The organism is Streptomyces sp. NBC_00775 (assembly GCF_036347135.1).
Lineage (GTDB): Bacteria > Actinomycetota > Actinomycetes > Streptomycetales > Streptomycetaceae > Streptomyces > Streptomyces lutosisoli.
The window spans coordinates 8,890,389-8,947,621 of record NZ_CP108938.1 but is presented as its reverse complement, the minus strand read 5'-3'; the positions used below and the strand labels follow the sequence as shown (position 1 = coordinate 8,947,621).

Here is a 57,233-nt window from a genome sequence, read left to right as displayed (position 1 = left end):
TCGCCACCACCGGCGAAGAAGGCGTGCTCGCCCTGGTCGGGACCGGGGTCCCAGTCGGTCTGCGGCTCAGGTTCGGCACGGCGGCGAGCCGGCGGCTCCGGCGGCGGATAGGCGTCAGGGGTGCCGTAGTAGTCGGGCTGCTCACCGCTGTACTGGCCCGCGTACGGGTCGGCCGGATCGGCTGCGTACGGGACATGTGTGTGCGTCCCGGTGTTCCAGCCGCCGTCGTTGTACTGCTGCTGCCCCTGACCGCCGTACTGCTGCTGCCCCTGGTCGACGTACTGCTGCTGCCCTTGGCCGTTGTACGGGTGCTGCGTCTGGTCCGCGTACTGCTGCGGGTGCCCCTGACCGGGGAAGTGCTGCTGGTTCTGGTCGTGGAACTGCTGCTGGCCCTGGCCGTGATACTGCTGCTGGCCCTGGTCGACGTACTGCTGCTGGTTCTGGCCGTACGCGCCCTGCTGGCCCGCGGCCCACTCGCCGTACTGCGCCTGCGCCTGCTGCTGTTGCTGCGGCTGCTGCGGATAGTGCTGCGGCTGGCCACCGTCATAGGCGGACTGGCCGTCGGCGGCCTGTCCGCCCCATCCGCCGTCCCCGTACAACGGGTCCTCCGGATGCCACGGTTCGGAGCCTGGGCCCCGGCCATACTCAGTCATCAATCCCCTACGAGCCGCGAGGCGGCGGCTGCTGGCGCTTGTGGCACGGCTCCCGTCCGCCTCTTGCTGTGCGGCGGCTGTTCGAACACCACCGCATCGCGCGGAACGTTACCGTATCGCGATCAGTTGACATTCATTTCTCCGGCCTGGAGTGTCCAGCAGTCGCCTGCTTGGCTTCCTGCTTCGCAGCCGGCAGCCCCGTCCGGGAAGCATCCCGTTGAGGTCTTACACCAGCTCCACAGGCTGTGACCGCCTGCCCGACGGCCAGAAGGTTCTTCGCCCCGTTAACGTCCCTGTCGTGATGGGTTCCACAGGCGGGGCATGTCCACTCACGGACGTTCAGCGGCAGCTTCCCAAGGTGGTGCCCGCACGCCGAGCAGGTCTTGCTCGACGGGTACCACTGGTCTACGACCACGAGCTTGCGCCCGTACCAGTGACACTTGTAGTCGAGCATGCGGCGCAGCTCAGCCCACGCTGCGTCCGAGAGCGCGACAGTCTCGTGCGCTGCGTCAATCAGCGGCCGGACGGTCGGATCCTCGGCCAGAAGAGAAACAAACCATCGCCCTGCCGGATCCCGTGAAACCGTCACAGTCGATGGCTCGGCGCCATCAGGCAAGGGCCTCGACCAGACGATGTCGAGGGGTTGGTCCATCATGGCCAGCGTCAAGCGACCATCCCGCCAACGGAACGCCGAGCGCGTGTACTCCGCAGATGCACGCGACTTCTTCTTCGCCTTGAAGCGGGGGTACTTCGCCCGCCCCTCCCAGAAGTTGACGAACGCCGCCTGGAGTTGGCGGAGCGCCTGCTGGAGGGGAACCGACGAGACCTCAGAGAGGTAACTGCACTCCGCTGACTTCTTCCACTCCGTCAGCAAGGCCGAAGTCTGAACGTAGTTGCCGCGCTCCTGCCTTTGGTACCAGGCCTCTGTACGCGCTTGAAGAGCCAGGTTGTAGACCTTGCGCACGCACCCGAAAGTGCGCGACAGCTCTGCTGCCTGCGCATCAGTTGGGTAGAAGCGGAACTTGAACGCCCGCCGCACGTGCTTGGTTTTCACATTTCACACCCTAAGGATGCTCCTTGTGAGATGTAGGGGAATCGTAAAAATCAGACAGTGCCTTCGACGCCCTCGCCGGGAGATTTACCTGACACCCGCTCGGATTCCAGCGCCTGCTGCAGAATGATGACGGCGGCGGCCTGGTCGATGACGGACCTGCCCTTTTTGGACTTCACGCCCGAGGCGCGCAGGCCCTGACTGGCCGTCACTGTGGTCATCCTCTCGTCCACGAGCCGCACCCCGATGGGGGCGATCCCCCGGGCGAGCTCCTGGGCGAAGGCGCGGACCTTGACCGCGGCCGGGCCCTCGCCCCCCTTGAGGGAGCGAGGGAGTCCGACGACGACCTCGATCGGCTCGTACTCCTCGACGAGTTGCTTCAGCCGGCGGTGGGCGGCCGGGATGTCACGTCCCGGGACCGTCTCGACCGGTGTCGCGAGGATCCCGTCGGGGTCGCACGAGGCGACTCCGATGCGGGCGTCCCCGACGTCGATGGCGAGCCGACGGCCTCTGCGCATATTTCTTGGCCGTTTCTTACTTGGCGGTCTCGGCGACGAGTCGCTCGACCGCGTCGATGGCCTCGCCGATGGCGGCCGGGTTCTGGCCGCCGCCCTGGGCGACGTCCGGCTTGCCGCCACCGCCGCCGCCGAGGGTCTTGGCGGCCGTACGGACCAGGTCGCCGGCCTTGAGACCGCGCTCGCGGGCGGCGTCGTTGGTGGCGATGACCGTCAACGGCTTGCCGTTGGCCGTGGTGAACAGGGCGACCACGGCGGCCCGGCCGCCCTGAATGCGGCCACGCACGTCGAGAACCAGCTTGCGCAGGTCGTCGGCGGAGGTGCCGTCCGGGACCTGGCCGGTGACCAGGGCGACGCCGTGCACGTCCTTGGCGGAGTCGACGAGACCGGCGGCGGCCTGGAGGACCTTCTCCGCGCGGAACTTCTCGATCTCCTTCTCGGCATCCTTCAGCTTGCCGAGCATGGCGGAGACCTTCTCCGGAAGCTCCTCGGGACGGCCCTTGATCAGCTCCTGGATCTGGGCGACGACCGTGTGCTCGCGGGCGAGGAAGTTGTACGCGTCGACGCCGACCAGGGCCTCGATACGCCGTACGCCGGAGCCGATCGACGACTCGCCGAGCAGCTTGACCAGGCCGAGCTGCGAGGTGTTGTGGACGTGCGTGCCGCCGCACAGCTCCTTGGAGAAGTCGCCGATGGTGACGACACGGACCCGCTCGCCGTACTTCTCGCCGAACTCGGCGATGGCGCCCTGCTTCTTGGCCTCGTCGAGGCTCAGGATCTCGGCGTGCACGTCCAGGTCGCGGGCGAGCACCTCGTTGATCTGCTGCTCGACGTCCGTCATCACGGTCGTGGGCACGGCCGACGGGGAGCCGAAGTCGAAGCGGAAGCGGCCGGGCTGGTTCTCGGAACCGGCCTGGGCGGCCGTCGGGCCGAGGGCGTCGCGCAGGGCCTGGTGGGTGAGGTGCGTGGCCGAGTGGGCGCGGGCGATGGCCGTACGACGGCGGACGTCGATGGAGGCCTGGGCCTTGGCGCCGACGGTGACCTCGCCGACCTGGACGACGCCCTTGTGGACGTACACACCCGGGACCGGCTTCTGGCAGTCGCGGACCTCGATGATCGCGCCGGTGTCGACCTTGATACGGCCGGTGTCGCCGATCTGGCCGCCGCCCTCGGCGTAGAACGGGGTGCGGTCGAGGACGATCTCGACCTCGTCGCCCTCGGTGGCGGCCGGGGAGGAGGCGCCGTCGACGAGGATGCCGACGATCGTCGACTCGCCCTCGGTGCGGTCGTAGCCGACGAAGTCGGTCTCGCCGGCGGCGTCGGCGATCTGGCGGTAGGCGCCGAGGTCGGCGTGGCCGGTCTTCTTGGCCCGGGCGTCGGCCTTGGCCTGGTCCCGCTGCTGCTTCATCAGGCGGCGGAAGCCGTCCTCGTCCACGGAAAGGCCCTGTTCGGCGGCCATTTCCAGGGTGAGGTCGATCGGGAAGCCCCAGGTGTCGTGGAGCAGGAAGGCCTTGTCGCCGGCGAGGACCTTGCCGCCGGAACCCTTGGTCTCGGTGATGGCCGTGTCGAGGATGTTCGTGCCGGCCTTCAGCGTCTTGAGGAAGGCGGCCTCCTCGGCGAGGGCCACGGTCTCGATGCGCTGCCGGTCGGTGACGAGCTCCGGGTACTGCTGGCCCATCATCGCGATGACGACGTCGATGAGCTCCTTGACGACCGGGCCGGTGGCGCCGAGCAGACGCATGTTGCGGATGGCGCGGCGCATGATGCGGCGCAGGACGTAGCCGCGGCCCTCGTTGCCGGGGGAGACACCGTCGCCGATGAGCATCACGGAGGTACGCATGTGGTCGGTGACCACGCGCAGCGAGACGTCGGACTCGTGGGCGGCGCCGTACTCGACGCCCGTCAGTTCGGTGGCCTTCTTGATGACAGCCATGGAGGTGTCGATCTCGTACATGTTCTGCACGCCCTGCAGAATCATGGCGAGGCGTTCCATGCCGAGGCCGGTGTCGATGTTCTTGCTGGGCAGCTCGCCGAGGATCTCGAAGTCGTCCTTCGAGATGCCCTCACCGCGCTCGTACTGCATGAAGACCAGGTTCCAGATCTCCACGTACCGCTCGTCGTTGACGGCCGGGCCGCCCTCGACGCCGAACTCGGGGCCGCGGTCGTAGTTGATCTCGGAACACGGACCGCAGGGGCCGGGGACGCCCATGGACCAGTAGTTGTCCTTCTTGCCGAGGCGCTGGATGCGCTCGGCGGGGACACCGATCTTGTCGCGCCAGATGGACTCGGCCTCGTCGTCGTCGAGGTAGACCGTGATCCACAGGCGCTCGGGGTCGAGGCCGTAACCACCCTTGTCCTGGGGCGAGGTGAGCAGCTCCCAGGCGTAGGTGATGGCACCTTCCTTGAAGTAGTCGCCGAAGGAGAAGTTGCCGCACATCTGGAAGAACGTGCCGTGCCGGGTGGTCTTGCCGACCTCTTCGATGTCGGGCGTGCGCACGCACTTCTGCACGCTGGTGGCGCGCGACCACGGCGGCTTGACCTCGCCGAGGAAGTACGGCTTGAAGGGGACCATGCCGGCGGGGACCAGGAGCAGAGTCGGGTCGTCCGCGATGAGCGACGCCGAAGGGACGACGGTGTGACCGCGCTCCTCGTAGAAGCTCAACCAGCGGCGGCGGATTTCAGCCGACTCCATCAGTGGTCCTCATTCCGGTTGTACGAGTACGTCGTGTTCTCGATGTACTTGATCTGCTTGTCGTTGCCGACGTTCTGCTTGCTGTCGCCGATCGCGGCGCGGCGCCGCTGTGCGGGGAGTTCGGGGTCCGGGCGGTCGTTCAGACCGAGCACCTCGCCGAGTTCGGCCTCCCGCTGGGCCATGCCGTCGCGGACGTCGAGCGCGAAGTCCTTGAGCCGGTGACCCGCGTCGATCGCCTTGTTGGCGGCCTGGGCCGCGAGGCTCTCGGGGGTCAGCTGCTTGAGCTTACGGTTGACCTTGGTGGTGGCCCACACACCCGCGGCTGCGCCGGCGGTGAACCAGAACGTACGGCGGAACATCGCTGCGTCAGTCCTTCTTCCGCTTTCCCCGTCGCGCGGACGGGACGGTGCGGCCCACGATCACGGTACGCCGGGACGCCTTGTCGGGCACATTCTCACGACGGCCTCCGATGGCCTGGCGCACGCCGTAGCCGAACGCCGCGACCTTCACCAGGGGGCCGCCGAAGGTGGAGGCGACGGTCGTCGACAGCGCCGACGCGTTCGACGTGACCTCCTGGACGTCCGACGCGATGGCGTCGACCCGGTCGATCTGCGTCTGCGCGGAGCGCACTGCCGCGGATGCGTCGGCGAGGAGCGGGACGGCCTGGTCGGTCACGTCCGCGACGAGCTTGGTGGTCGCCCTGAGCGTCTGGGCCAGCCTCACCAGCGCGACGGCGAGGAAGGAGACCAGGATCGCCCAGAAGACGGCCACCAGGATCCCGGCCACCTCTCCACCGGACACTGTGCACCCGCTCCCTGACTGCATGCCTGAACATCGAAAAGTCGTCACCCGAGCCTATCGCGCCGGGGGCGCCGCTCCGCACCGCATTAACGGCTCCCCGCGGCGGAGTTGCGCGAAGCGATTGTACGGAATGCTTACGGGTCAGTACGCTCCGTATTCCATGCAGCGTTCTCACCGTTCCCACCGCTCCGACGGCTTGGTGCCCGGCAATCTGCCCCTGGAACTCGACGCGTTCGTGGGGCGCGCCGCCGAACTCACGCGGCTGGCCGGGGCACTGGAGACAGCCCGCCTGGTGACCGTGACCGGTATGGGAGGCGTCGGCAAGTCGCGCTTCGCGGCGCACGCCGCGGCGCGGACGGAGGTGTGCGACGGGGCGTGGCGTGTGGAGCTGTCCGCGGTGCGCGATCCGGACGTCGTCGAGTACGCGGTCGTCGAGGCCCTCGGTCTGACGGATCAGACCTCGCGGCCGCCGCGCCGGGTGCTGCTCGACCATCTCGCCGAGCGCCAACTCCTCCTCGTCCTCGACGGGTTCGAGCATCTGGTGGAGGTGTGCGCCTCGCTGGTGGGCGAGCTGCTGCGGCACGTGCCCGGGTTGCGGGTGCTCGCTGTGGGGCGCCGGCCGCTGGATGTCGGGGGCGAGCGGCTGTTCCCGCTGGCGCCGCTGACCGAGCCGGAGGCGGCGGAGCTGTTCGCGGACCGTGCGGCGGCCCGGGTGCCCGGTTTCGTGCTGGACGACGGCAACCGGTCGGACGTGCGGGAGCTGTGCCGGCGCCTGGACGGGATCCCGCTCGCGGTCGAGCTGGCGGCGGGGCGGCTGAGTGCCCTCTCCCCCGCGCAGCTGCTGTCCCGGCTGGAGGACCGCTTCCGGCTGCTGACCGGCGGCGCCCGCGACGCGCTGCCTCGCCACCAGACCCTGCGTACGGCGATCGGCTGGAGCCATGAGCTGTGCACGCCCGAGGAGCGGCTGCTGTGGTCGCGTCTTTCGGTGTTCGCGGGGCAGTTCGACCTGGAGGCCGCGGAGTACGTGTGCAGCGGTGACGGGCTGCACTGCGACGACGTTCTCGACGTGCTGGGCGAGCTGCTCGCGCAGTCCGTGCTGTTCCGCGAGGAGACGGCGGCGGGCGTGCGCTACCGGATGCTGGACACGGTCCGGGCGTACGGCGCGGACTGGCTGGAGGCGATGGGCGACGCGGACCGGCTGCGGCGCCGGCACCGCGACTGGTACATGGGCCTGGCCACCTGGTGCGAGCTGGACTGGTTCTCGCCGCGGCAGGGCGAGGTCGCCGCGCGCGTCGACACGGAGCTGCCGAATCTGCGCTGCGCCCTGGAGCACTGTCTGACCGAGCCGGGCGAGGCGCATCTGGGCCAGTATCTGGCGGGCACCCTGTGGTTCTCCTGGGTCGGCTGTGGCCGGCTGTCGGAGGGCAGGCACTGGCTGGAGCGCAGCGTGGAACTGTGCGCGGAGGACGGGACGCAGGAGCAGTCGCGGCTGAAGGCGCTGTGGGTGCTCGGCTATGTGGCGGTGCTGCAGGGCGACACGGTGCCCGCGCTGTCCGCGCTCCAGGAGTGTCGCGACGAGGCGGAACGTACCGGCAACGCCATCGCGGTCGCGTACGCCGAGCATCGCACCGGCTGTCTCGCGCTGGTCACGGACGACATGGCGCGTGCGGAAACCCTGCTGCGGTCGTCGCTGGACCGCTATCACGAGATCGGCGAGCTCAACAGCAATGTGCTGATGGGCCAGGTCGAGCTGGCGATGACCCTGGCGTTCCAGGGCGATCTGCCGGGCGCGGTGAAACTCTGCGAGGACGTCCGGCGGGTCTGCGAGGACCACGGGGAGCGCTGGGCGCTGGCGTACGCGCTGTACGTCCTGGCGTACGAGGCCTTGACCGGGGGCGATACGGCCGGCGCCCGGGATCTCCTGGAGGAGTGCCTCGGCATCGCGCACACCTTCCACGATCTGCTCGGCACGGTCCTGTCGGTCGAGCTGCTCGCGCTGGTCACTGCGGTGGAGGGCGATCAGGCCGAGGCCGCGGCGCTGCAGGGGGCGGCGGCCCGGATGTGGCCGTCGGTGGGTCTGCCGCTGTTCGGCTCGGCGTACTACAACGCGCCGCACGAGCGGTGCGAGGCCCTGGCGCGGGAGCGGCTGGGCGAGGAGCGGTACGAGGAGTGCGTACGGGCGGGGGCGCTGCTCGGGCAGGAGGCGGCGGTGGCCCGGGCGCTGGGGTGGGCCGGGGCCCGGCCGCTGGGTGCGGTGCCGTCGCCGCGGAGGCTGCCCCCGGACATGCGAAAGCCCGCCGTCTCGCCCACCTCGAAGGGCGGGGAGACGACGGGCTGACGCTGACGCGCAGGTGGTGCTACGTCCGCTGAAGGATGATCAGCGGGCGTAGTACTCGACGACGAGCTGCTCGTCGCAGATCACCGGGATCTCCTTGCGGTTCGGCTCACGGTCCAGGCGGAACGCCAGGGCGCCGAGGTTCACCTGGAGGTAGCGCGGGGTCTCGCCGTCGGGGGCGAAGCCACCGGCGCGGGAGACCTCGAACAGCGTCTTGCTGCGGCTGCGCTCGCGGACCATCACGACGTCGTCGGGCTTGACGCGGAAGGACGGCTTGTCGACCTTCTGGCCGTTGACCTCGATGTGGCCGTGAACGACCATCTGGCGGGCCTGGTAGATCGTGCGGGCGATGCCCGAACGCAGGACCAGCGCGTCGAGACGACGCTCCAGCTCGATGATCAGGGCCTCACCGGTCTTGCCCTGGACCTTGGAGGCACGCTCGTAGGCGCGGACGAGCTGACGCTCGGACACGTCGTACTGCGCGCGCAGACGCTGCTTCTCCAGCAGACGGACCTTGTAGTCCGAGTTCTGCTTGCGGCCGCGGCCGTGCTCGCCCGGCGGGTAGGGGCGGGCCTCGAAGTACTTGACGGCCTTCGGGGTCAGCGCGATGCCGAGGGCACGCGACTTCTTGACCTTGGGGCGGGACTGATTCGCCACTTTTTCTCTTTCCTTGATTTCGGCTCACCAGAGTTAAGGGAGGTCGCATCCGCAGCCCGGGAAACCCTGCGGGTCCTTGATGGACCTGCTGGGCAGCCGCTCCTGGGTCTGGGCACATACGTGCAGCACGCGAGTGGCCCACCGACCGTTCCCGGAACCCGGGTGGTGGTGGGCTGCCCGCGACACCTTCGACGGTGCGCGACGCTCCTGGATCCCCCTGGCCTTGCGGCGCGGGGGTTCCGGCTGGATGTCCCGTTCTGGTGGTGCCGACCGGAGCCGGACACGGGACGCAGCGCTTCGCGCCATGTTACAGGGTGCTCAGGACCGCCCTCTACCGAGGTGCTTCCTGGTCCACTCCACCGCGTCCGCGTAGCGCGCCTCGGCGCCGTGCCGGGTGGGCGTGTAGTACTCCCGGTCCTTGAGCTCCTCCGGGGCGTACTGCTGGGCGGCGATGCCTTCGGGCAGGTCGTGCGGATACACATACCCCTGGGCGTGACCCAGCTTGGCCGCGCCCTTGTAGTGCCCGTCGCGCAGATGCATGGGCACCGGGCCCGCGTGCCCCTTGCGTACGTCCTCCATGGCGGCGCCGATCGCCGTCGTCGCGGCGTTGGACTTCGGCGCCAGGGCGAGGGCGATGGTGGCGTGGCTGAGGGTGAGCGCGGCCTCGGGGAAACCGATCATCGCGACGGCCTGGGCGGCGGCCACGGCTATCGGCAGCGCGTTCGGATCGGCGAGGCCGATGTCCTCGCTGGCGGAGATCATCAGCCGGCGGGCGATGAACCGGGGGTCCTCGCCGGCCTCGATCATGCGGGCCAGATAGTGCAGCGCCGCGTCCACGTCCGAGCCGCGGATGGACTTGATGAGCGCGCTCGCCACGTCGTAGTGCTGGTCGCCGTCGCGGTCGTACTTCACGGCCGCCCGGTCGACGGTCTCCTCCAGGGTCTGGAGGCTGATCTCCGCCTCGCCCTTGTCGAGCGCGGCGCCGGCCGCGGCTTCCAGGGCGGTCAGGGCGCGGCGGGCGTCACCGCCGGAGATCCGCAGCAGGTGTTCCTCGGAGTCCTCGGGGAGGGTGACGGCTTCCTTGAGGCCGCGCTCGTCGGTGAGCGCGCGCTTGATGAGGCCGCGCAGGTCGTCGTCCGTGAGCGGTTCGAGGGTCAGCAGGAGCGAGCGGGAGAGCAGGGGCGAGATCACCGAGAAGTACGGGTTCTCGGTGGTCGCCGCGATCAGCGTCACCCAGCGGTTCTCGACGGCCGGGAGCAGGGAGTCCTGCTGGGCCTTGCTGAAGCGGTGGATCTCGTCGAGGAAGAGGACGGTCTCCTTGCCGAAGCCGCCGGTGGCACGGCGGGCGCCGTCGATGACCGCGCGGACTTCCTTGACGCCCGCGGTGATCGCGGACAGCTCCACGAAGCGCTTGTTGGTGGCCTTGGAGACGACATACGCGAGCGTGGTCTTGCCGGTGCCGGGCGGGCCCCACAGGATCACCGAGGACGGTCCGGCCGGGCCGCCGCTCCCCTCGCCGACGAGTCTGCGCAGGGGCGAGCCCGGCTTCAGCAGATGCTGCTGGCCCACGACTTCGTCGAGGGTGCGCGGACGCATCCGTACCGCCAGGGGGCTGGAGGACGGGTCCTTCTCCTGGCGTTCTTCTGCTGCGGCGGTGAACAGGTCGGGCTCCACGGACAAAACCCTATGTCACCGCACTGACAACGCCGTCCGGCCCGGGAAATCCCCGGGATCGGCGGGGGTCAGCTGGTCCAGAAGTCCCACCAGCGGGTCAGGATCAGCATCCCGATGATCCCGATGTGCAGCGCCGGCAGGACCCAGGTGAACTCGCCGAAGAAGCTCTTCAGCCAGCGCGGGGCGGGCAGGAAGTTGTTGCGGATGTTGGACGAGGTCACGTACCAGAACATGATGATCGTCGCGACCCACGCCAGCGAGCACCACAGGCACAGCGAGTTGATCCGGTACAGCGACTGGAACTGCAGCCAGGTGCAGAATCCGACGCCGAAGAGCGTGCCCGCGTTGAAGGTCAGCCAGTACCAGCGCGGAAAGGTGGCCCGGGCGAGCAGGCTCACGCCGACGCAGATGACGATGCCGTAGGCGACGAGTCCCAGCATCGGGTTGGGGAACCCGAAGGCCGAGGCCTGCTCGCTCTTCATGATGTTGCCGCAGGAGACGACCGGGTTCAGGCTGCACCCGGGCACGAAGTTCGGGTTCTCCAGGAGCTTGAACTTGTCGATCGTGATGACCCACGCGGCAAGGAGACCGGCCGCACCGGTGATCACCAGCAGCAGGGCGAGGGCACGGCTGCCGCCGACCGTCCGGGGAGCGGTGACGCGTTCCTGGTCGGCCGGGACGTCCTTGACTGTCGTCTTGCTCATCACGCCGTTTCCGTAGCTTCGAAGGGGCCTGCGGGCACGGTCATTGTGCCGCACGCACCCGTGTGTCCACCGTTCGATGGACATAAGGAGGTACGCACGGTCGTCCCGGAGCGTTCGGTTCAGCGGGAGGCTCGTCGGCATGACACCAGACGCGAACCAACTCGCAGTGGACGTACGGGGACTGCGCAAGCGGTACGGGGACGTGACCGCTGTCGACGGCATCGATCTCGGCATCCGGCAGGGCGAGGTGTTCGGCCTGCTCGGACCCAACGGAGCGGGCAAGAGCACCACGGTGGAGATCCTCCAGGGCAACCGCGGCCGGGACTCGGGCGAGGTCTCCGTGCTCGGCGCCGACCCGGCGACGGGCACGCGCGCGTGGCGCTCGCGGGTCGGCATCGTCTGGCAGGACGAATCCGCGCCCGCCGAGTTGACGGTGCGCGAGACCGTGCGGCACTTCGCCCGCTACTACCCGAGGCCCCGCGACCCCGAGGAAGTCATCGGCCTGGTCGGTCTGGAGGAGAAGGCGGGCAGCCGCGTCAAGGCGCTCTCGGGCGGTCAGCGCAGGCGGCTCGATGTGGCGCTGGGTGTGATCGGCGGTCCGGAGCTGCTGCTCCTGGACGAACCGACGACCGGCTTCGACCCGGCCGCCCGCAGGCAGTTCTGGGACCTGATCCGGAAACTGGCCGACGAGGGCACGACCATCCTCCTCACCACGCACTACCTGGAGGAGGCGGAGGCGCTCGCGCACCGGCTCGCGGTGATCGCGAAGGGCCGGGTCGTCGCCGAGGGCGAGCCGTCCACGCTGCGCGAGCGCTTCGGTACCGAGGCCACCGTGGAGTGGACGGAGTCCGACGGCACCCCGCGCAGTACGCGCACCGACACCCCCACCAGGACAGTCGCCGAGCTCATACACCGCTTCGACGGCGAGATCCCGGGCCTGCGGGTGAGCCGCCCCACCCTGGAGGACGTCTACCTCCGGCTGACCGGACAGGAGGACGCGCGATGAGCACGACCGCCGTACGCGCGGACCGTCAGACCTCTTCCGGCAGGCTGCCCGGAGCCTGGGGGCTCGGCCTCCAGCGGGGCGCCCTGGAGATCAAGCAGTTCTTCCGCCAGCGCGACCAGGTGGTGTTCACCTTCGCCTTCCCGGTCGTCTTCCTCTTCCTCTTCGCGTCGATCTTCAGCGACGACGTGCGGGGAGCGGGCATCACCGCCTCCCAGCTGTACGTCCCCGCGATGATGGCCGCGGGCATCATGTCCACCAGTTTCCAGTCCCTGGGCATCTCGATCGCGATCGAGCGGGACGAGAAGGTGCTGCGCCGGCTGCGCGGCACACCGATGCCACCGGCCTCGTACTTCCTCGGCAAGATCTGGCTGGTTCTGGTGACCGGCGCCCTGGAGACGGCGATCCTGCTCCTCGTCGGCACGACGCTGTACGACGTCGATCTGCCCTCGGACCTCGGCAAGTGGGCGGACTTCGGCTGGATCTTCGTCCTGGGGCTCACGGCCTGCGCCCTGCTCGGCATCGCGATCAGCTCGGTCCCGAAGTCCGGCAAGAGCGCCACCTCCGTGGTCGTACTCCCCTTCCTGGTCCTCCAGTTCATCTCCGGGGTGTACATCGCCATCGACACCATCCCCGACTGGATGCTGAACATCGGCGCGCTGTTCCCGCTGAAGTGGATGTGCCAGGGGCTGCGCGGGGTGTTCCTGCCCGAGTCGGCGAAGGTCCTGGAACAGGCGGGCGACTGGGAGTTCGGGCGGATCGCCCTGGTGCTCGGGGCGTGGTGCGTCGGAGGATTGCTGCTGTGTCTGCTGACCTTCCGGTGGAAGAACCGGCGCGACGGATGACCGAGCGGATGACCGGTCCCGGCGGCGCGAAGAGCGCGTACACCTGGGACCGGTCGTTCCGGCTCTGGGACTCGTACTTCGCGATCGTGTGGGTGGCCACCCTGGTGTTCGTGCTCGGTACAGGGCACCCGGGGTGGTCCCTGCGCTTCGTCGCGGCCTCGCTGCTCGTCTTGCTGATCCCCTGGTACGTGGCGGTGGGACGCCCCATCCTCAACGGCGATCCCCCCGACGAACGGCGGGCCCTTGGCTACCTCACGGGAGCGATGATGCTGTTCCTGCCGTCGGCGGTCCTCGTCGGTGAGACGCGTCTGATGACCTTCGCGCTCGTCCCCCAGTGCTTCATGGCGCTGCGCCTGCACTGGGCACTGACAGCCGTGACGGTCATCAACATCGCGCCGGTGGTGGGCTGGGCGCTGCTGTGGTGGCCGAGCGACCAGGACGTCTTCTTCAACGTGCTCTTCGCCGTGGTGACCCTCGTCTTCTCCGTGGCCATCGGCAGCTGGATCATCCGCATCATCGAGCAGAGCCGGGAACGGGCGGAGTTGATCGCCGAGTTGGACGTCAGCCGCCATGAGATCTCCCGTCTGTCGGCCGCACACGGCGCGCTGGCCGAACGGGAACGACTCACCCGGGAAATCCACGACACCCTCGCGCAGGGCTTCACCAGCCTGCTGATGCTGGTCCAGGCCGTCGAGGCCGAGGTGGACCACGATCTGCCGCGGGCCCGCCGCCATCTGACCCTGATGGCCGAGACGGCCCGGCAGAACCTCGCCGAGGCGCGGGCCCTGGTCGCCGGAGGCGCGCCCGCCGACCTCGACGGCGCCACGCTGCCCGACGCGCTGCGCCGGCTCGCCGCCCGCCATGACGCGACCCTCGACGTGACCGGTCCGGTGCGCGCGCTGCCCGCCGGGCCCGAAGTCGTCGCCCTGCGCTCCTGCCAGGAGGCACTGGCCAACACCCGTAAGCACGCGGGGAGTTCGGTCACGGTCGCGGTCGTCCTGGCCTACACCGAGGATTCCCTCGCCGTCTCCGTACGCGACGACGGCCGCGGCTTCGACCCGGCCGCGCCGGCCGACGGCTACGGTCTGGCGGGGCTGCGAGCGCGGGCCGCCGAAGTAGGCGGTACGGCTCAGGTCCGCAGTGCGCCCGGTGACGGGACGACCGTCACCGTGCGTCTGCCCGTCCCCAGGAGTGGCTCGTGATCCGGATCATCCTCGCCGACGACCATCCCGTCGTACGGGAAGGGCTGCGCGCGATGCTCAGCGCCGAGCCCGACCTCGATGTGATCGCCGACGCCTCCAGCGGGCCGCAGGCGGAGGCGTTGGCCGCCGAGCTCCGGCCCGACATCGTGCTGATGGATCTGCGGATGCCCGGGGGTGGGGGCGTCGACGCGATCGTGCGGATGACAGAGGCGGGGTTGTCGTGCCGGGTCATCGTGCTGACGACGTACGAGACGGACCGGGACATTCTGCGGGCCGTGGAAGCCGGGGCGGCGGGGTATCTGCTGAAGGATCTGCCTCGGGGGGAGCTCGCGGACGCGGTGCGGGCCGCCGCTCGGGGCGAGACCGTGCTGGCGCCGTCCGTCGCCGCCCGCCTTGTCGACCAGCTCCGTACCAAGCCGGAGCGGCCCCGTCTGTCCGAGCGCGAGACGGCGGTTCTTCGCCTGGTCGCCGAGGGCTGCACCAACGCCGAGATCGGCCGTCGGCTCTTCATCGGCGAGTCCACCGTGAAGACCCATCTGCTGCGGGTCTTCGGGAAACTGGGGGTGGACGACCGGACGGCCGCGGTTACCAGCGCGATGCGGTTCGGCTTGCTGGAGTGACCTTCTTCGCCCCCAGGCCCCCCTAAAAGATTGCGCAGTTCCCCGCGCCCCTTTTAGGGGCGCGGGGAACTGCGCAATCTTTTGCACCAGCCCCCACCCACCCGCAGCCAACACACAACCCCCGGGGTTGAAGGGGCGGAGCCCCTGGGGGATGGGACGGGTAGGGGCGGCGGGGGCGAAAACCCCTCGGGCCTCAGCCCAGGCGGGACGTCAGCTCGGTCACGATGGCGTCGACCGGTACCGCGACCTGCTCACCGGACTCCATGTCCTTGAGCTGCACGACGCCCTCGGCAAGATCGCGCTCGCCGGCGACGACGGTGTACCGCGCACCCGACCGGTTCGCGTTCTTCATCGCACCCTTGAGCCCCTTGGCCCCGTAGGAGAAGTCCGCCGCGACCCCGGCCTTGCGCAGCGCGGTGACCACCCCGAAGAGCACGCGCCGGGCCTCCTCCCCCAACGGCACCGCGAACACACTGGTGGAAGAGGGGAGTTCGAGCTCCACCCCCTCCGCCTCCAGCGCCAGCACCGTACGGTCGACACCGAGCGCCCACCCGACAGACGGCAGCGCGGGCCCGCCGATCATCTCGGAGAGGCCGTCGTAACGGCCACCGCCGCCCACCGCGGACTGGGAACCGAGACCGTCGTGGATGAACTCGAAGGTCGTACGGGTGTAGTAGTCGAGCCCGCGCACCAGCTTCGGGTCGTCCTCGAAGGAGACACCCGCGGCCGTGATCAGCTCGCGCACCTCCTCGTGGTACGCCTTGCACGCGTCACAGAGGTAGTCACGCAGGAGCGGCGCCCCGACCAGCTTCTTCTGGACGTCGTCCCGCTTGTCGTCGAGGACGCGCAGCGGGTTGATCTCCGCGCGGCGGAGGGTCTCCTCGTCGAGGTCCAGGCCCCGCAGGAAGTCCTGGAGGGCAGCGCGGTAGACCGGGCGGCACTCCTTGTCGCCGAGCGAGTTCAGCAGGATGCGGAAGTCGCGCAGTCCCAGCGACCGGTACGCCTGGTCCGCCAGAATGATCAACTCGGCGTCCAGCGCCGGGTCCTCGGCTCCGATCGCCTCGGCGCCCACCTGGGAGAAGTGCCTGTACCGGCCCTTCTGAGGACGCTCGTATCGGTAGTAGGAGCCCGAGTACCAGAGCTTGACGGGAAGGTTGCCCGCCTTGTGCAGGTTGGCCTCCAGCGCCGCGCGCAGGACGGAGGCCGTGCCCTCGGGGCGCAGGGCCAGCTTGTCGCCGCCCTTGGTCTCGAAGGCGTACATCTCCTTGCTCACGATGTCGGTGGACTCACCGACCCCGCGCGAGAACAGCTCGACGTTCTCGAAGCCGGGCGTCTCGATGTAGCCGTAGCCGGAGTTGCGCAGCGGCGCGGCGATCGCCTCGCGGACCGCGAGGTACTTCGCGCTGTCCGGCGGAGTCAGGTCGTACGTGCCCTTGGGGGCTTTGAAGGTGCTCACGGAAGTCTCTCGTCACATTCCTCGTCGAGGAGCGGAGGTCGGGTCCACTCCGCTTCCTTGGCGGCTCGCCGCCACCTGCCGCATATACGGGTTGGTGGCGCGCTCCTGGCCGATGGTCGTCTGGGGGCCGTGGCCCGACAGCACCACGGTCGAGTCGTCGAGCGGCAGGCACACGCGGGCCAGCGAGTCGAGGATCTCGGCGTGGGAGCCGCCGGGCAGGTCGGTGCGTCCGATGGAGCCGGCGAACAGCAGATCCCCGGAGAAGAACACGGACGGGATCTCCGTGGTCTCGGGCATCTGGAAGGTCACCGACCCCCTGGTATGGCCGGGCGCGTGCGCGACGGACAGCTCCAGGCCGGCCAGCTCCAGCTTCGCGCCGTCGGTGAGCGTCTTCACGTCGTCCGGCTCCCCCACGGTCAGCTCGCCCATCAGCGGCATCCCGATGGACCGGCCGAGCGCCTTCTCCGGGTCGCTCATCATGAAGCGGTCCTCGGGGTGGATCCAGGCCGGTACGTCGTGCGCTCCGCACACCGGGACGACCGAGGCGACATGGTCGATGTGACCATGGGTGAGGATGACCGCGACGGGCTTGAGCCGATGCTTCTTGAGTGCGTCCTCGACTCCCTGGGCGGCCTGATGGCCCGGGTCGATGATCACGCACTCCTCACCCGCGGCGGGGGCGACCAGGTAACAGTTGGTCCCCCAGGCCCCGGCGGGGAACCCGGCAATGAGCACGATCGTCCTTCGCTGTGTCGCGTTGTTTCGTACGCGGTTGTCTCGTACGCGGTGGGTGGCTGTGGATCAGAGCCTACCGGCGCTGCCGATTCCTCAGCGAACCCATATACGGTACGGGGCACACGCAGGCGGTCGGCTCACAAGACGCACGCGTCCCACTTGACGTACGAGACGCATGAGGAGAAAACCCGGTGGTCAGCCAGGAACAGCGGCGACGTCAGCTCGCCCGGGAGAAGTTCTTGCGACAGCAGCAGCGGCGCACGGCCGCGCGGCGCAAGACACACGCACGCAACGCGGTCGTCGCCTCGGTGCTCGGCGTCATCGTGGTCGGCAGTGTCGTGTCGTACGCGACCGGGGTCTTCAAGAACGACGACAAGAAGGCCAACGCGGGCGCGGAGGTCTCCCCGAGCCCTTCGGCGTCCAAGGCGCCGGACCCGTGCAAGAAGGCCGCGGCGGGCAAGGTGAAGTCGCTGAGCTGGAAGAAGGAGCCGGCAATCACCATCGACAAGTCCGCGGACTACACGATGAAGATGGCGACGACATGCGGTGACATAGACATCGCGCTGAAGACGGCCGCGGCCCCGCACACCGTCAACTCGTTCAACTTCCTCGCGGCCAAGGGCTACTTCGACCACACCAAGTGCCACCGGCTCACCACGAACGGCATCTACGTGCTGCAGTGCGGTGACCCGACGGCCCTCGGCACCGGCACTCCCGGCTACACGATCCCGGACGAGAACCTGAAGGACACCACCCTGAAGGGCGGGGTGTACCCGGCGGGGACGGTGGCGATGGCCAACCAGTACGACGCCTCGACGAAGAAGGGCCGCAACACCGGTGGCAGCCAGTTCTTCCTCGTGTACCAGGACAGTCAGCTGCCGGCCAATTACACACCGTTCGGAACTATTTCCAAGTCCGGCATGAAGGTCCTCACGAAGATCGCCGCGGCCGGAGAGAGCACGGGCGCGGGCGACGGCGCCCCCAACGCGACCGTCGTGATCAACAAGATGACCGTGACGAAATCCTGACCGCCAGCAGCCAATTTCGGTCGCGCGGGATGCGGACAGCCGCCCTGCCGGTCGCCTATGTTGGCCGTGACGAAACTGTGGACGATGCCAGGGGGCAGTGACGCCCCTCACAGGCATCATGTGGAGGAGGCGCTGTGAGCAGCGACCCGTGGGGCCGCGTCGACGAGACGGGGACCGTGTACGTGCGTACGGCCGACGGCGAGCAGGTCGTCGGTTCCTGGCAGGCCGGCTCTCCTGATGAGGCGCTGGCCTACTTCGAGCGCAAGTACGAGGGCCTGGTTGTCGAGATCGGCCTCCTCGAGAAGCGAGTGAAGACCACCGACCTGTCGGCGAAGGACGCCCAGACCGCCATCGGCCATATTCGCGAGCAGGTGGACGCCCACCACGCGGTAGGCGATCTGGACGCGCTGAAGGTACGGCTGGACAAGCTCGTCGAGACGGTCGACGCGCGCCGCGAGGAGCGCAAGGTCCAGCGGGCGAAGCAGTCCGACGAGGCGCGGCACTCCAAGGAGGCCCTGGTCGTCGAGGCCGAGGAGCTGGCGCAGAGCGACCAGTGGCGGGCGGCCGGTGAGCGGCTGCGCGCGCTGGTGGACACGTGGAAGGGGCTGCCTCGGCTCGACCGCAAGTCGGACGACGAGCTGTGGCACCGCTTCTCGCACGCCCGCTCGGCGTTCTCCAAGCGCCGCAAGGCGCACTTCGCCTCGCTGGACGCGCAGCGCGAGGAGGCCCGCAAGACCAAGGAGAAGTTGGTCGCGGAGGCCGAGTCGCTGTCCTCCTCGGCCGACTGGGGTCCGACGGCCGCGCGCTACCGCGAGCTGATGGCCGACTGGAAGGCCGCGGGCCGCGCCCAGCGCGAGCACGAGGACGACCTGTGGAACCGCTTCCGCGGCGCCCAGGACGTGTTCTTCGCGGCGCGCAGCTCCGTGTTCGCCGAGCGTGACGCGGAGCAGTCGGAGAACCTGAAGCTCAAGGAGGAGCTGGCCGAGGAGGCCGAGAAGCTCGTCCCGGTGCAGGACCTGAAGGCGGCCCGCGCCACCTTCCGCTCCATCAACGAGCGCTGGGAGGCCATCGGCCATGTGCCGCGCGACGCCCGCCCGAAGGTCGAGGGCCGGATGCACGCGGTGGAGCGGGCTCTCCAGGAGTCCGAGGAGGCCGAGTGGCGCCGGACCAACCCTGAGGCACGCGCGCGTGCCGAGGGTCTGACCGGTCAGCTCCAGGCCGCCGTGGACAAGCTCCAGGGCCAGATCGAGTCGGCCCGCTCCGCGGGCAACGCCTCGAAGGCCGACAAGCTCCAGAAGGAGCTCGACGGCCGCCAGGCGCTGCTGGACCAGGCCCTGAAGGGTCTGCAGGAGTTCGGCGGCTGACGCACGCCGCCCTTGTCAGTGGTCCCGCTTCACGGAAGCGGGACCACTGCTCTTTTGCCCCAGCGACGGTGACGGCCCTCGCCGAATCGGTTGCGCGTGCCCAGGTACCGGCGGGACGATTGGCGCCGAGAGCCGAACGGCGGGGTGGGCATCCATGGGGGACCTCCGGATTCTGGCAAGCAGGTACCGGCTGGACCGGTGCCTGGGCCGAGGCGGTATGGGCGAGGTGTACGAGGGGCGTGACACGATCCTCGACCGCTCGGTAGCGGTGAAACTGCTGTCGGGCTACGCGCCGGAGAGTCCGGTGGCGGCGGAGCGCTTCTTGCAGGAGGCGCGGGCAGCCGCCCGGATCAGCAGTCGCAACGCGGTCGCGGTCTACGACGTGGGCGTCGAGGACGGCCAGCCCTATCTGGTGATGGAGTGCCTCGACGGCGTTCCGCTCAGCCGCATCCTGGCCGCCACTCCGGGCCCTCTGCCCGAGGAGACCGTACGGGCCGTCGCGACGGGCATGTGCGAGGGGCTGGCGGCCGCGCACGGCGTCGGAATCGTCCATCGGGACGTCAAGCCCGGCAATGTGTTCCTCTGCCGTGACGGACGGGTCGTCCTGATGGATTTCGGTATCGCCCGCCTCGTCGAGTCCGCGGTGCAGACCCAGACGGGCATTCTCGTGGGAACACCCGTGTACATGGCGCCGGAGGCGGTGCGGGGACAGCGGGTCGGCCCGGCGGCCGACCTCTACGGCCTCGGCTGCGTCATGTACCGCATGCTCTCCGGGGACGAGCCGTACGTCAGCGACGGCTCCACGCTGGGGATCCTGTTCGCGAAGGTCAACCAGCCGCCGCCCACCTTGCGCGGACGGCCGGGGCTGCCGGCGGCCCTGGTCTCGACGGTGGACGATCTGCTGGAGCGCGAGCCGCACCTCAGGCCGGTCAACGCCGCCGATCTGGCCGCCTTCATCGGTGCTCCCGACCGGGCCGAGGACATCCTGATCGAGGTGGTCGCCCGGCATCTGCGGCAGAGCGCCGCCCAGTGGGCCCGGTCGACACCCGAGCCGGGAGCCTCCGCGACGCCACCGACGTCGTACCGGCTCCCCAAGCCCCAGCCGGCGCCCGGCAGCGCATCACCGTGGGCTGGGCAGATCCCGCCCACGCCCGGCTATCCGCCCGACTCCCACGCTCCCGGGCCGGACTTCGCGGCGCCCTCCGTCGAGGCCACCCTGCAGCGGGACACCCGGCAGCTCATCCGGCAGGGCATGTCCACCGACGGCATGGAGGGCAAACACCGTGAGGCCGTGCTCATGGTGACCCGGGGCAAGTACAGCGACGCGCTGGAGCTGCACGGCTATCTGATTCAGGTCCGCACCGCCGAGCTCGGCGCGGGGCACCCCCTCACCCTCGTCAGCCAGTTCTGGGCCGCGGTCTGCCTGGCCCGGCTCGGTGCCGCGCCCGAGGCACTGAACCGGCTGTCAATGATCAGCGATGCCTGCAGCCGATACGGGGAGGAAACGCTCTCCGTGGCGTGGCCGGCCCCGCCTCGATCCTTCGGAGCCTGACATGGCCCTTCAGCTGGAGATCGCTGCCCTGGGCAGCGACGCGGAGAACGACCTGCGCTCGCTGACCCGCTGGATAGCCGAGGACGAGACGCTCATGAGCGCCTGCTCGGGCACCCTGCGCTCCTCCGGCCCGCCGCGCTCCGACCACATGGGGCTGGGATTCGACATCCTTCAGCTGGCGCTCGCCTCCGGCTTCAGCGCGGGCAGTCTCGCCGTCTCGATCGCGGCCTGGCTGGATGCGCGCAGGGGCAGCCCCCGGCTGCGTCTGAGGAGGGGTTCGATCATCGTCGAGCTGTCCGCGGAGACCTCTGACGACACTCTCGCCGCCGTCTGGCGACTTCTTGGCGAGGAGGGGGCGGAGCAGGATCACGCCGACCGGAGCGGAGCCGACCGGAGCGGTGATGGCCCGTGAACGGTGACCTGCCCGACCCCTCCGCCTCCCGGGTCGTGCTCATCGGAGGCAGCGAGTACCGGAGCCTGGTGCCCCTTCCCCCTGTCTCCTCGAACCTGCAGAGCCTGTGCACGACGCTCCAGGACCCCACCATCTGCGGTATTCCGGAGGCGAACTGCACCGTCGTCAAGGATCCGCAGCTGCCGTCCGAGTTCCTCGACCCGGTGGCGAACGCGGCGGCCACCGCACGGGACACCCTGCTGGTCTACTACAGCGGCCACGGCCTGCGGGACACCGACGACCCCGACCTGTACATGGCGCTGCGCGACTCCCAGGAGGGGCGGGGGTACACGGCGGTCGCGTACAACCATCTCCGTTCCGTCGTACGCATGTCTCCGGCGCGGCGCCGGATCGTCATCCTCGACTGCTGCTTCAGCGGCCGGGCAGCACGTGCGATGAGTGCCGACGTACAGAACCTGGCGGCGCAGGCGAAGGTCGAGGGTACGTACGTCCTCGCGGCCTCGCCCGGTGACCGGCCCGCGCTCGCGCCCGAGGGGGAGGTGTACACGACCTTCACCGGAGAGCTGCTCGACCTGCTGCGCGGCGGCATCCCCGACGGTCCCGAGCTGATCGATCTCGAGACCATCTACCGCACGCTGGAGGACCGGCTGCGTGCCAAGAACAAGCCACTGCCGCAGCGCACCTTCGAGAACCAGGCCGGTCTGCTGCCGATCGCCCGGAACAGGGCGTGTGCCCCGGCCAGAGGCGTCGGGGGTCCGGTCCTCGACCTCCAGGTGACATCGGCGATCACCACCACCGGTCTCCGGCTCGCCCGCAGGCTGCGTGCTGTCGGCCGGACGCGCGACGCCCTGCCCGTGCTCCGGCTGATCCTGGGACAGCCCGGCACCACGGAAGGCGGCGACGACATCCTCGTACGCCTTGAGCTGGCGGACATCCTCACCGAACTCGACCACGGACGGGAGGCGATCGAGGTTCTGGAGACCGCCTTCGTCGCCGTCCACAACCGCGCGGGCCCCGAGGTACTGACGGTGTGCCGACGGCTCGCCGCGCTCCTGCGTGAGATGGGCAGCCACGCGGAGGCCTGCGACGTGCTCGAACACGCGCTGAAGCTCAGTTTCCCGGCCGAAGCGCCGCTTCCTCCGCCTACCGCTGGCGGGCTGACGTAACCCGGTACACGTCGTACACGCCTTCCACTCCCCTGACCGCCTTCAGCACGTGCCCCAGGTGCTTGGGGTCGCCCATCTCGAAGGTGAAGCGGGAGGTGGCGACGCGGTCTCGGGAGGTCTGGACGGCGGCGGACAGGATGTTGACGTGCTGGTCGGACAGGACCCGGGTGACGTCCGAGAGGAGCCGGGAGCGGTCCAGGGCCTCGACCTGGATGGCGACCAGGAAGACCGAGGACTGAGTGGGCGCCCATTCGACCTCGAGGATGCGCTCGGGCTCACGGGACAGCGAGTCGACGTTGACGCAGTCGCTGCGGTGCACCGAGACGCCGCTGCCGCGGGTGACGAAGCCGATGATCGGGTCGCCGGGTACGGGCGTACAACAGCGGGCGAGCTTGACCCACACGTCCTCGACGCCCTTGACGACGACACCCGGGTCGGCGTTGGAGCGGCGCTTGCGGCCGCGGCCGCGCGCGGGCGGGACGCTCTCGTCGATCTCCTCGGTGGCCGCCTCCTCGCCGCCGAGCGCCTGCACGAGCTTCTGTACGACGCTCTGCGCGGCTACATGGCCCTCGCCGATCGCCGCGTACAGGGACGAGATGTCGGGGTAGCGCATCTCGTGCGCGAGGGTGACCAGGGAGTCGCCGGTGAGGATGCGCTGGATCGGCAGGTTCTGTTTGCGCATCGCGCGGGCGATGGCGTCCTTGCCCTGCTCGATCGCCTCGTCGCGGCGCTCCTTGGAGAACCAGGCGCGGATCTTGTTGCGGGCGCGCGGGGACTTCACGAAGCCGAGCCAGTCGCGGGAGGGGCCCGCGCCGGCCGCCTTGGAGGTGAAGACCTCCACCAAGTCGCCGTTGTCCAGGGTGGATTCGAGCGGGACGAGGCGTCCGTTGACCCGTGCGCCTATCGTGCGGTGGCCGACCTCCGTGTGGACCGCGTACGCGAAGTCCACCGGCGTCGCGCCCGCCGGGAGCGCTATGACGTCACCCTTGGGCGTGAAGACGAAGACCTCGTTGCGGGACAGGTCGAAGCGCAGGGACTCCAGGAACTCGCTGGGGTCCTCGGTCTCCTTCTGCCAGTCGAGCAACTGGCGCAGCCACGCCATGTCGTTGACGGCGTCCTTGTCCTTGCCCGCGCTTCTCGGGGCGTCCGTACGCACCTTGGAGGCGCCGGCGGAGGGCTCCTGCTTGTACTTCCAGTGCGCGGCGATGCCGTACTCGGCGCGGCGGTGCATGTCGAACGTACGGATCTGCAGCTCGACGGGCTTGCCGTTGGGGCCGATCACCGTCGTGTGCAGCGACTGGTACATGTTGAACTTGGGCATCGCGATGTAGTCCTTGAACCGGCCGGGGACCGGGTTCCATCGCGCGTGCACGGTGCCGAGGGCCGCGTAGCAGTCCCGTACGGTGTCCACGAGGACGCGGATGCCCACCAGGTCGTAGATCTCCGCGAAGTCACGGCCGCGGACGATCATCTTCTGGTAGACGGAGTAGTAGTGCTTCGGGCGGCCGGTGACGGTCGCCTTGATGCGGGCGGCGCGCAGGTCGGACTGGACCTCGTCGGTCACTATGGCGAGGTACTCGTCGCGCTTGGGGGCGCGCTCGGCGACCAGGCGCACGATCTCGTCGTACATCTTGGGGTAGAGGATCGCGAAGGCGAGGTCCTCCAGCTCCCACTTGATGGTGTTCATGCCCAGGCGGTGGGCGAGCGGCGCGTAGATCTCGAGGGTCTCGCGCGCCTTCTTCTCCTGCTTCTCGCGCTTGAGGTAGCGCATGGTGCGCATGTTGTGCAGGCGGTCGGCGAGCTTGATGACCAGGACGCGCGGGTCCTTGGCCATGGCGACGACCATCTTGCGCACGGTCTCGGCCTGCGCGGCCTCGCCGAACTTGACCTTGTCGAGCTTGGTGACGCCGTCGACGAGGAGGGCGACCTGATCGCCGAAGTCCTTGCGCAGGGTGTCGAGGCCGTACTCGGTGTCCTCGACGGTGTCGTGCAGCAGGCCCGCCATCAGCGTGGCCGGGTCCATGCCCAGCTCGGCCAGGATGGTGGTCACGGCGAGCGGGTGCGTGATGTACGGGTCGCCGCTCTTGCGCTTCTGGCCGCGGTGCCAGCGCTCGGCGACCTGGTAGGCCTTCTCGACCTGGCGGAGCGTGGCGGTCTCGATCTTGGGGTCGTTGCTGCGCACTATCCGCAGCAGCGGCTCCAGGACCGGGTTGTACGGGTTGGAGCGCTGCACGCCGAGACGGGCGAGCCGGGCGCGGACGCGGTTGGAGGAGCCGCCGCCGGTGCGGGCGGGCTGGCCTGCCGCGGGGCGGACCGCCGGGGTGATCGCGGGACGCTCGGCGGGGGCCGGCTTGGGGCGTGGCTGCTCGGCCGCCTTGTCGTCCGGCGCGGACTGGGCGTGCTCGACCGGCCCGCTCGTGGCGTTCTTGGCGGGCTTCTCCGCGGGGGCCGAGGCGGGCTCGGGCTTGGCGGTGGCGAGTGGCTGGGCCTCGTCTGGCAAGAGGGCTCCTCGTGCGCGTTCCGGGTCCCCCGGTCAGGCTCCGGAAACCCCATGGTAGCGATCCTGAGCGTCGGACTCGCTTTCGGCCGTTGGGACGGCCTCTTACAGAAGGAACGCGAGAGGCGGGCGCCGGATTCCTCCGGGCCCGCCTCCGCGGTGTCCTGCGGGTGTCTCAGGGCTTTCCGTGGCCTTGCCCGGGACTTTCCCCGGGGTGCCTCGGCGCCGGTCCTCAGACCTGGAGGAGCGCCTCCAGGGGGGCGCCCGCCAGGGCCGGCTCCAGACGGCCGCGGCCGCCCAGGAAGCCGAGCTCCATCAGCACGGCGACGCCCGCGACCTCGGCGCCCGCCCGGCGGATGAGCTGGAGCGAGGCCTCGGCGGTGCCGCCGGTGGCGAGGACGTCGTCGACGACCAGGACGCGGTCACCCGCGACCAGGTCCTCGGCGTGCACCTCGATCTCGGCGGAGCCGTACTCCAGGTCGTACGCCTGCGACAGGGTCGCTCCGGGGAGCTTGCCCGCCTTGCGTACGGGGATGAAGCCGAGCCCGGCGCGGACGGCGACCGGGGCGCCGAGGATGAAGCCGCGGGCCTCCAGGCCGACGATCTTCGTCGCCTCGTTGCGCACCGCGATGTCCGCCAGCGCTTCGGTGAGCGCCGTGAAGGCACCCGGGTCCGCCAGGAGCGGGGTGATGTCCTTGAACATCACGCCCGGCTCCGGGTAGTCGGCCACATCGCGGATACGGCTGAGCAGCAGCGTCGAGATGTTTGCGAGCTCTGTCATCGGCGCTTCCCCGAGGGTCGGCCGCGGCCCCGGGCGCGGGACGCGGGCTGGTTGCGCGGGCCGACGACCGCCGGGGTGGCGTCCTCCGGCTCGTCGTCGTCCAGCGGCCCGTCGGAGACCTGGGGCTCCAGGGACTCGCCCTTGGCGGCGGCCTGGGCCCGCTTGGCGAGGACGCGCTTGCGCAGCGCCTTCATCTGCGGCTCGCGCTCCTTGAGGTCGGCGACGAGCGGCGTGGCGATGAAGATCGAGGAGTACGCACCGGCCGCGAGGCCGACGAACAGCGACAGGGAGATGTCGTTGAGCATGCCCGCGCCGAGCACGCCGCCACCGATGAACAGCAGGCCCGCGACCGGCAGCAGCGCGACCACCGTGGTGTTGATGGAGCGGACCAGGGTGCCGTTGATCGAACGGTCGGCGACGTCGCTGTAGGTCCAGCGGGTCTGCTTGGTGATGTCCTTCGTCTGCTCCTTGAGGCTGTCGAAGACGACCACCGTGTCGTAGAGCGAGTAACCGAGGATCGTCAGCAGACCGATCACGGTGCCCGGGGTGACCTCGAAGCCGACCAGAGCGTAGATGCCGACCGTGATGGTGATGTCGTGGATCAGGGCGACCAGCGCCGCCAGGGCCATGCGCCACTCGAAGGCGATCGCCAGGTAGATCACGACGAGGACCATGAAGATCGCCAGGCCCTCCCAGGCCTTGTTGGCGATCTGGTCACCCCAGCTGGGGCCGACCAGGTCGGCGTTGATCGTCTCCGGGTCGACCTTCAGGTCCTTGGCCAGCTCGGTCTTGATCTGGTCGGACTTGTCGGTGTCGATGCCGGCGATCTGGATGCGCAGCGTGCCGTTGCCGAGCTTCTGGACGACCGCGTCGTGGCCGGAGGACTCTTCCGCGTACGTCTCCGCCTGCGCGACCGAGGTGCTGATCTTGCCGGTGGTGAAGACGGCGCCGCCCTGGAACTCGATGCCCATGTTCAGGCCCCGCACCGTCAGGCCGAGGATGGCCGTGATGGTGATCAGGATCGAGATGCCGTACCAGATCTTGCGCTTGCCGACGAAGTCGTAGCCGATCTCACCACGGTGGAGCCGGGCGCCGAGGGTGCCGAGTTTCGACATCTCACGCCTCCTTCGTGTCGACGGGGGCGGAGGGACGGCGAGTACGGCGCAGCGGGGGCTTGGCGCCGAGCCGCTTGGGGTCGAGGCCGGACCAGCTGTGGCCGCTCGCGAAGAAGTTCTTGCGGGCGAGGATCGTCATCAGCGGCTTGGTGAAGAAGAACACGACGACCACGTCGAGCACGGTGGTCAGGCCGAGCGTGAACGCGAAGCCCTGGACCTTGCCGACGGTGACGATGAAGAGCACCGCGGCGGCGAGGAACGACACGAAGTCGGAGACCAGGATGGTGCGCCGGGCGCGCGGCCAGGCGCGCTCGACGGCGGGCCGCAGCGTGCGGCCCTCGCGGATCTCGTCCCGGATGCGTTCGAAGAACACGATGAACGAGTCCGCCGTGATACCGATCGCGACGATGGCGCCACAGACGGCCGGCAGGTTCAGCGCGAACCCGATGGCCGGGCCGAGCAGGGCCATGAGCACGTACGTGAGGGCGGCGGAGACCAGCAGGGAGGCGATGGCGATGACCGACAGGCCCCGGTAGTAGACCACCAGGTAGATGATGACCAGGCCCAGGCCGATCGCGCCGGCGATCAGACCGGCGTGCAGCTGCTCACCACCGAGGGCGGCGGTCACCGTGGTGACGCTCGCCTCCTTGAAGGTGAGCGGCAGGGCGCCGTACTTCAGCATGTTGGCCAGGTCCTGCGCCTCGGTCTGCGTGAAGCTGCCGGTGATCTCGACACTGCCGCTGAGCGACTGGGTGACGGACGGGGCGGAGACGACTTCACCGTCGAGGACGATGCCGAACTGGTTCTGCGGAGTGGTCTGCTGCGCGAGCTGGCCCGTGATGGTGGCGAACTTCTTGGACCCGCTGGACGTGAAGTCCATCGTGACCTTCCAGCCGGCACCACTCGTGGTGTCGAGGACGGCCTTGGACGCCTTGATGTCCGTACCCGCGACGGCGGCGGGGCCGAGCACGTACTTGTACCAGACGCCGTCGTTCTCACCGCAGGCCACGGTCGAGTCGGTGGGCTTGGCGCCGTCACCGGCCTTGGCGCGGGCCGCCTTGTCGGTGCAGTCGAGCGCGCTGTACTCGGCCTGGAGCTTGGCGGTCGCGGGGTCGACGCTGGCGCTCGCGGAGGGCGAGGCGCTGGCGGAGGCCGAGGAGGTCGCCGAGGCCGAGCTGCTCGCGGACGGCGTGGAGTCGGCCTTCAGGGCGTCGGTGACCGCACGGCCCTGGGAGGTGGCGGTGGCCGACGGGGTAGCGGAGCTCGACGAGGTGGCCGTGTCCGAGGCCTTCGTGGAGGCGCTGCTGGAGGGGCTGCTCGAAGCGCTGCTGGAGGAGCTCGCCGACGGGCTGGGCGACGCGGCGGAGCCGGAGGCCTCGGTGGCCAGGACCGGACGGAAGTAGAGCTTGGCGGTGGTGCCGACCTGCTTCCGGGCCTGCTCGGAGTTCGTGCCCTTGGGGATGTTGACGATGATGTTCTTGTCGCCCTGGGTCTGCACCTCCGCCTCGGACACGCCGAGACCGTTGACACGGCGGTTCATGATGTCGACCGCGGTGTTCATGTTGGTCTTGTTGATCGCGTTGGGCTGGCCCGGCTCGTTCTTCGCCTCGAGCGTGATGCTCGTGCCGCCGGCGAGGTCGATGCCGAGACGCGGGGTGGGGTGCCCGGAGACGAACATCCCCCCGGTGAGCGCCGCGATGGCGATCAGGATGAGGGCCAGCGAGCGCCCCGGCCTGCTCTGGGCGCTCGCGCTCCGGCCCTTCTTCGGTGCTGCCACCTTCTCGTACTCCCTCTCGGGCCGCCTTGCGCCGGGTCAGCGCGCGGGCGGCCATGACATGGTGTCGGGACTCCGTGCGAGAACAGCACGTCCCGGAAAGCGCGGGGCGCGAGCGGGTCGCGCCGCGCTCCCGGGGCGTGACTACTTCGCGTCGGGCTCGCCGTCGTCGGACTTCTTCGGCTCTGCTTCGTCGGCCTCGTCGGCCTTCGCCTCGGCGGGCTCGTCGGCCGGCTCGGCCGCCGCGTCCTTCTTGCCGAGGTCGATGGGCTTGTCGTCGGAGGCGTCGGAAGAGGCGTCGGCGGCGGGCTCGTCGGTCTCGGTGAGGGAGGAGGCGTCGTCCGGGACGACGGCGGCGTCGGTCTTCAGGTCGTGCTCGATGCCGTGGACGATGCGGTTGTACTCGTCGTCGGACAGGACGGCGCCGATCGAGTTCTTGGCGAAGACGAGGTCGACGCCCGGTGCCGCGTCAAGGAGGACCGTCTCTTCGTTGACCTCCTTCACCGTCGCGTACATGCCCCCGATCGTGCGGACGCCAGTGCCGGGCTGCATTTCATTACGCATCTGCGCGGCCTGCGACTGCTTGCGCTTGGCCGACCGGGTCATCAGGAACATGGCCCCGATGAGCACGATGAACGGGAGGAGGGTCACGAGACTCACGGGTCGGAACTTCCTTCTTCGACCGCAGATGGTGAGCGGCCTGCTGGATGGGGGTATGTATGCCGCCGACAAGCGCGGCATCGGCGGAGTCTAAGCGAGTCCGCACTCATGGAACAACGCTCAGCATGGCACCGGGGTTCCTGACCCGCACGTACCCTCGCCCACTCTCGGCTTCTCCCCCCGTGCCTCAAGGGCCTGGGAGGTACCCCCAGAGCCGGGGGACCCCGGTCGTCACGCCCCGAACAGGTCCTGTTGTCCGTTTCCGCCCGTCGGCCGGCCGGGCGGGGTGAGGCCCAGATGCGCCCATGCCGCCGGTGTGGCCACCCGGCCACGGGGAGTACGGGCGAGCAGTCCTTCCCGTACGAGGAAGGGCTCGGCGACCTCCTCGACGGTCTCGCGCTCCTCCCCCACCGCGACGGCGAGCGTGGACAGGCCCACCGGGCCGCCGCCGAAGAGCTTGAGCAGGGCTTCGAGGACGCCGCGGTCGAGGCGGTCGAGGCCGCGGGCGTCGACCTCGTAGACCTTCAGCGCGGCCGCCGCGATGTCGCGGGTGATGATGCCGTCGGCCTTGACCTGGGCGTAGTCGCGTACGCGGCGCAGCAGGCGGTTGGCGATACGGGGCGTGCCGCGGGAGCGCCCCGCGATCTCGGCAGCGCCTTCGGAGCCGATTTCGACGTCGAGCAGGTTGGCCGAGCGGTGGATGACGCGCTCCAGCTCGGCGGGCTCGTAGAACTCCATGTGCGCGGTGAAGCCGAAGCGGTCGCGCAGCGGGGGCGGCAGCAGGCCCGCGCGCGTGGTGGCGCCGACCAGGGTGAACGGCGGCAGTTCGAGGGGAATGGCGGTGGCGCCGGGGCCCTTGCCGACGATGACGTCGACGCGGAAGTCCTCCATCGCCATGTAGAGCATCTCCTCGGCGGGCCGGGACATGCGGTGGATCTCGTCGAGGAACAGCACCTCCCCTTCCTGGAGGGAGGAGAGGATCGCGGCGAGGTCTCCGGCGTGCTGGATGGCGGGGCCGCTGGTGATGCGGATCGGGGCGCCCATCTCGGCCGCGATGATCATCGACAGGGTGGTCTTGCCGAGGCCGGGAGCACCCGAGAGAAGCACGTGGTCGGCGGTGGCGCCACGCGCGCGTGCGGCACGCAGGACGAGGTCGAGCTGCTCGCGGACCTTCTCCTGTCCGATGAACTCGTCCAGGTCCTTGGGACGCAGGGCGGCCTCGACGGCCTGGTCCTCACGGTCGGCGACAGAGCCCACCAGCCGCTCGGCGGCGGCTTCGTCGGTCGTGTCGTCCCAGTTCATTGCGTGTGCCTCGCGGTGTGGTGGTCGGGCGGCCGGTGGTTCGGCTGCGGGCGCGGTTCAGCGGCCCGGAGGAGGGGGCCGGTGGTTCAGCGGGCGCGGTTCAGGGTCTGCAGGGCGGCCTTCAGCAGCTGGCCGACCTGGGGTGTGCCCTCGGCGGCCTCGGCCTGCGGGGCGACCGCGGAGACCGCCTCGTCGGCCTCGCGGGTGGCATACCCGAGGCCGATGAGCGCGGCGTGCAGCTGGTCGCGCCAGCCGGTGGCGACCGCCCTGCCGATGGCCGGACCGCCGGTGCCGAGGGGTGCGCCGAGGCGGTCCTTGAGCTCCAGGAGGAGCTTCTGGGCGCCTCTCTTGCCGATGCCGGGGACGGCGGTGAGCGCCTTCTCGTCACCGGTGGAGATCGCGCGGCGCAGGCCGTCGGGCGAGTGCGTGGCGAGCATGGCCTGGGCGAGGCGCGGGCCGACACCGCTCGCGGTCTGCAGCAGCTCGAAGGTCTGCCGCTCGTCGTCGTCCGCGAAGCCGTACAGGGTCAGCGAGTCCTCGCGTACGACGAGGGAGGTGGCGAGCTTGGTCTGCTGTCCCATGCGCAACCCGGAGAGGGTGTTCGGCGAGCACTGGACGGCGATACCGATACCGCCGACCTCGACGACCGCGGAGTCGGGGGCGAGGGCGGCGACCGGGCCGCTGACGAAGGCGATCATGCGGTACGGCCTTTCGAAGCGTGGTGCGAGGCGTTTTTCGATGCGGGCGGGGCGGCTGCCTGCGGGAGCCCGGTCCGCGCGGCTGCCTGCTGGAGTCTGTTCTCGGCGGCGGCCTGCTGGAACCGGTTCTGAGCAGCGGCCTGCTGAAGGCGGTTCTGGGCGGCTGCCTGCTGGAGCCGGTTCTGGGCGGGGGCGCGCCAGATGTGGCAGATGGCGAGGGCGAGGGCGTCGGCGGCGTCGGCGGGCTTGGGGGGCGCGTCGAGGCGGAGCAGGCGGGTGACCATCGCGCCGACCTGTGCCTTGTCCGCGCGTCCGTTGCCGGTGACGGCGGCCTTGACCTCGCTCGGGGTGTGCAGGGCGACGGGGATGCCGCGCCGGGCGGCGCAGAGCATGGCGACGGCGCTGGCCTGGGCCGTGCCCATCACCGTACGGACGTTGTGCTGGCTGAACACCCGCTCCACGGCGACGAATTCGGGCGCGTACTCGTCGAGCCACTGCTCGATGCCCTGCTCGATGGCGACGAGGCGCAGGCCCAACTCGGCGTCCACGGGGGTGCGTACGACACCGACGCCGCGCATGGTCAGGGGCCGGCCCGCGACGCCTTCGACCACCCCGACGCCGCACCGGGTCAGCCCGGGGTCGACACCCAGTACCCGCACCCTGCCCCCTCCTTCGATCTCTCCCCCAGCTACCGCTGGGAGGTGCCCCCCAGTTTGTGCAGGCTATCGGGTGCCACTGACAACAGCCGACAAAGCGACGGGCCGACGGGGTGTGTCCCGTCGGCCCGTTGAGCCCGTTCAGCTCGCGGCAGCGCTACGCGTCGACCTTCTCCATGACTTCGTCGCTGACGTCGAAGTTGGCGAAGACGTTCTGCACGTCGTCGCTGTCCTCCAGGGCGTCGATCAGCTTGAAGATCTTCCGGGCGCCCTCCTCGTCCAGCTCGACCTGCATGGTCGGGACGAAGTTGGCGTCGGCGGAGTCGTAGTCGATTCCGGCCTCCTGGAGCGCGGTGCGCACCGCGACCAGGTCGGTGGCCTCGGAGATGACCTCGAAGGACTCACCGAGGTCGTTGACCTCCTCGGCGCCCGCGTCGAGCACGGCACCCAGGACGTCGTCCTCGGCCAGCTCGCCCTTGGGGACGATCACGACGCCCTTGCGGTTGAACAGGTACGAGACGGAGCCCGGGTCGGCCATGTTGCCGCCGTTGCGGGTCATGGCGACGCGGACGTCCGAGGCGGCGCGGTTGCGGTTGTCGGTGAGGCACTCGATGAGCACCGCGACACCGTTCGGACCGTAACCCTCGTACATGATCGTCTCGTAGTCGGCGCCACCGGCCTCGAGACCGGCGCCACGCTTGACCGCGGAGTCGATGTTCTTGTTCGGGACCGAGCTCTTCTTGGCCTTCTGGATGGCGTCGAACAGCGTCGGGTTTCCGGCCGGGTCAGCGCCACCCGTCCGCGCCGCGACCTCGATGTTCTTGATCATCTTCGCGAAGAGCTTGCCGCGCTTGGCGTCGATCACGGCCTTCTTGTGCTTCGTCGTAGCCCATTTAGAGTGGCCGGACATCTGCCTGTCTCCTTCGCGTAACCCAACTCTTTACGAACCCCAGAGATCCTACAAGGACTCTGGAGTCCGGTTCGCGCGCACCATGTCGACGAACAGGGCGTGCACGCGGTGGTCGCCGGTCAGCTCCGGGTGGAACGACGTGGCGAGCGCGTTGCCCTGGCGGACCGCGACGATGTGGCCGTCGTGCTCGGCGAGCACCTCGGTCTCGGCGCCGACGGACTCGACCCAGGGGGCGCGGATGAAGACGCCCTCTACAGGATCGCCCGCGATGCCCTGGACGTCGACAGCCGCTTCGAACGACTCGTTCTGCCGTCCGAAGGCGTTGCGGCGCACGATCATGTCGATACCGCCGATCGTCTCCTGGCCCGAGCGCGGGTCGAGGATCTTGTCGGCGAGCATGATCAGGCCGGCGCAGGTGCCGTAGACGGGCATTCCGGCCCGCACGCGCGCGCGGAGGGGTTCCATCACTCCGAAGAGGACGGCCAGCTTGGAGATGGTGGTGGACTCACCGCCGGGGATGACCAGGCCATCCACCTCGGCGAGCTCCTCGGGGCGCCGCACCGGCCTGGCCACGGCGTCAGCCGCGGCCAGGGCGATGAGGTGCTCCCGTACGTCGCCCTGGAGGGCCAGGACGCCTATGACGGGGGTGTTCATGAGTGGTGTGCCTTACCAGCCGCGGTTGGCGTAGCGCTCGGCCTCGGGGAGGGTGTCGCAGTTGATGCCGACCATGGCCTCGCCCAGGTTGCGGGACGCGTCCGCGATGATCTTGGGGTCGTCGTAGAAGGTGGTCGCCTTCACGATGGCGGCGGCGCGCTTGGCCGGGTCGCCGGACTTGAAGATGCCGGAGCCGACGAAGACGCCCTCGGCGCCGAGCTGGCGCATCAGCGCGGCGTCGGCCGGGGTGGCGACGCCACCGGCGGAGAACAGCACGACCGGCAGCTTGCCGAGCTCGGCGACCTCCTTGACGATCTCGTACGGGGCGCGGAGCTCCTTGGCGGCGGCGTACAGCTCGTTGTTGTCGAAGCCGCGCAGCTTGGCGATCTCGTTCTTGATCTGGCGCAGGTGGCGGACGGCCTCGACGACGTTGCCGGTGCCGGCCTCGCCCTTGGAGCGGATCATGGCCGCGCCCTCGGCGATGCGGCGCAGGGCCTCACCGAGGTTGGTGGCGCCGCAGACGAAGGGGGTCGTGAACGCCCACTTGTCGGAGTGGTTGACCTCGTCGGCCGGGGTGAGGACCTCGGACTCGTCGATGTAGTCGACGCCGAGGGACTGGAGGACCTGGGCCTCGACGAAGTGGCCGATACGCGACTTGGCCATGACCGGGATCGAGACCGCGTCGATGATCTCCTCGATCATGGTCGGGTCCGACATACGGGCCACGCCGCCGTCCTTGCGGATGTCGGCGGGGACCCGCTCCAGGGCCATGACGGCCACGGCGCCGGCGTCCTCGGCGATCTTCGCCTGCTCGGCGTTGACCACGTCCATGATCACGCCGCCCTTGAGCTGCTCGGCCATGCCGCGCTTTACGCGGGCGGTGCCGATCGCGGTGTTCTCAGCGGGCTGGGCGGAGTTGGAGAGCGTGCTGGACACGGGTTGACCTCACTCGGTGAAAGAGGATTTCTGCTTGACCGAGGAAACGCGAGGGGACCAGTCCACTACAAGGGCCAATGGGGAGCCGGTGGATTTTTTTCGCCCCCGCCGCCCCTACCCGTCCCGTCTCTGGGGGCTGCGCCCCCAGACCCCCCCTAAAAGATTGCGCAGTTGCCCGCGCCCCTAAAAAGACCCCGGGCGGGCGTGGGATCGCGGGGCGAAGCCCCGCGCCGTTAGGGGCGCGGGGAACTGCGCAATCTTTTGGACCAGCCCCCACCCACCCGCACCCGACACACGACCAAAAACGCAGGTCAGCTGGTGGGGCGGTCGGCCAGGGCTACCGGGGGTTCGTCGTCCATTTCGAAGGCCATGGGGAACGGGGCGTGGCCGGCGAGGCGGAACCAGCGGACCTTGCGGTGGCGGCGGAGCGCACGCGCGGCGCGCACGGAGTCATTGTGGAAGCGCCGAGCCATCGGCACCCGCCGCACCGCCTGCGCCAGCTCACTCGCGGCCTCCTCCCCGCCGGGAACAGCCCGCACCGCCTCCACCTGCTGCACCTCCCCGAACACGGCCCTGAGCGCCTGACTCAACTCGCTCTCGGCCACCTCCCGCTGCTCCTCCTCGGCCTGCCGGGCCGCGTGCGCGGCCTCGTACAGCACGATCGAGGCGGCCGGATCAAGGACGCCCGACGTGGCCAACTCCTGCGCCACGGAGGCACGGCGCAGCAACTGCGCGTCGAGGGCGGCACGGGCGGCGTCGATGCGGGCATGCAGCCGGTCCAGGCGCCCGGCGGTCCAGCTCAGGTAGAGGCCGATCGCGACGAGGCCGACGAGGATCCAGATGAGGGTTGCGGTCACGGGCGGCAAGGCTACCCGGGTACGGTCACCGCTCTTCGAGATCCCAGGCGCAACGGAAACCGCCGTGCCCGGTCGAGGAGTCGGGCGTGTTCTTGGAGCGGGCGGCGACCCGGTAGCGGTTGCAGTACGAGGCGTGGCAGAGGTAGGAGCCGCCCCGGATGACGCGCTGGTCCGCGTCCTCCTCGGAGAAGAGGTCCGCGCACCACTCCCACACGTTGCCCGACGTGTTGTGCAGCCCGAAACCGTTGGGCTCGTAGGCGTCGACGGGCACGGTCCCGGTCGCGCCGCCCGGACGCCTGCTGACCCGGGGGAACTCCCCCTGCCAGGTGTTCATCCGCTCCCGGCCGCCCGGCGCGAACTCGTCGCCCCAGGGATAGCGGCGCCCTTCGAGGCCGCCGCGGGCCGCGTACTCCCACTCGTTCTCGGTGGGCAGCCGGGCGCCCGCCCAGGAGCAGTACGCGAGCGCGTCGTGGTACGAGACATGCACGACGGGGTGGTCCGAGCGGCCTTCGAGATCCGAACCGGGTCCCTCGGGCGCACTCCAGGAGGCGCCCTCGACGCCCAGCCACCAGGGTGCCGCGGCGACGGCCCCCAGCACGGCGTCCCGCGCACCGGGGTGCAGCAGCAGGTGGAACACGAACGAGCTGCCGTACTGCTCCGCCTCCGTCCGGTACCCGGTCTCCCGCACGAAGTCCGCGAACCGGGCGTTGGAGACGGCGGTCGCGTCGATCCGGAACGGTGCCACGGTCACCGTACGGACGGGTCCCTCGGCGTCGTCCGGATACCCCTCGCCGAAGGCGTCGCCCCTGCGGAACTCGCCGCCGGGCAAGGTGATGGCCGCGGCATCGTGGGCGCGACGCTCGCCCCTCGGCGGGCCGGGTGCGGCCAGTTGGAAAAGTGAACTGGCCTTCCCGCGCGCGGGTGCGCAGCACGACGCTCCCCCACCCGAGGTGTCCGGCATGTTCAGTCCCGGGCCAGCCCGAACCGCGCCCGTAGCCCGGTCCGTTCGTCGGCGGCGACCGCCGCCGCTCCGTCGGTCACCGTCTCGTAGACGGACAGGATGTCCGCGCCGACCGTCGACCAGTCGAAGCGCCGCACATGGGCGCTCCCGCGCTTGCGCAGTTCGGCCCGGCGCACCGGATCGCCCAGGAGCCGCAGCGCGGCGGCGGCCAGCGCGTCCGCGTCCTCGTTGGCGAACAGCTCGCCCGCCGCGCCCTGGTCGAGGACCTGGGCGAACGCGTCGAGGTCGGAGGCGAGCACGGGTGCTCCCGCCGACATCGCTTCCACGAGGATTATCCCGAAGCTCTCGCCGCCGGTGTTGGGCGCCACGTACACGTCGACGCTGCGCAGGAAGCGGGCCTTGTCCTCATCGCTGATCATGCCGAGGAACTCGACGCGTGAGCGCATCTCGGCGGGCAGCGACTCCACCGCCTCCTCCTCGTCACCGCGCCCGGCCACCAGGAGCCTGGTCCCCGGGCGCTCGGCGAGGATCTTGGGCAGCGCCTTCATAAGCACCGGCAGGCCCTTGCGGGGCTCGTCGATGCGGCCGATGAAGCCGAGGGTGTCGCCCTGCCACTCGGACTTGGGCTTGGCCCGGGCGAAGAAGTCGACGTCGACACCGTTCGGGATGACGACGGCGTCACCGCCCAGGTGCTCGACGAGGGTGCGGCGCGCGTATTCGCTCACCGCGATCCGCGCGCTGATCTTCTCCAGGGCAGCCTGGAGGATCGAGTACGCGGCGACCATCGCCCGCGAGCGCGGGTTCGAGGTGTGGAAGGTGGCCACGATGGGGCCCTGGGCGGCCCAGCAGGCCAGCAGTCCGAGCGACGGCGAGGCCGGCTCATGGATGTGGATCACGTCGAAGGTGCCGTCGTGCAGCCAGCGCCGCACCCGGGCCGCCGAGAGGAAGCCGAAGTTCAGGCGCGCCACGGAGCCGTTGTACGGCACCGGGACGGCGCGGCCGGCCGAGACGACGTACGGCGGCAGGGGTGTCTCGTCGTCCGCGGGGGCGAGGACGGAGACCTCGTGCCCGAGTCGGATGAGGTGTTCGGCCAGGTCGCGGATGTGGAACTGGACGCCGCCCGGCACGTCCCAGGAGTACGGGCAGACGATGCCGATCCTCACGGGGTCCCCTTCTCGGGATCCTTCTCGGGATCCTTCTCAGTGTTCCCGGTGTTCCCGGGATCCTTCTCGGGGTCGAGGTCCTTCAGCCACAAGCGCTGCAGCATGTGCCAGTCCTCCGGATGGTCGGCGATCCCCGTGGCGAAGGCGTCGGCCAGCGCCTGTGTCATGGCAGACGTCTTTTCGGCCCGGGTACCTGTCTCGGGGACTTCGACGGGCGGATGCACGCGGCCCTTCATCACGGGCGAGTCGTCGTACCAGAGCGTCACCGGGAGCAGGATGGCTCCCGTCTGCTGGGCCAGCAGGGCCGGGCCCGCGGGCATCCGGGTCGCCTCCCCGAAGAACTTCACCTCGACGCCGGACGCGGACAGATCGCGCTCGGCGACCAGGCAGATCAGTCCGCCGTCGCGCAGCCGCCGGGCCAGTGTGCCGAAGGCGGTGCCGCCGCTGTGCGGCAGGACCTCCATGCCGAGGCCCTCGCGGTAGGCGACGAAACGGTCGTACAGCGATTCGGGCTTGAGCCGCTCGGCGACCGTCGTGAACGGGGTCTCGAGTTTCGTGGTGACCCAGGCGCCCGCGAGATCCCAGTTGCCCATGTGCGGGAGGGCCAGGATCAGGCCCCTGTCGGAGGCGAGCGCGTCGGTGAGGTAGTGCACGTCCTTCGGGTCGAAGCCCGTCTTCACGCGCTCCGCGCTCCAGGCGGGGAGCCGGAAGGACTCCATCCAGTAGCGCAGATACGAGCGCATTCCCGCCTTGGAGAGCTCGGCGAGCCGTTCCGGAGTCGCGTCGGGCACCACGCGCGCGTAGTTGCTCTCCAGCCGCTGGACGCCCTTGCCGCGCTTCTTCCAGGCGAGGTCGGCGATCGTCCGGCCCAGCCGCACGGCGACCGGCTCGGGGAGCTTCTTGACGGTGCTCCAGCCGAGCGCGTACGCCCCGTCCACCAGTCTGTCCCGGAGGCTGGTCACGGCGTGGCCCCGCTGTTCTGGGCCGCCGCGGCGGCGTCCGCCTCCGCGGACTCCCTGCGGACCGTGACGACGCGCTGGATGAGCGTGACGAGGCTGCCGACGGCGACGATCCACAGCGCGATGGGCAGCAGCACCTGGATGCCGGGCACACCGAACGTGTGCAGGCCCGCCAGGCCGGCCGCGACCAGCGAGATCACCAGGCGCTCGGCACGCTCGACCAGGCCGTTGACCGCGACCGGAAGGCCGATGGATTCACCGCGGGCCTTGGTGTACGAGACCACCTGGCCGCTGGCCAGGCAGAAGATCGAGACCGCGCAGAGGACGTTGTCGTCGCCGTTGCCCGCGTACCAGAGCGCGAAGCCGCCGAAGATCGCGCCGTCGGCGACCCGGTCGAGCGTCGAATCCAGGAACGCGCCCCAACGGCTGGAGCGGCCGAGCTGGCGCGCCATATTGCCGTCGACCAGGTCCGAGAACACGAAGAGCGTGATGACGATCGTGCCCCAGAAGAACTCCCCCCGGGGGTAGAAGACCAGCGCGCCCGCCATGACTCCGGCCGTGCCCAGGAGGGTGACCGTGTCGGGGCTTACCCCCCGGCGGATGAGAAACGCGGCGAACGGTGTGAGGACACGCGTGAAGAATGCACGCGCGTACTTGTTCAGCATGGCCTTCCCGAGGGTCGGTGTGGCCGCGCGGCCCCTGCTGGCCACCGGCTGGCCCATCGTAGCCACGCGCGCGCTTGTGCGATGGTCGGGCACCCGCACCCCCGTGTCACGAGGGGCTGCCGCCGGTGTCGGGGCGCGATCGCGTCCGCCGTATGGACGCACCGTGACGCGAGTGCAAAGCTCGAAGACACCGCGGGCGTCATCGGAGCCGCACCGCACGCGGATCCGTCATGCCCGCGCCCACAGTGACCTCACCGTGCACGGGAGGCAAGGCCATGGGCGACAAGGCGAACGCACACCCCGGAGCCGCCGGCAGGGCTACAGCGGCCGACCACCCCGCGTCCGTACGGAATGTGGTGCTGGTCGGCCACAGCGGATCGGGCAAGACGACATTGGTGGAAGCTCTCGCGCTGACAGCGGGAGCGGTGAACCGGGCGGGCCGCGTGGAGGACGGCGGCACCGTCTCCGACTACGACGAGATCGAGCACCGCCAGCAGCGGTCGGTGCAGCTCTCCCTGGTACCCGTCGACTGGGACGGATACAAGATCAACATTCTGGACACCCCTGGATACGCCGACTTCGTCGGGGAACTACGGGCCGGTCTGCGAGCGGCGGACGCGGCCCTTTTCGTCGTCTCGGCCTCGGACGGCGTGGACGGCTCGACCCGGATGGTGTGGGAGGAGTGCGCGGCCGTCGGCATGCCGCGGGCCATCGTGATCACCCACCTCGAGTCCGCCCGGGCGAACTTCGAGGAGATGACGCGGATCTGCGCGGAGGCCTTCGGCGCGGACGACCCCGACGCCGTACTGCCGCTGTATCTGCCGCTGCGCGGCGAGGAGGGTCCTGACGGACACGCGCCCGTGACGGGCCTGACCGGGCTGCTGTCCCAGCGGCTGTTCGACTACGCCTCCGGGGAGCGCAAGGAGGCGGAGCCAGGGCCCGACCAGCTGCCGCTCATCGAGGAGGCCCGCAACCGGCTGATCGAGGGGATCATCGCCGAGAGCGAGGACGAGACCCTCATGGACCGCTACATCGACGGGGAGGAGATCGACCTCAAGACGCTCGTGGACGACCTGGAGAGGGCCGTGGCGCGCGGGACCTTCTTCCCGGTGCTGGCCGCCGCCCCGGCCGCCGAGGGGGCCCGCCAGGGGCTGGGCACGGTCGAGCTCCTGGAGCTCGTCACGGGTGGCTTCCCGACCCCGCTGGAGCGCGCGGCGCCCACGGTGACCACACCGGACGGCGCGGCGCGCGAGGTGAAGGTGTGCGACCCGAACGGGCCGCTGGTCGCGGAGGTCGTGAAGACGGCCAGCGACCCCTACGTGGGCCGGGTCTCGCTCGTACGCGTCTTCTCCGGCACCCTGCGCCCCGACGAGACGGTGCACGTCTCCGGACACGGGCTGGCCGACCGCGGCCACGAGGACCATGACGTGGACGAGCGCATCGGCGCCCTGTCCACGCCGTTCGGCAAGCAGCAGCGCGCGCTCACGCACTGCATCGCGGGCGACCTGGCGTGCGTGGCGAAACTGAACCGCGCCGAGACCGGCGACACCCTCTCGGCCAAGGACGACCCGCTGCTCATGGAGCCGTGGCAGATGCCCGACCCGCTGCTGCCGCTCGCCATCCAGGCGCACAGCAAGGCCGACGAGGACAAGCTCTCGCAGGGCCTCGGCCGACTGGTCGCCGAGGACCCCACGATGCGCCTGGAGCAGAACCAGAACACCCACCAGGTCGTCCTGTGGTGCCTGGGCGAGGCCCACGCGGACGTCGCCCTGGAGCGGCTGCGCAACCGCTACGGCGTCCAGGTCGACGTGATCCCGTACAAGGTCTCCCTACGGGAGACGTTCGCGGGCAAGTCCGCCGGGCGCGGCCGCCATGTGAAGCAGTCGGGCGGGCACGGCCAGTTCGCGATCTGCGAGATCGAGGTCGAACCGCTGCCGAACGGCTCGGGCATCGAGTTCGTGGACAAGGTCGTCGGCGGCGCCGTGCCACGGCAGTTCATCCCGTCCGTCGAGAAGGGGGTGCGCACCCAGGCCGCCAAGGGCGTGGCCGCGGGCTATCCCCTCATCGACGTACGGATCACGCTGCTCGACGGCAAGGCGCACTCGGTGGACTCCTCCGACGCCGCGTTCCAGACGGCGGGCGCGCTCGCCCTGCGCGAGGCGGCCGCCGACGCCAGGATCCATCTGCTGGAGCCGGTGGCCGAGGTGACGGTCCTGGTCGGCGACGACTATGTGGGCGCCGTGATGAGCGACCTGTCCGGGCGCCGCGGCCGAGTCGTCGGCACCGAACAGGCGGGCTCCGGGCGCACGCTCGTACGGGCCGAGGTCCCGGAGATCGAGATCGGGCGGTACGCCGTCGATCTGCGCTCCCTCTCGCACGGCACCGCCCGCTTCAACCGCAATTACGCGCGGCACGAGCCGATGCCGCCTCAGGTCGCGGAGAGGATTCGAGAACAGACGCAGGACGCCTGAGCGGCCCCGGGAAAAGCCAGGCACCGCTTAGCAGTTCAGAGCACCCCGGTCGGCGGGCGGCTTCGGCCGTCCGCCGACGAATGTCGGTCGCGGCCGATACTCTGAGAACCTGATCAAGACGATGACCTGATCAACAGGTGTGCGGAGCAGGGAAGTCGGGAAAGCCGCAGGTGCGGGTGCGGCGGTGAGGGGGGCGGAAGTGGCGTTCGACGGTTTCGATTTCACTCCCGGGGCGCAGGTGCCGCTCTCGGGTTCCGCGGGCCAGACGGCGGCGACCTTCGCGCTCGCCTCGGCGGCGTACCGGGACAACGGCATCGAGGAGATCCTCAAGGCCGACAACGACTGGCACAAGTCCACCGTCAAAGCCGGAAAGATCAAGCTGTTCGCGCCGAACCTGGGCGAGGCCTTCGCGCGGGCCGTGCAGGACCGCATGCTGGGCGCCGGACGCAAGCCGCTCATCCAGTCCTTCGGCACCGAGCCGCAGGTCGTCGTGGAGCACTGCCTGGCGGCCAACCGCATCCGCAGGGAGCGGGACAACTGGCTGTCGGCCGTGATGGCGCTGTGCGGGCTGCTCTTCCTGCCCGGCCTCGTGGTCTGGCTGCTGGTCTTCCAGATCCGCACGCAGATCGCCAAGCGCGAGGACAAACGCGCCTCCGCCCTGGCGACCACACTTCTCGTCGCCGTCGGCGCCCTCGCCGTGCTCTTCCTCATCCGCATGCCGTTCACCGGCTTCTGGGCCTGGTACGCGCGCGCGTCGGTCGTCCTCCCGGTCGTCGGCTGGCTCTGGGCGAAGCAGATCTGCGAGCGCACGGCCAAAGACCTGCGCGACCGCTGGGACAGCCTCCTGTCCGGCGGCGGCATCGGCCCCAAGATCCCCGAGGCCGTGCCCGGCAGCCCCGGTGAGACGGCGGCCGAGCGGCTGCGCCAGGCCCTCGCCCGTCTCACCGCCGAGCAGCAGTCCAACTCGGTCTTCTACGCGGGCCCCAAGGGCATACTCGGCATGGGCACCCGCTGGGGCAGCTGGCAGCTCGCCGAGGACCTGGTGGCCCGTGACGAGGGCAAGGAGATCCACCCGTTCCGCAGCTGGGACGTCATACGGTCCATCCACGACAAGCTGCGGATGCTGGAGCGCGGTCCGCTCAACACCGGTGGTTTTCCGGCCCCTTCGATAAAGCACTGGGTCGTCACGCCGATCGGTGAGAACGCGAAGGCGGTGTCCCGGCCCGACGGTACGGACGTGGACGCGTACACGATCAAGACCCACGCCATACAGGACATCTGCAACAAGCAGCAGTTCGGCAGCGGGAACCGGCACTACCTGGGGGTCCAATGGACGCTCTGGGACGGCCAGTTGATCATCACCATGCTGATCACCGTGACCGTGCTGCACGAGACGCTGCGCATCGAGGTGACCGGGCATGCGCTGGGTCCGGTGAACCCGCTGTTCACGACGAAGCCGGAGGCTCCGACGAAGGAGGTCGCGAAAGCGGTCAAGTTCTGGGAGACCCGGAAGGTGAACCTGCCGCTGGTCACCACGGACGAGGTCGTACGGCTCGCCGCGCGGGCGCTCTTCACCTGGTATCCGCCGCTGCTCAACTGGATGGGCGGGACCCTGACGCTGCCCGAGCCCTTCGGGCTGCGGCACGCCTGGGCCGATCAGCCGTGGCGGCACAGGTTCATGGCCGACGACGCGCTGCGGGCTGCTACGCCGGTACTGCGGGTGGTCCACTCGGCGGCGATCAAGGTCCTGGAGGAGAACGGGGTCGACACCGAGAAGTTCGGCAACCGGTCCGCGTTCCTGAGTACGGCGGTGCAGGATCCCATGCCGCGGAAGGCCGACCTCTACGATGCGTGAGCCTCCGGCGGTTGGGCGGGAAGCGGCCGGTTCGTAGGTGCGGGTCCGTGGGGGCTGGACGGACTGGGGTGGTTCGTCGGGTGCGGGTCCGTGGGGGCTGGACGGGACTGGGGTGGTTCGTCGGGTGCGGGTTTGTGGGGGCTGGGCGCGCAGTTCCCCGCGCCCCTGAAGGGGCGCGGGTGACGGGGCGCCCGTTGCCAGGTACCCCATAACCAGGGCCCCGTGACCAGGGGCCCGTGACCAGGGCCCGTGACCCGGCTCCCCCGGCCGAACTACCGCGTCGGCCAGGCCTCTGCCAGCATCTTGCGGGTGTCTGCCAGGAGCTGGGGCAGGACCTTGGTGTGGCCGACGACCGGCATGAAGTTGGTGTCGCCGCCCCAGCGGGGGACGATGTGCTGGTGGAGGTGGGCGGCGATGCCGGCGCCGGCGACCGTGCCCTGGTTCATACCGATGTTGAAGCCGTGGGCGCCGGAGGCGGTGCGCAGGGCGGTCATGGCCTGCTTGGTCAGTTCGCCGAGTTCGGCGGTCTCCGGGTCCGTCAGGTCCGTGTAGTCGGCGACGTGACGATAGGGCACGACCATGAGGTGGCCGCCGTTGTACGGGTAGAGGTTGAGCACGGCGTAGACCTGCTCGCCGCGCCGCACGATCAGCCCGTCCTCGTCCGACTTGGCCGGGATCGAACAGAAGGGGCAGCCGTCGTCGGCCCCCGGTCCGGTGGGCTTGTTCTCGCCCTGGATGTAAGCCATCCGGTGGGGCGTCCACAAGCGCTGGAACGCGTCCTGCGTTCCCACTCCGATCTGCTGCTCCGGCTCACTCGTCATGTGTTGCAGCATATTGCTTCGCCCGTTCGCGGCGTGTCGGCGGGGGCCTTGCAAAAGGGCCTGCGGCCAAGCTGGGGCGATGGACGACGACAGCCCACTGGCCCACTGGGAGCGGCGCACCGAGCTCCTGCTCGGCCTGGCCTCGCTGGTGTTTCTCGCCTCGTACGCGGTCCTTGTCCTGGGGCAAGGTCTGCCCGCGGCCGTGCTGAACGCGTGCCTGGCGGCGATGCTGGCCGCCTGGGCGTTGTTCGGGGCCGACTACGCGGTGCGCTGGCGGCTGAGCGGGCAGCGCCTGAGCTTCCTGCGGACGCACTGGCTGGACACCGTGGTGCTCGTCCTGCCCCTGCTGCGCCCCGTACGCATCGTGAAAGTCTACGAAGCCGTACAGCACCGCCACGGGCAGCCCCGGCTCTCCCTGCACGCGCGTGTGGCCGTCTACTCGGGTCTGTCGGTCACATTGATCGGCTTCGCGGGCGCCCTCGCCGTCTACCAGGCGGAGCACGGGGCGCCGAACGCCACGATCCTGACCTTCGGGGACTCGGTGTGGTGGGTGTGCTCCACACTCTCGACGGTGGGTTACGGGGATGTGACCCCGGTGACACCCCGGGGGCGCACGATCGCGGTCGGGCTGATGGGGTGCGGCCTGGCGCTGCTGGGCGCCGTGACGGGATCGTTCTCGTCGTGGCTGTTGCAGGTGTTCACGCGCGAGGACGACGAAAGGCCCCCGGGGAGCTGAGCTTCCCGGGGGCCTTTGAAACCGCGTACGCGTCAGACCTGCGCGCGCTCCTCGACGATCTTCACGATCTTGGCGATCGCCTCGTCGACGGGGATGCCGTTCTCCTGCGAGCCGTCGCGGTAGCGGAAGGAGACGGCGCCGGCCGTCATGTCCTCGTCGCCCGCGATGACCATGAAGGGCACCTTCTGCTTCTGCGCGTTGCGGATCTTCTTCTGCATGCGGTCCGAGGACGCGTCGACCTCGACGCGCAGCCCGGCCGCCTTCGCCTTCTTGGCGAACTCCGCCAGGTACGGCACGTGCGCGTCGCCGATCGGGATGCCGATCGCCTGCACGGGCGCCAGCCAGGCCGGGAACGCGCCCGCGTAGTGCTCCAGGAGCACCGCGAAGAAGCGCTCGATCGAACCGAACAGCGCGCGGTGGATCATGACCGGCTGCTGCTTCGAGCCGTCCGCGGCGGTGTACTCCAGGTTGAACCGCTTGGGCTGCTGGAAGTCGACCTGGACCGTGGACATCTGCCAGGAGCGGCCGATGGCGTCCTTGGCCTGGACGGAGATCTTCGGGCCGTAGTACGCGGCGCCGCCCGGGTCGGGAACGAGCGGGAGGCCCTGCTTCTCGGCGGCCTGGCGCAGCGCGTCGGTGGCCTCCTCCCACTCCGCGTCCTCGCCGATGAACTTCGGGGAGTCGTCGCGGGTGGACAGCTCCAGCTCGAAGTCGTGCAGGCCGTAGTCGCGCAGCAGGTCCAGGACGAAGGTGAGCAGCGAGTCCAGCTCGCCCGCCATCTGCTCCTTGGTGCAGTAGATGTGCGAGTCGTCCTGCGTGAAGCCGCGGGCGCGGGTCAGGCCGTGCACGACGCCCGACTTCTCGTAGCGGTAGACCGTGCCGAACTCGAAGAGCCGCAGCGGCAGTTCACGGTACGAACGACCGCGCGCCTTGAAGATCAGGTTGTGCATGGGGCAGTTCATCGCCTTGAGGCGGTAGTTCTGCCCGTCGAACTCCAGGGGCGGGAACATCGCGTCCCCGTAGTTCGGCAGGTGCCCCGAGGTCACGAAGAGCTGTTCCTTCGAGATGTGCGGGGTGTTCACGAACTCGTAGTCCGCGTCCTCGTGGCGCTTGCGCGAGTAGCTCTCCATCTCCCGGCGGACGATGCCGCCCTTGGGGTGGAAGACCGCGAGGCCGGAGCCCAGCTCCTCCGGGATGGAGAAGAGGTCCAGCTCGGCGCCGAGCTTGCGGTGGTCGCGCTTCTCGGCCTCGACGAGGAAGTCGAGGTACGCCTTCAGCTCTTCCTTGGACGGCCAGGCGGTGCCGTAGATGCGCTGGAGCTGCGGGTTCTTCTCGCTGCCGCGCCAGTAGGCGGCGGCCGAGCGCATCAGCTTGAACGCCGGGATGTTCCGGGTGGTGGGCAGGTGGGGACCGCGGCAGAGGTCCTTCCAGCACAGCTCGCCGGTCTTGGCGTCGAGGTTGTCGTAGATGGTCAGCTCGCCACCGCCGACCTCGGCGTCGGCGCCCTCGGCGGCCTGCGCGGCGTTGCCCTTGAGGCCGATGAGCTCCAGCTTGTACGGCTCGTCGGCGAGCTCCTCGCGGGCGGCCTCGTCGGTGGTGATCCGGCGCGCGAACCGCTGTCCGCGCTTCTGGATCTCCTGCATCTTCTTCTCGACGCGCTTGATGTCGTCGGGCGTGAACGGCTCGGCGACGTCGAAGTCGTAGTAGAAGCCGTCCTTGACCGGCGGGCCGATGCCCAGCTTGGCCTCGGGGAAGAGCTCCTGCACGGCCTGGGCCATGACGTGCGCGGTGGAGTGGCGCAGGATGTTGAGGCCGTCCTCGGAGGAGATCTCGACGGGCTCGACCTCCTCGCCGTCCTTCACCTCGTACGCGAGGTCCTTCAGCTCGCCGCCGACACGGGCCGCGACGATGGTGCGCTCACCGGCGAAGAGGTCGGCGGCCGTAGTGCCCGTCGTCACCACACGCTCGTCCCGCTCGGAATCGCGTTGGATGATCACACGGACGTCTGACACCGGTCTCTCCTGACTGAAGGGGGCAAGCTCACCCACTGGGGCATGGCATGGCAATGCCTTTCCGGCGATCCTACCGAGCCGGGGGTGCCCACCGCGAAACGGTTGTGCCCACTGCGCCCTCAGTCCCCGCTGCACGCCTCTTCGAAGAAGTCCAGGTTCTCCTGGAGCGACTTCATCAGGCGGTCCCGCTCGGCCTCGTCCACCTGCACGGGTACGACCCCGGAAGCGTCCGTGAGCCTGCGGAAGCCGCCACGGCTCTCCAGCCGCCCGTGCACCCGCACCGGCAGCCCGACCAGGTGGGCATGGCCCGCTATCCGGTACGCCTCCTCGTCGAGGGTCATACGGACGTGCGGGACCTCGGCGCCCGCGATGACCCGCAGCCGTACGGTGCCCTCGCCGCGCGGCCCCGACCTGCGCATCCGCACCACGGCACCGGTGAGGCGGACCGGCACGGACGGCTCCTCGCGCAGATAGCGGGCGCCGGCCTCGCGCAGCACGGGCAGGTCGCCGGGCGAGAACTCGACGGGCTCGGCGGGCGTCGCGCAGCCCTCGGGGACACCGTCCGCGGGCGACCACTCGACGGCGATCCGGGCGCCCTCGGTGCCGCGGACCAGGGCCACCAGGGCTTCCAGGAGCTCGTGACTGACGCCCGCCTCGACGGCCGCGTCGAAGGCGTCCATGCCGCCGGTGGCCCGCTGGTAGTCGATGGCCTCGCGGGCGGCGTACAGCGCCTGGTGCAGGCGGATGGCGAGCGGCCGTCCCGTGGCGACGGGCACGAAGGCGGTGAGCCGGCGTCCGCCGGGTTCGGCGCCGACCAGCACGTTCTCCAGGGACGTGGCGGCGGACCTGCGGTGCCGGGCGCCGTAATAGCCCGCACGCGCGCGTGTGGCCAGCGCGCCCGCGAGCAGCATCTGGCGGGCGGCCGCGCGCAGCTGCTCCTCGACGGTCCAGGGCGCGGCGCCCACAGGTCCGGTCGGGACGTCCCGCCACCAGCGGATCTCGTCGCTGGGCACGGCGAGCGCGACCAGTACGTCGCGTGCGGACGGCGAACCGCTGCGGGCGAGCGCCACGAGCGCCTCGCCGAGCAGGTCGTCGCTGTCGGGGAAGGCCCGGTTCTCCGGCACCAGCAGGCTGGTGCCGCCGCCACCGGGCCCCGGTGGGGTCCACCGGCCGTACCGTCCTGCCGCGCCTCCGCGCCGCTGCCAGCCGTGCCGGTGCAGCAGGGCGCTGAGTACGGCGGGGTCGACCTGGCCGGGCTCGGGCGGCTGGCTCCAGAACGCCTCGACCGGGTGCGGCCGCACCGGCCGCAGGGCTTCGTCGATCGGGCGGTGCGTCATGGTCTGCCTCCCGTCCCGACCCGCGTCATGATCTCGCAGAGCGCGCGGTCGTCGAAGATCCGCGAGGTCGGTATGCGGACGGTGGTCCTGCGCCGGCCCGTGATGGCGTGCCCGGCGAGGTTGATCCAGTAGCAGCAGTGCCGCAGGTCGAGGCGGTCGTGGCTGGCGCGCAGCCAGTCGTCCTGGGACCTGGGCACGAGCATCACGACCAGGATCTTGTGCACCGAGACCGGGGTGCGGGCGAGCTTCGCCAGGTGCTCGTTGTCGAGCGTGAAGGAGAAGGCGGGCCCCGGCGGGTTCGGCGGGATCTGGTACGTGCACTTGAGCTGCACCTTGATGGTGACTTCGTCGTCGACCGTGTGCCCGGGGGCGCTGTGGCTGACGTGCCAGTCGATGCCGTTGTCGGGAAAGGGCTGGGACAGCGAGCAGCCGGCGGCCGCCGCGACGGCGTGCAGATAGCCGACCTGCAAGGTCTCCATGCAGGCGGTGGTGGCGAGCGTGCCGCGATGGGGTGCCGTCCGCTGGGGCAGCAGCCCGCCCCGCTCGGGCTGCGCGAGTGCCATGAGTCCAACAGCCTTCCAAGCCAAGTAGATCCCCGCTGCGGGCCGCTGAACTGCAAAGACCCGTACCTCTGTTGTCTCCTTCCGGCGTACGGCGCAAACAGCCCGGGTATCACCAAACGGGCAGAAGACGGTGCGTCAGCTGCCGTGGGTGAACGAGGAGTTGTGTACGTATGACGTGCTGGTACGAGGGCCCCTTGGCCGCGTTCGACACGGAGACCACGGGCGTGGACGTCGAGACCGACCGGATCGTGTCGGCCGCCGTCGTCGTCCAGGACGCCCCGGGTTCCCGTCCGCGGGTGACCCGATGGCTGGTGAACCCGGGAGTGCCGGTGCCCGCGGGGGCGACGGCGGTGCACGGGCTCACGGACGAACATCTGCAGCGCAACGGCCGCTGGCCGTCGCCGGTGATGGAGGAGATAGCCCTGGAGCTGGGCGAACAGGCCGCGGCGGGCCGTCCGCTCGTGGTGATGAACGCGCCCTTCGATCTGACCCTGCTGGACCGGGAGTTGCGCCGCCATCGCGCCTCCTCCCTCGACCACTGGTTCGAGTCGGCGCCGCTGCGCGTGCTCGATCCCCGGGTCCTGGACAAGCACCTGGACCGCTATCGCAAGGGTCGCCGCACCCTTACCGACCTGTGCGCGCACTACGACGTGGTGCTGGAGGGCGCGCACGACGCGGCGGCCGACGCGCTGGCCTCGATGGATGTCGTACGGGCGGTGGGGCGCCGTTTCGCGGCCCGTCTGGAGCGGCTCTCGCCCGCCGAGCTGCACACGCTGCAGGCGGTGTGGCATGCGGCACAGGCGCGCGGGCTGCAGGCGTGGTTCGCGCGCAGCGGCTCGGACGAGGCGGTGGATCCGGCGTGGCCGCTGCGTCCCGAACTGCGCGAGGCAGCATGAGCACACAGAAAAACCGGTCCGTCTGTGACGGACCGGCTTTCTCCGGGTGGGCGATACTGGGTTCGAACCAGTGACCTCTTCGGTGTGAACGAAGCGCTCTCCCACTGAGCTAATCGCCCGGGAACGGATTGAACAATACAGGTCCCGGCGGGTGTGGTTCAAACCGCTTCGAGGTAAGCCGTGAGTCCTCGCTGTCCCGCGCGCATCATCAGGGCGTGGTTGGCGCGGAAGACCGGCCGCCCCGGTACCGCGAGCCGCCGCAGCAGGGGCTTGCTGACGTCGACCTCCTGGTCGTACCGGGCGCGGGTGCCGGGCCCGTCGGAGGTGAGCGTCCAGCGTGCCCAGCCGTCGAGGTCGCCGGTCATCGCGATCTCCAGGACCCCGGCCGTGGGGTCCCGCCGGACCTCCCGGGCGGTGAACACCAGGTCGTAGGGCAGGAGTGCGCGGATCCGGATGGTGCCGCTGCGCTCGTCGATCGGGTTGACCTCACGGACCTGGGGCCACCAGCGCGGGTAGTGCTCGGCCTGTTCGAGGGCGGTGTAGACGGCGGCCGGGGGCGCGGGCAGGGCCCAGAGGCTGCGGAAGCGGTAGTGGCTCCAGTCCATGTACGGAGTGTGCCCTTACGGGGATCTGAGTACGGCCTGAGTACGTGCACTCATGTCAGCGAACGTGACCGGGACCACACTCCGGAGCATGACCCACATCCCGCCCCCGGCCGAGGAGTTGCGGCTCCTCGACACCGAGCTGCGGCAACTCGACGCGCGCCGGGCCCTGTTGCTGGCGCGCCGCGCCTGGCTGGTGGCCGCCCTTCAGCCGCCCCCCGCGCCGCAAGCCCCGCGCGCACCGCAGGCCGCCCCTGCCCGCCCGCCCGAGACCACGGCACCCGGCGTCCAGAACGTGCTCCTGCTGCTCGGCGGCATCCTGCTGACCGTGGCCGCCGTCGCGTTCACGGTCGTCAGCTGGGGGCACCTGGGGATCGCCGGCCGGGCGCTGGTCCTCGGCGCGGTGACGCTGGCCGCCCTCGGCGCGCCGGTGCCGCTGCTCCGCCGCGGACTGCGTTCGACGGCCGAGTCGGTGGCGGGGCTCGGCCTCGCGCTGACGGTGCTGGACGCCTACGCGCTGCACGAGGTCGCGCTGCCGGACACCGACGGCCTCGGGTACGCGGCGCTCGCGTCGGCGGTACTGGCCACGGTGTGGGCGGCGTACGGTCTCGCCCTCGGCGCGCTGCACCGCCCGGCCGGACGGCCGGCGGACACCACCGACGCCGGACAGCAGCCGGCCACCGCCGGTGTACGTCTGCCCTTGCGGCTCCCCCTCCCCACCGCCGTGGCCACGGCTCAGCTCCCGCTGCTGCTCTGGGCGGCGGCGTCCGGCGCGGGCGCCCATGCCCTCACGGCCGCGCTGCTGGTGACGGCCGCGTTCGACACGCTGGTCGCGCTCCGGGTCCCCGTGAAGTCCGTACGTGTGGTCGCCGCCGTCGGCGCGTACGGCATGGGCGGCTGGGGCACCTTTGCCGCCGGTTGGCTGTCCTGGACGGCCTCCGGCCCGAGCGCCGCCGCCCGTGCGGCGGCGCTCCTCCTCCTTGCCGCGGTGACCGCCTTCGCGGCGGCGTGGCACGCCCCCAAGCCGGGCGTCGCGACCGGCATCGCGCTGGCCGGCGGTCTGATCACCGTCGTCGGACTCGGCGGCGTCCTGCGCTCGTCGCTGCCCGACGACTGGACGGTTCCCGGCTATCTGGCGTGCGGTGTCGCCCTGTTGGCGGTCGTGCGCACGCCTCTGGCCGAGCCGCTGCGGCGCGGGCTCGCCTGGGCCTCCGGCTGCGTGCAGGCCGTCGCTGTGGTGTGGACGCTGCCTCTGGTCGGCATCACCCTGCTGGGCCCCGTCGGCTGGGCGGAGAGGTCATGGTCCGGTTCCCCCGCGACCGCCCGCGACGCGGTGACTCTCGACGTTCCCTGGCCTCCGCACGCGGCCACGGCGCCGCTCGTCCTCGCGCTCGTCGCCGGAGTCCTGGTGGTGGCGGTCCGAGCCTCGGAATGGCGTCAGCAGGCCCTGACGTGCGCGCTGACGCTGAGCTGGGCGACGGTGCTCGTCCTCCCGGCGTCTCTCGAACTCTCCTACGCGGTGGGGCTGTTGACGCAGGGGCTCACGACGGTGGCCGCCCTGGCATACGCCCGCCCCGCACAGCCGCGGACACCCCCGCTGCTGCTGGCCCTCCTCTCCTCCCTCAGCCTCGCGTTCCTCTCGCTGGCCTCCGAGGGCGCCACCCTCACCGTCCTCGCCTCGCTGACCGTCCTGTTCGCGGCCGCCGCCTGGCGACCGGGCCTCGGCCCGGCCGCGGCGCCCGCCTCCCTCGCGTACGCCACGGCCCTGGCCTGCGCCGTAGGGGCGTCCTTCGGCTGGCAGCCGCAGCAGACCGCGCTGCTCGTCCTCGTGGTGCCGGCCGGCTCGGCCCTCCTCGCCGCGCGTCTGGGCGGCTCGTCCATGACCGTGCCGGTGGAAGTGACCGGAGCCGCCGCGGCTCTGCCCGCGATCGCTCTCACGGTCGCCGATCCGCCGATGCTGGCCCTGGTCCTGTCGCTCTGCGGAGTGATCGCCGCGGGCACGGCGATACGGGAGGACCGTCGCTCCGTCGGATACGCGGCCGCCGCCCTGTTCGTCCTGGCCACTTGGGTCCGCCTGGCGGCCTGGAACGTGGGCTCCCCGGAGGCGTACACGCTTCCGGTGACCCTCCCGGCGTTGCTCGTGGGGGCGGTCAGGCGCCGCAAGGACATGGCCGTCTCGTCGTGGGCGGCGTACGGTCCGGGGCTGTCCGTCACGCTCGCGCCGAGCCTGTTCACGGCATGGGGCGACACCCACTGGCTTCGCCCGCTGCTGCTCGGCGCGGCGGCGCTCCTGGTCGTCCTCGTGGGCGCCCGGCACCGTCTCCAGGCGCCGCTCGTGGTGGGCGGCACGGTGCTCGTCCTGGACGCGCTGCACGAACTCGCCCCGTACCTCGTGCAGGTGGTCGACGCGCTCCCCCGTTGGGTGCCTCCCGCACTCGCCGGTCTGCTGCTGCTCGCGCTGGGTGCCACCTACGAGCAGCGGATGCGCGACGCACGGCGAGTGCGGGAGGTGCTGGGGAGGATGAACTGACGCATCCTCAACCGGCGTACTGCTAGGGCATCTTGTCGCCGAGCAGCGCCAGGTTCTCGATGGCGGCGAGGCCGTACAACGCTGTGTCGTTCGTGTAGACCCAGTTGGCCTCGCTGCCCGGCACCAGCGTGACTGGGCCGCTCACGTTCTCCGTCTTCCAGGGCGAGGACTCGGTATAGCCGTCGGAGCTGTAGAACTTGGTCCACGCGCGCGTGGCGAGCTTCGCGTCGCCGGTCTGTACGGCGGCGTACGCGTCGAGGCGCGAGTGGCCCTGGAACAGCAGCAGGGTGCCGAAGTTGGAGCCGTAACGGGCCGCCTGCTCGGCCTTGGTGGCGTTGAAGTAGCGGCAGTAGTCGAGGTACGCGTCCTTGAAGGCGGGCATGTCGACGAGGTCGATGAGCTCGGCGCACAGTTCGTTGAGGCCGAAGACCGCGGAGAGGTGCGAGACGCCGACCACGGGCGTCGTGGCGATGGCGAACTTGCCGGTGTCGAGGTCGTACAGGCCGCTGCCCTGCACGAATCCGTTGGGCTGGCCGGCGATGGTCTCCATCGTCGACAGCACCCGCGCCTTGGCCTTCTCCCACTTCGGCCCCTTGCGCTCCCACTCGGTCAGCCACGCCGACACGAGCCCGCTCCAGTCCGTGCCGAAGCCGATCGACAGCGCGTGCCGGTCGGGCGTGTACGGCTCGGTGCGGATCTTGCGGATCGGGTCGAGGACCAGGAACGTCTCGTCGGAGTCCACGTTGGCGTGCATGAGGTCGCCGACGCGCTCGTCCGCGGTGAGGAAGTAGTAGTAGCGCCGGTACGTGGTGTTGGCGATCCGCTGCTGCTTGGCGCTGTCGGCGTAGTGCTGCACGCCGTGCCGGGTACCGAGGCCCGCCCACTGGCCGAGGTGGTAGACGTCGACCTCGCCGGTGTGGCGGGTCATCGCCTCGGCGAAGCGGAAGATGTCCGCGCGACCGGAGCGGATGTACGCGAACCACAGCCAAAGGTCCGGCGACAGCTCGGAGTTGTCCCAGGCGTAACCGCCGACGTCGTAGCGCCACTGGTGCCTGACCGGGTCGTACGAGTGCATGATGTCGCCGTAGTCCCAGAAGCCGTACCAACGGCGCATCTCCACCTGGTCCTTGTAATAGGTGAAGAGGAAGTCGAGGTGGTCCTCGATCTTGGCCTTGGCGGTCGTGGAGCGGTCGGGCTCGGAGTAGAGGCCGGGGCCGAAGACCTTGGCCTTGATGAGTTGCTTGGGCGGGGCGGCGAGCTGCGGCAGCACCCGTACGGCGTCGACCTGTTCGGCGAGCTTCTCCGGGGTGGGCGTCGACTCGTTGGCCCAGAAGAGGAGTTCGGAGGTACGGGCGATGCCGTAGGGGGTCCCGAAGCCCGGCTCGTAGTCCTCGTAGGTGATGTTGAGACCTTCGAGCTGTTCGGCGTACGTGTCCTGGTCCATACCGTCGTGGTAGAAGCGCAGGTCCATGGGCTGCGCCTCGGGCGACCAGAGCCAGAGAGTGACCTCGGCCTCGTCGGTGTGGGCGTCGCGGATGTCGAGCTGGGCCGGGAACTTCTCCCAGAAGTCCCGCAGCCCGAAGGAGAATCCGCCGCTCGGCCCGCCGACATAACCGAAGCCCGACGCGCGCTTGCCGCCGCCGGCGCCGATCCAGCCGTACCCCTTCTTCGTCCGCTTGCGCAGGGTGAAGCCGTCGGCGGAGAGCTGGGCGAGGGTGTAGTCGCCCCACTCGGGGATGTACTGGAGCCGGGTCGTCACCCGCTGGTCCCAGGTCGACGGGTCGGGCAGCTTCTCCCCGGCGAACTGGGCCGCCTGCACGGCCGCGCCCGGGTCGCGCCGCAGTCCGGTGATGCCCTTGACCGCCTCCCGCAGCAGACCGGTCTCGTCGCCGCCGATGCGGATGTGACGGTCGTACGAGGCATCGCGCATCGGCACGGTGAAGCGGACGCCGAGGCCGCGGATGAAGTCGCCGCTCGCCTTCCCCGGCTCCTGCGTCCCGTCGAAGGTGATGGTGTGCACCATGCGGAAGGAGTCGGCGCCCGCGTAGAAGTACAGCCGGATCGAGAAGGGCAGCCAACTCCGGTCGCCCTTGCGGTGCTTGCCGTCGATGCGGACGACGGCACGGACCGGGCCCTCCTGCTCGACCTCGACCTCGGAGATCGCGCTCTCGAAGCGTTCGAACTTCTCGGCGCCCTGGTCCTCGTCCTCGATCTCCGGCTGACGGATCAGGACCAGCCGGCCGTTCTTGGCGATCTCGGTCGAGCCGCGCGTCACGGACTTGACCAGCGTCGAGCCGCTCTTGCCGATCTTCGCGGTGATGACCCCGGTCGATATGTCGATGGTGCCGCCGCTCTTGTCGACGGTGACCTTCTTGTCGGGAGCGGCGGGTTCCCCGGTGCTGAGCGTGAGCTTCCCGGAATCCGAACTCACCGCGTGCGCTGTCCACTTGAGGGAGCCGTCCGGCCAGTACGCGATCGGCCAGGACTGCACGGGCACGGCCTTGCCGTCGGCGTCCGTCAGCGCGAAGGTCTGGTCCTCCTGATACGTGCCCTTCGGCCAGGGCACACCGACGGTGGATCCGGGAGCGGCACCGCGGCCGCCGTCCTCCAGCCAGTCCAGGGTCACCGGATCCGCGTCGGCGGCCTCGGCTCTGACGGCGGCCTGCGCGTTCGTGCTGCCCAGGGCCCAGCTGAACTGGGCGGCGGCTCCGGCGACGGCGGCCGCCTTGAGAAGGGACCTGCGGGGGATGGGAGCCATGAGATTCAGCCTTTCCTTTCCGTGCGGGAAGTCAGGGGCATGACAGAGGGAGGTACGGCGCTTCGCGTGGAGCGCCGACCTTTCTTACGACTGCGGGGGCTGGGTCAGCGGCGCCGGTACCGCTCCTCCACGGCGACGGCCGCCGCCGCTACGGCCCCCAGGACGGGGACCGCCAGCGGCGCGACGAAGAAGGCGGAGGAGACCACCACGGCCAGTCCGCCGATGAGCAGAAAGGATCCGGCCGGGTCGAGCACCGTGCGGCGCCCGGCGTCCGCGAGCAGCTCGCGCCAGGCCGCCCCCGGCTCCCAGACCGCCGCCGCGCGCAGTCCGGCGACGGCACCGCCGATCAGGGCGAAGAGGCCGACGGCCCCGACGAGCGGGCCGCCGGGTATTCCGGCGCGCACGGCCTGGACATCCACCCAGACCGCGGCCGCCGCCGCCCAGCCGGCGAGCCCGGCGATCCACCCGCCCCGGACGGCCGCCCGGAAGTCGGCGGCGAACTCCCGCCAGCCGCCCGCCACATGGGTCGTACGCCGCCGCAGATGCCGCGCACCGGCCGCGAATGCCGCGGGGTAGGTGACCAGCGGCAGCGAGGCCAGGGCGATCCACACGCCGGTGAGCAGACACTCCGCGAACACGGCGAAACGCTCGGCGAAGACGGATTCGCGGGGTGCCTTGCGGGCCTTCGGCCTCGCTCCGGCCTTTGCCCGCGGCTGGGTGGTGGCCATCTCAGCCCTTCAGTCCGGAGGTCGCCATACCGTCGATCAGATACCGCTGGAAGGCGAGGAAGAAGAGGAGCACGGGAAGCAGCGCGACCAGCGACATCGCGATCATGCCGCCGTAGTTGGCGACTCCCTCTTGATCGCGGAACATCATCATGCCCAGTGAGACCGTGTACTTGCTGGGCTCGTTCAGGTAGATCAGCGGGCCCATGAAGTCGTTCCAGGCGTTGATGAAGGTGAAGATCGCGCTGGTGATGAGGGCCGGGCGGCACAGCGGCAGGACGATCGACCAGTAGATCCGCAGATGCCCGCACCCGTCGAGCCGGGCCGCCTCGTCCAGCTCCCGGGGCAGGTTCCGCATGAACTGCACCATGAGGAAGACGAAGAACGCCTCGGTCGCCAGGTACTTGCCGATCAGCAGCGGCACATAGGTGTTGACCAGCTCCATCTTCTGGAACATCACGTACTGCGGGATGAGCAGCACGTGGTACGGCAGCAGGAGCGTGCCGATCATCAGCGAGAACAGCACGTTCCGCCCGGCGAACCGGATCTTGGCGAAGGCGTACGCCGTCAGCGAGCAGGAGATGAGGATGCCGACGACGGAGCCGAACGCGTAGAAGAGGGAGTTCTGGAAGAAGGTCGCGATCGAGATGTCCGCGATGCCGTCGGCCAGCCCCTTGAAGTTGCCGAGGATGGGACTGGTCGGGAACAGGTCCAGGCTGCCGATGATCTCCCGGCTGGGCTTGAACGAGGCTCCGAGGACCCAGACGACGGGATAGAGGACGACGGCGAGGACCAGCAGGGCACCGACGTGCCAGACGAGCGAGCCGGTGCGCTTACGGCTGAGGGCCAGGGGTTTCGTGGTGGTCGCGCTCAT

General features: G+C 70.1%; 51 protein-coding genes and 1 tRNA gene (2 of these 52 cut by a window edge). 15 read left to right on the top strand and 37 right to left on the bottom strand.

Features of this window, described 5'->3' with window-relative positions; genetic code table 11:
- From mltG to OIC96_RS39745, 6 genes are all read right to left on the bottom strand, one after another.
- Positions 1–653: the start of an endolytic transglycosylase MltG gene (gene mltG / locus OIC96_RS39770; protein WP_330303179.1), read on the bottom strand. The gene continues 1,165 nt to the left of window position 1, outside the view; only the first 653 of its 1,818 coding nucleotides appear in the window; it begins with the start codon at positions 651–653; its stop codon lies beyond the left edge, outside the window.
- 133 nt (positions 654–786) lie between these two features.
- Complete coding sequence (locus OIC96_RS39765; RefSeq protein ID WP_330303180.1) at positions 787–1,707, bottom strand: RNA-guided endonuclease InsQ/TnpB family protein; 921 nt, start codon at positions 1,705–1,707, stop codon at positions 787–789.
- A gap of 50 nt (positions 1,708–1,757) precedes the next feature.
- A complete protein-coding gene (ruvX, locus tag OIC96_RS39760; RefSeq protein WP_330303181.1) occupies positions 1,758–2,222 on the bottom strand; it encodes a Holliday junction resolvase RuvX in 465 nt (154 codons plus the stop codon).
- Positions 2,223–2,238: 16 nt separating this feature from the next.
- Entirely contained in the window at positions 2,239–4,911 is a 2,673-nt protein-coding gene (gene alaS / locus OIC96_RS39755; protein ID WP_330303182.1) for an alanine--tRNA ligase, read from the bottom strand.
- Positions 4,911–5,270, bottom strand: a complete 360-nt coding sequence (locus OIC96_RS39750) for a DUF6167 family protein (protein ID WP_330303183.1) — start codon at positions 5,268–5,270, stop codon at positions 4,911–4,913. The genes alaS and OIC96_RS39750 overlap by 1 nt, the downstream gene beginning before the upstream one ends.
- A 7-nt stretch (positions 5,271–5,277) precedes the next feature.
- The gene (locus OIC96_RS39745) at positions 5,278–5,736 is read right to left on the bottom strand and encodes a DUF948 domain-containing protein (protein WP_330303184.1); all 459 of its coding nucleotides are present in this window, start codon (positions 5,734–5,736) and stop codon (positions 5,278–5,280) included.
- Between the two features lie 136 nt (positions 5,737–5,872).
- Between OIC96_RS39745 and OIC96_RS39740 the strand changes: the two genes are divergently transcribed.
- Positions 5,873–8,050: an ATP-binding protein gene (locus OIC96_RS39740; RefSeq protein ID WP_330303185.1), complete on the top strand. Its 2,178-nt coding sequence runs from the start codon at positions 5,873–5,875 to the stop codon at positions 8,048–8,050.
- Positions 8,051–8,089: 39 nt separating this feature from the next.
- Here OIC96_RS39740 and rpsD read toward each other — a convergent pair whose 3' ends face one another.
- The 3 genes from rpsD to OIC96_RS39725 form a co-directional block, all read right to left on the bottom strand.
- The gene (gene rpsD, locus OIC96_RS39735; protein ID WP_019066381.1) at positions 8,090–8,704 is read right to left on the bottom strand and encodes a 30S ribosomal protein S4; all 615 of its coding nucleotides are present in this window, start codon (positions 8,702–8,704) and stop codon (positions 8,090–8,092) included.
- A gap of 318 nt (positions 8,705–9,022) precedes the next feature.
- Entirely contained in the window at positions 9,023–10,378 is a 1,356-nt protein-coding gene (locus OIC96_RS39730; protein ID WP_330303186.1) for a replication-associated recombination protein A, read from the bottom strand.
- 68 nt (positions 10,379–10,446) lie between these two features.
- Positions 10,447–11,082 (bottom strand): vitamin K epoxide reductase family protein, encoded by a 636-nt coding sequence (locus OIC96_RS39725; protein ID WP_330303187.1) that lies wholly within the window; start codon positions 11,080–11,082, stop codon positions 10,447–10,449.
- A 139-nt stretch (positions 11,083–11,221) separates the two neighbouring features.
- Between OIC96_RS39725 and OIC96_RS39720 the strand changes: the two genes are divergently transcribed.
- Genes OIC96_RS39720 through OIC96_RS39705 form a run of 4 tightly spaced genes read left to right on the top strand, consistent with a single transcriptional unit; the run spans position 11,222 to position 14,752 of the window.
- On the top strand, positions 11,222–12,088 hold the full coding sequence (locus OIC96_RS39720) for an ABC transporter ATP-binding protein (RefSeq protein WP_330303188.1): 867 nt from the start codon (positions 11,222–11,224) through the stop codon (positions 12,086–12,088).
- Entirely contained in the window at positions 12,085–12,930 is an 846-nt protein-coding gene (locus OIC96_RS39715) for an ABC transporter permease (RefSeq protein WP_330303189.1), read from the top strand. The genes OIC96_RS39720 and OIC96_RS39715 overlap by 4 nt, the downstream gene beginning before the upstream one ends.
- The gene (locus OIC96_RS39710) at positions 12,927–14,132 is read left to right on the top strand and encodes a sensor histidine kinase (RefSeq protein WP_330303190.1); all 1,206 of its coding nucleotides are present in this window, start codon (positions 12,927–12,929) and stop codon (positions 14,130–14,132) included. The genes OIC96_RS39715 and OIC96_RS39710 overlap by 4 nt, the downstream gene beginning before the upstream one ends.
- Positions 14,129–14,752 (top strand): response regulator transcription factor, encoded by a 624-nt coding sequence (locus OIC96_RS39705; protein WP_330303191.1) that lies wholly within the window; start codon positions 14,129–14,131, stop codon positions 14,750–14,752. Before OIC96_RS39710 ends, OIC96_RS39705 begins: the two co-directional genes overlap by 4 nt.
- A 193-nt stretch (positions 14,753–14,945) precedes the next feature.
- Here OIC96_RS39705 and hisS read toward each other — a convergent pair whose 3' ends face one another.
- Complete coding sequence (gene hisS, locus OIC96_RS39700; RefSeq protein ID WP_330303192.1) at positions 14,946–16,208, bottom strand: histidine--tRNA ligase; 1,263 nt, start codon at positions 16,206–16,208, stop codon at positions 14,946–14,948.
- Between the two features lie 12 nt (positions 16,209–16,220).
- Entirely contained in the window at positions 16,221–16,943 is a 723-nt protein-coding gene (locus OIC96_RS39695; protein ID WP_330303193.1) for an MBL fold metallo-hydrolase, read from the bottom strand.
- Positions 16,944–17,134: 191 nt separating this feature from the next.
- On the opposite strand from OIC96_RS39695, the gene OIC96_RS39690 reads away from it, so the two are divergent.
- The 5 genes from OIC96_RS39690 (at position 17,135) to OIC96_RS39670 (ending at position 22,465) form a co-directional block, all read left to right on the top strand.
- Entirely contained in the window at positions 17,135–17,971 is an 837-nt protein-coding gene (locus OIC96_RS39690) for a peptidylprolyl isomerase (protein WP_330303194.1), read from the top strand.
- A gap of 134 nt (positions 17,972–18,105) precedes the next feature.
- On the top strand, positions 18,106–19,335 hold the full coding sequence (locus tag OIC96_RS39685; protein WP_330303195.1) for a DUF349 domain-containing protein: 1,230 nt from the start codon (positions 18,106–18,108) through the stop codon (positions 19,333–19,335).
- A gap of 154 nt (positions 19,336–19,489) precedes the next feature.
- Positions 19,490–20,887: a serine/threonine-protein kinase gene (locus tag OIC96_RS39680; RefSeq protein ID WP_330303196.1), complete on the top strand. Its 1,398-nt coding sequence runs from the start codon at positions 19,490–19,492 to the stop codon at positions 20,885–20,887.
- 1 nt (position 20,888) lies between these two features.
- Positions 20,889–21,299 (top strand): effector-associated constant component EACC1, encoded by a 411-nt coding sequence (locus tag OIC96_RS39675; protein ID WP_330303197.1) that lies wholly within the window; start codon positions 20,889–20,891, stop codon positions 21,297–21,299.
- The gene (locus OIC96_RS39670) at positions 21,296–22,465 is read left to right on the top strand and encodes a caspase family protein (RefSeq protein ID WP_330303198.1); all 1,170 of its coding nucleotides are present in this window, start codon (positions 21,296–21,298) and stop codon (positions 22,463–22,465) included. Before OIC96_RS39675 ends, OIC96_RS39670 begins: the two co-directional genes overlap by 4 nt.
- On the opposite strand, the gene OIC96_RS39665 is transcribed toward OIC96_RS39670, so the two are convergent.
- The 16 genes from OIC96_RS39665 to pgsA form a co-directional block, all read right to left on the bottom strand.
- Complete coding sequence (locus OIC96_RS39665) at positions 22,443–24,965, bottom strand: RelA/SpoT family protein (RefSeq protein ID WP_330303199.1); 2,523 nt, start codon at positions 24,963–24,965, stop codon at positions 22,443–22,445. The genes OIC96_RS39670 and OIC96_RS39665 overlap by 23 nt on opposite strands.
- A 229-nt stretch (positions 24,966–25,194) precedes the next feature.
- Positions 25,195–25,743, bottom strand: coding sequence for an adenine phosphoribosyltransferase (locus tag OIC96_RS39660; protein WP_330303200.1), 549 nt, complete (start codon positions 25,741–25,743; stop codon positions 25,195–25,197).
- Positions 25,740–26,858, bottom strand: a complete 1,119-nt coding sequence (secF, locus tag OIC96_RS39655; RefSeq protein ID WP_330303201.1) for a protein translocase subunit SecF — start codon at positions 26,856–26,858, stop codon at positions 25,740–25,742. The genes OIC96_RS39660 and secF overlap by 4 nt, the downstream gene beginning before the upstream one ends.
- Before the next feature lies 1 nt (position 26,859).
- Positions 26,860–28,635, bottom strand: a complete 1,776-nt coding sequence (gene secD / locus OIC96_RS39650; RefSeq protein WP_330303202.1) for a protein translocase subunit SecD — start codon at positions 28,633–28,635, stop codon at positions 26,860–26,862.
- A gap of 141 nt (positions 28,636–28,776) precedes the next feature.
- Positions 28,777–29,292: a preprotein translocase subunit YajC gene (yajC, locus tag OIC96_RS39645; RefSeq protein ID WP_330303203.1), complete on the bottom strand. Its 516-nt coding sequence runs from the start codon at positions 29,290–29,292 to the stop codon at positions 28,777–28,779.
- A gap of 231 nt (positions 29,293–29,523) precedes the next feature.
- Entirely contained in the window at positions 29,524–30,594 is a 1,071-nt protein-coding gene (gene ruvB, locus OIC96_RS39640) for a Holliday junction branch migration DNA helicase RuvB (protein ID WP_327427276.1), read from the bottom strand.
- Between the two features lie 86 nt (positions 30,595–30,680).
- Entirely contained in the window at positions 30,681–31,292 is a 612-nt protein-coding gene (ruvA, locus tag OIC96_RS39635; RefSeq protein WP_330303204.1) for a Holliday junction branch migration protein RuvA, read from the bottom strand.
- The gene (ruvC, locus tag OIC96_RS39630) at positions 31,289–31,951 is read right to left on the bottom strand and encodes a crossover junction endodeoxyribonuclease RuvC (RefSeq protein WP_330303205.1); all 663 of its coding nucleotides are present in this window, start codon (positions 31,949–31,951) and stop codon (positions 31,289–31,291) included. Before ruvC ends, ruvA begins: the two co-directional genes overlap by 4 nt.
- Positions 31,952–32,105: 154 nt before the next feature.
- Positions 32,106–32,858, bottom strand: a complete 753-nt coding sequence (locus OIC96_RS39625; RefSeq protein WP_330303206.1) for a YebC/PmpR family DNA-binding transcriptional regulator — start codon at positions 32,856–32,858, stop codon at positions 32,106–32,108.
- 48 nt (positions 32,859–32,906) lie between these two features.
- The gene (gene pdxT / locus OIC96_RS39620; RefSeq protein WP_330303207.1) at positions 32,907–33,512 is read right to left on the bottom strand and encodes a pyridoxal 5'-phosphate synthase glutaminase subunit PdxT; all 606 of its coding nucleotides are present in this window, start codon (positions 33,510–33,512) and stop codon (positions 32,907–32,909) included.
- 12 nt (positions 33,513–33,524) lie between these two features.
- The gene (gene pdxS, locus OIC96_RS39615; protein ID WP_327427281.1) at positions 33,525–34,448 is read right to left on the bottom strand and encodes a pyridoxal 5'-phosphate synthase lyase subunit PdxS; all 924 of its coding nucleotides are present in this window, start codon (positions 34,446–34,448) and stop codon (positions 33,525–33,527) included.
- A gap of 311 nt (positions 34,449–34,759) precedes the next feature.
- Complete coding sequence (locus OIC96_RS39610; RefSeq protein WP_327427282.1) at positions 34,760–35,305, bottom strand: hypothetical protein; 546 nt, start codon at positions 35,303–35,305, stop codon at positions 34,760–34,762.
- 25 nt (positions 35,306–35,330) lie between these two features.
- Positions 35,331–36,266: a formylglycine-generating enzyme family protein gene (locus tag OIC96_RS39605; RefSeq protein WP_330303208.1), complete on the bottom strand. Its 936-nt coding sequence runs from the start codon at positions 36,264–36,266 to the stop codon at positions 35,331–35,333.
- Between the two features lie 2 nt (positions 36,267–36,268).
- Positions 36,269–37,429 carry a glycosyltransferase family 4 protein gene (locus tag OIC96_RS39600; RefSeq protein WP_330303209.1) on the bottom strand — a complete coding sequence of 387 codons (1,161 nt, stop codon included), beginning with the start codon at positions 37,427–37,429 and terminating at the stop codon, positions 36,269–36,271.
- Positions 37,426–38,391, bottom strand: coding sequence for a phosphatidylinositol mannoside acyltransferase (locus OIC96_RS39595; protein WP_330303210.1), 966 nt, complete (start codon positions 38,389–38,391; stop codon positions 37,426–37,428). Before OIC96_RS39595 ends, OIC96_RS39600 begins: the two co-directional genes overlap by 4 nt.
- The gene (gene pgsA / locus OIC96_RS39590; RefSeq protein ID WP_330310022.1) at positions 38,388–39,110 is read right to left on the bottom strand and encodes a phosphatidylinositol phosphate synthase; all 723 of its coding nucleotides are present in this window, start codon (positions 39,108–39,110) and stop codon (positions 38,388–38,390) included. Before pgsA ends, OIC96_RS39595 begins: the two co-directional genes overlap by 4 nt.
- Positions 39,111–39,328: 218 nt before the next feature.
- Between pgsA and OIC96_RS39585 the strand changes: the two genes are divergently transcribed.
- A complete protein-coding gene (locus OIC96_RS39585; RefSeq protein ID WP_330310023.1) occupies positions 39,329–41,524 on the top strand; it encodes an elongation factor G-like protein EF-G2 in 2,196 nt (731 codons plus the stop codon).
- 199 nt (positions 41,525–41,723) lie between these two features.
- Positions 41,724–43,379, top strand: coding sequence for a hypothetical protein (locus tag OIC96_RS39580; RefSeq protein WP_330303211.1), 1,656 nt, complete (start codon positions 41,724–41,726; stop codon positions 43,377–43,379).
- A gap of 272 nt (positions 43,380–43,651) precedes the next feature.
- Here the strand turns inward: OIC96_RS39580 and OIC96_RS39575 are convergent, their stop codons facing one another.
- Positions 43,652–44,212 carry an HIT family protein gene (locus tag OIC96_RS39575; protein WP_330303212.1) on the bottom strand — a complete coding sequence of 187 codons (561 nt, stop codon included), beginning with the start codon at positions 44,210–44,212 and terminating at the stop codon, positions 43,652–43,654.
- A gap of 67 nt (positions 44,213–44,279) precedes the next feature.
- On the opposite strand from OIC96_RS39575, the gene OIC96_RS39570 reads away from it, so the two are divergent.
- A complete protein-coding gene (locus OIC96_RS39570; RefSeq protein ID WP_330303213.1) occupies positions 44,280–44,936 on the top strand; it encodes a potassium channel family protein in 657 nt (218 codons plus the stop codon).
- A 32-nt stretch (positions 44,937–44,968) separates the two neighbouring features.
- On the opposite strand, the gene thrS is transcribed toward OIC96_RS39570, so the two are convergent.
- From thrS to OIC96_RS39555, 3 genes are all read right to left on the bottom strand, one after another.
- On the bottom strand, positions 44,969–46,948 hold the full coding sequence (gene thrS, locus OIC96_RS39565) for a threonine--tRNA ligase (RefSeq protein WP_330303214.1): 1,980 nt from the start codon (positions 46,946–46,948) through the stop codon (positions 44,969–44,971).
- A 119-nt stretch (positions 46,949–47,067) separates the two neighbouring features.
- The gene (locus tag OIC96_RS39560; RefSeq protein ID WP_330303215.1) at positions 47,068–48,285 is read right to left on the bottom strand and encodes a hypothetical protein; all 1,218 of its coding nucleotides are present in this window, start codon (positions 48,283–48,285) and stop codon (positions 47,068–47,070) included.
- The gene (locus OIC96_RS39555) at positions 48,282–48,848 is read right to left on the bottom strand and encodes a DUF4365 domain-containing protein (protein WP_327427290.1); all 567 of its coding nucleotides are present in this window, start codon (positions 48,846–48,848) and stop codon (positions 48,282–48,284) included. The genes OIC96_RS39560 and OIC96_RS39555 overlap by 4 nt, the downstream gene beginning before the upstream one ends.
- Before the next feature lie 170 nt (positions 48,849–49,018).
- On the opposite strand from OIC96_RS39555, the gene OIC96_RS39550 reads away from it, so the two are divergent.
- The gene (locus OIC96_RS39550) at positions 49,019–49,744 is read left to right on the top strand and encodes a 3'-5' exonuclease (RefSeq protein WP_330303216.1); all 726 of its coding nucleotides are present in this window, start codon (positions 49,019–49,021) and stop codon (positions 49,742–49,744) included.
- 47 nt (positions 49,745–49,791) lie between these two features.
- On the opposite strand, the gene OIC96_RS39545 is transcribed toward OIC96_RS39550, so the two are convergent.
- Both OIC96_RS39545 and OIC96_RS39540 read right to left on the bottom strand, forming a co-directional pair.
- A tRNA-Val gene (locus tag OIC96_RS39545) sits at positions 49,792–49,863 on the bottom strand.
- 39 nt (positions 49,864–49,902) lie between these two features.
- Positions 49,903–50,349, bottom strand: a complete 447-nt coding sequence (locus tag OIC96_RS39540) for an SRPBCC family protein (protein ID WP_330303217.1) — start codon at positions 50,347–50,349, stop codon at positions 49,903–49,905.
- A 52-nt stretch (positions 50,350–50,401) separates the two neighbouring features.
- Here OIC96_RS39540 and OIC96_RS39535 point away from each other — a divergent pair, with 52 nt between their 5' ends.
- Complete coding sequence (locus OIC96_RS39535; RefSeq protein ID WP_406501406.1) at positions 50,402–52,876, top strand: SCO7613 C-terminal domain-containing membrane protein; 2,475 nt, start codon at positions 50,402–50,404, stop codon at positions 52,874–52,876.
- A 22-nt stretch (positions 52,877–52,898) separates the two neighbouring features.
- On the opposite strand, the gene OIC96_RS39530 is transcribed toward OIC96_RS39535, so the two are convergent.
- Positions 52,899–55,634: an exo-rhamnogalacturonan lyase family protein gene (locus tag OIC96_RS39530; RefSeq protein ID WP_330303219.1), complete on the bottom strand. Its 2,736-nt coding sequence runs from the start codon at positions 55,632–55,634 to the stop codon at positions 52,899–52,901.
- Between the two features lie 104 nt (positions 55,635–55,738).
- Positions 55,739–56,362, bottom strand: a complete 624-nt coding sequence (locus OIC96_RS39525; RefSeq protein ID WP_330303220.1) for a hypothetical protein — start codon at positions 56,360–56,362, stop codon at positions 55,739–55,741.
- A 1-nt stretch (position 56,363) separates the two neighbouring features.
- A complete protein-coding gene (locus tag OIC96_RS39520; protein WP_330303221.1) occupies positions 56,364–57,233 on the bottom strand; it encodes a carbohydrate ABC transporter permease in 870 nt (289 codons plus the stop codon).
- Positions 57,230–57,233: the end of a carbohydrate ABC transporter permease gene (locus OIC96_RS39515; RefSeq protein ID WP_406479875.1), read on the bottom strand. It continues 968 nt past the right edge of the window; the window shows 4 of its 972 coding nt (coding positions 969–972); the start codon falls outside the window, past its right edge — the gene reads right to left on this strand; its stop codon occupies positions 57,230–57,232. Before OIC96_RS39515 ends, OIC96_RS39520 begins: the two co-directional genes overlap by 4 nt.

Excerpts from the sequence above, each read along its gene's own strand:
- OIC96_RS39520 (WP_330303221.1), bottom strand. The coding sequence starts at position 57,233 with ATGAGCGCGACCACCACGAAACCCCTGGCCCTCAGCCGTAAGCGCACC.
- OIC96_RS39710 (WP_330303190.1), top strand. The coding sequence starts at position 12,927 with ATGACCGAGCGGATGACCGGTCCCGGCGGCGCGAAGAGCGCGTACACC.
- OIC96_RS39560 (WP_330303215.1), bottom strand. The coding sequence starts at position 48,285 with ATGACGCACCGCCCGATCGACGAAGCCCTGCGGCCGGTGCGGCCGCAC.
- OIC96_RS39555 (WP_327427290.1), bottom strand. The coding sequence starts at position 48,848 with ATGGCACTCGCGCAGCCCGAGCGGGGCGGGCTGCTGCCCCAGCGGACG.
- pdxT (WP_330303207.1), bottom strand. The coding sequence starts at position 33,512 with ATGAACACCCCCGTCATAGGCGTCCTGGCCCTCCAGGGCGACGTACGG.
- OIC96_RS39535 (WP_406501406.1), top strand. The coding sequence starts at position 50,402 with ATGTCAGCGAACGTGACCGGGACCACACTCCGGAGCATGACCCACATC.
- OIC96_RS39585 (WP_330310023.1), top strand. The coding sequence starts at position 39,329 with ATGGGCGACAAGGCGAACGCACACCCCGGAGCCGCCGGCAGGGCTACA.
- OIC96_RS39660 (WP_330303200.1), bottom strand. The coding sequence starts at position 25,743 with ATGACAGAGCTCGCAAACATCTCGACGCTGCTGCTCAGCCGTATCCGC.
- OIC96_RS39675 (WP_330303197.1), top strand. The coding sequence starts at position 20,889 with ATGGCCCTTCAGCTGGAGATCGCTGCCCTGGGCAGCGACGCGGAGAAC.
- OIC96_RS39570 (WP_330303213.1), top strand. The coding sequence starts at position 44,280 with ATGGACGACGACAGCCCACTGGCCCACTGGGAGCGGCGCACCGAGCTC.
- OIC96_RS39575 (WP_330303212.1), bottom strand. The coding sequence starts at position 44,212 with ATGCTGCAACACATGACGAGTGAGCCGGAGCAGCAGATCGGAGTGGGA.
- secF (WP_330303201.1), bottom strand. The coding sequence starts at position 26,858 with ATGTCGAAACTCGGCACCCTCGGCGCCCGGCTCCACCGTGGTGAGATC.
- OIC96_RS39550 (WP_330303216.1), top strand. The coding sequence starts at position 49,019 with ATGACGTGCTGGTACGAGGGCCCCTTGGCCGCGTTCGACACGGAGACC.
- OIC96_RS39680 (WP_330303196.1), top strand. The coding sequence starts at position 19,490 with ATGGGGGACCTCCGGATTCTGGCAAGCAGGTACCGGCTGGACCGGTGC.
- OIC96_RS39720 (WP_330303188.1), top strand. The coding sequence starts at position 11,222 with ATGACACCAGACGCGAACCAACTCGCAGTGGACGTACGGGGACTGCGC.
- pgsA (WP_330310022.1), bottom strand. The coding sequence starts at position 39,110 with ATGGGCCAGCCGGTGGCCAGCAGGGGCCGCGCGGCCACACCGACCCTC.
- ruvB (WP_327427276.1), bottom strand. The coding sequence starts at position 30,594 with ATGAACTGGGACGACACGACCGACGAAGCCGCCGCCGAGCGGCTGGTG.
- OIC96_RS39740 (WP_330303185.1), top strand. The coding sequence starts at position 5,873 with ATGCAGCGTTCTCACCGTTCCCACCGCTCCGACGGCTTGGTGCCCGGC.
- OIC96_RS39725 (WP_330303187.1), bottom strand. The coding sequence starts at position 11,082 with ATGAGCAAGACGACAGTCAAGGACGTCCCGGCCGACCAGGAACGCGTC.
- OIC96_RS39525 (WP_330303220.1), bottom strand. The coding sequence starts at position 56,362 with ATGGCCACCACCCAGCCGCGGGCAAAGGCCGGAGCGAGGCCGAAGGCC.
- OIC96_RS39625 (WP_330303206.1), bottom strand. The coding sequence starts at position 32,858 with ATGTCCGGCCACTCTAAATGGGCTACGACGAAGCACAAGAAGGCCGTG.
- alaS (WP_330303182.1), bottom strand. The coding sequence starts at position 4,911 with ATGGAGTCGGCTGAAATCCGCCGCCGCTGGTTGAGCTTCTACGAGGAG.
- OIC96_RS39530 (WP_330303219.1), bottom strand. The coding sequence starts at position 55,634 with ATGGCTCCCATCCCCCGCAGGTCCCTTCTCAAGGCGGCCGCCGTCGCC.
- OIC96_RS39605 (WP_330303208.1), bottom strand. The coding sequence starts at position 36,266 with ATGCCGGACACCTCGGGTGGGGGAGCGTCGTGCTGCGCACCCGCGCGC.
- OIC96_RS39745 (WP_330303184.1), bottom strand. The coding sequence starts at position 5,736 with ATGCAGTCAGGGAGCGGGTGCACAGTGTCCGGTGGAGAGGTGGCCGGG.
- OIC96_RS39540 (WP_330303217.1), bottom strand. The coding sequence starts at position 50,349 with ATGGACTGGAGCCACTACCGCTTCCGCAGCCTCTGGGCCCTGCCCGCG.
- ruvA (WP_330303204.1), bottom strand. The coding sequence starts at position 31,292 with ATGATCGCCTTCGTCAGCGGCCCGGTCGCCGCCCTCGCCCCCGACTCC.
- OIC96_RS39715 (WP_330303189.1), top strand. The coding sequence starts at position 12,085 with ATGAGCACGACCGCCGTACGCGCGGACCGTCAGACCTCTTCCGGCAGG.
- OIC96_RS39750 (WP_330303183.1), bottom strand. The coding sequence starts at position 5,270 with ATGTTCCGCCGTACGTTCTGGTTCACCGCCGGCGCAGCCGCGGGTGTG.
- ruvX (WP_330303181.1), bottom strand. The coding sequence starts at position 2,222 with ATGCGCAGAGGCCGTCGGCTCGCCATCGACGTCGGGGACGCCCGCATC.